The 57,671-nt window shown below is 46.2% G+C and carries 58 protein-coding genes (1 of these 58 running past the window's edge); 48 read left to right on the forward strand and 10 right to left on the reverse strand.

What is annotated here, in order from left to right; genetic code table 11:
• Positions 1-165 precede the first annotated feature (165 nt).
• The 5 genes from Q7P33_RS10765 to Q7P33_RS10785 all read right to left on the reverse strand — a co-directional run bounded on the left by Q7P33_RS10765 (position 166) and on the right by Q7P33_RS10785 (position 6,591).
• Positions 166-333, reverse strand: coding sequence for a Mut7-C RNAse domain-containing protein (locus Q7P33_RS10765; protein ID WP_303870243.1), 168 nt, complete (start codon positions 331-333; stop codon positions 166-168).
• Positions 333-2,273 carry an anaerobic carbon-monoxide dehydrogenase catalytic subunit gene (gene cooS, locus Q7P33_RS10770; RefSeq protein ID WP_303870244.1) on the reverse strand — a complete coding sequence of 647 codons (1,941 nt, stop codon included), beginning with the start codon at positions 2,271-2,273 and terminating at the stop codon, positions 333-335. The genes Q7P33_RS10765 and cooS overlap by 1 nt, the downstream gene beginning before the upstream one ends.
• A gap of 52 nt (positions 2,274-2,325) precedes the next feature.
• The gene (locus Q7P33_RS10775; RefSeq protein ID WP_303870245.1) at positions 2,326-2,793 is read right to left on the reverse strand and encodes a 4Fe-4S dicluster domain-containing protein; all 468 of its coding nucleotides are present in this window, start codon (positions 2,791-2,793) and stop codon (positions 2,326-2,328) included.
• A gap of 208 nt (positions 2,794-3,001) precedes the next feature.
• Positions 3,002-4,930, reverse strand: coding sequence for a sigma 54-interacting transcriptional regulator (locus Q7P33_RS10780; protein WP_303870246.1), 1,929 nt, complete (start codon positions 4,928-4,930; stop codon positions 3,002-3,004).
• Positions 4,931-5,244: 314 nt separating this feature from the next.
• Positions 5,245-6,591 carry a DUF2252 domain-containing protein gene (locus tag Q7P33_RS10785; RefSeq protein WP_303870248.1) on the reverse strand — a complete coding sequence of 449 codons (1,347 nt, stop codon included), beginning with the start codon at positions 6,589-6,591 and terminating at the stop codon, positions 5,245-5,247.
• Positions 6,592-6,815: 224 nt separating this feature from the next.
• On the opposite strand from Q7P33_RS10785, the gene Q7P33_RS10790 reads away from it, so the two are divergent.
• From Q7P33_RS10790 to Q7P33_RS10835, 10 genes are all read left to right on the forward strand, one after another.
• Positions 6,816-8,690 (forward strand): FAD-dependent oxidoreductase, encoded by a 1,875-nt coding sequence (locus Q7P33_RS10790; protein ID WP_303870250.1) that lies wholly within the window; start codon positions 6,816-6,818, stop codon positions 8,688-8,690.
• 15 nt (positions 8,691-8,705) lie between these two features.
• Entirely contained in the window at positions 8,706-10,415 is a 1,710-nt protein-coding gene (locus Q7P33_RS10795; protein ID WP_303870251.1) for an NAD(P)/FAD-dependent oxidoreductase, read from the forward strand.
• Positions 10,412-11,329 carry a glycosyltransferase gene (locus Q7P33_RS10800; RefSeq protein WP_303870253.1) on the forward strand — a complete coding sequence of 306 codons (918 nt, stop codon included), beginning with the start codon at positions 10,412-10,414 and terminating at the stop codon, positions 11,327-11,329. Before Q7P33_RS10795 ends, Q7P33_RS10800 begins: the two co-directional genes overlap by 4 nt.
• A 15-nt stretch (positions 11,330-11,344) precedes the next feature.
• On the forward strand, positions 11,345-11,542 hold the full coding sequence (locus Q7P33_RS10805) for a hypothetical protein (RefSeq protein WP_303870255.1): 198 nt from the start codon (positions 11,345-11,347) through the stop codon (positions 11,540-11,542).
• A gap of 13 nt (positions 11,543-11,555) precedes the next feature.
• The gene (locus Q7P33_RS10810; RefSeq protein WP_303870256.1) at positions 11,556-12,038 is read left to right on the forward strand and encodes a hypothetical protein; all 483 of its coding nucleotides are present in this window, start codon (positions 11,556-11,558) and stop codon (positions 12,036-12,038) included.
• A gap of 101 nt (positions 12,039-12,139) precedes the next feature.
• Positions 12,140-13,183 carry a GGDEF domain-containing protein gene (locus tag Q7P33_RS10815; RefSeq protein ID WP_303870257.1) on the forward strand — a complete coding sequence of 348 codons (1,044 nt, stop codon included), beginning with the start codon at positions 12,140-12,142 and terminating at the stop codon, positions 13,181-13,183.
• A gap of 16 nt (positions 13,184-13,199) precedes the next feature.
• A complete protein-coding gene (locus Q7P33_RS10820; protein ID WP_303870258.1) occupies positions 13,200-13,862 on the forward strand; it encodes a Crp/Fnr family transcriptional regulator in 663 nt (220 codons plus the stop codon).
• Between the two features lie 232 nt (positions 13,863-14,094).
• Positions 14,095-15,480: a hypothetical protein gene (locus Q7P33_RS10825; RefSeq protein WP_303870260.1), complete on the forward strand. Its 1,386-nt coding sequence runs from the start codon at positions 14,095-14,097 to the stop codon at positions 15,478-15,480.
• Positions 15,481-15,510: 30 nt separating this feature from the next.
• Positions 15,511-16,317 carry a methyltetrahydrofolate cobalamin methyltransferase gene (locus tag Q7P33_RS10830; RefSeq protein ID WP_250935420.1) on the forward strand — a complete coding sequence of 269 codons (807 nt, stop codon included), beginning with the start codon at positions 15,511-15,513 and terminating at the stop codon, positions 16,315-16,317.
• A 288-nt stretch (positions 16,318-16,605) separates the two neighbouring features.
• Positions 16,606-18,078: a S41 family peptidase gene (locus Q7P33_RS10835; RefSeq protein ID WP_303870263.1), complete on the forward strand. Its 1,473-nt coding sequence runs from the start codon at positions 16,606-16,608 to the stop codon at positions 18,076-18,078.
• Between the two features lie 46 nt (positions 18,079-18,124).
• Here the strand turns inward: Q7P33_RS10835 and Q7P33_RS10840 are convergent, their stop codons facing one another.
• Positions 18,125-19,219, reverse strand: coding sequence for a sensor domain-containing diguanylate cyclase (locus Q7P33_RS10840; RefSeq protein WP_303870265.1), 1,095 nt, complete (start codon positions 19,217-19,219; stop codon positions 18,125-18,127).
• 313 nt (positions 19,220-19,532) lie between these two features.
• Between Q7P33_RS10840 and Q7P33_RS10845 the strand changes: the two genes are divergently transcribed.
• Together Q7P33_RS10845 and Q7P33_RS10850 are read left to right on the forward strand one after the other, a co-directional pair.
• A complete protein-coding gene (locus Q7P33_RS10845) occupies positions 19,533-20,090 on the forward strand; it encodes a DJ-1 family glyoxalase III (protein ID WP_303870266.1) in 558 nt (185 codons plus the stop codon).
• Positions 20,091-20,241: 151 nt separating this feature from the next.
• Positions 20,242-20,691: an Hsp20/alpha crystallin family protein gene (locus Q7P33_RS10850; RefSeq protein ID WP_303870268.1), complete on the forward strand. Its 450-nt coding sequence runs from the start codon at positions 20,242-20,244 to the stop codon at positions 20,689-20,691.
• A gap of 85 nt (positions 20,692-20,776) precedes the next feature.
• On the opposite strand, the gene Q7P33_RS10855 is transcribed toward Q7P33_RS10850, so the two are convergent.
• Both Q7P33_RS10855 and Q7P33_RS10860 read right to left on the reverse strand, forming a co-directional pair.
• A complete protein-coding gene (locus tag Q7P33_RS10855; RefSeq protein ID WP_303870270.1) occupies positions 20,777-21,388 on the reverse strand; it encodes a 4Fe-4S binding protein in 612 nt (203 codons plus the stop codon).
• Complete coding sequence (locus tag Q7P33_RS10860; RefSeq protein WP_303870271.1) at positions 21,385-21,717, reverse strand: cupin domain-containing protein; 333 nt, start codon at positions 21,715-21,717, stop codon at positions 21,385-21,387. The genes Q7P33_RS10855 and Q7P33_RS10860 overlap by 4 nt, the downstream gene beginning before the upstream one ends.
• Before the next feature lie 137 nt (positions 21,718-21,854).
• Here Q7P33_RS10860 and Q7P33_RS10865 point away from each other — a divergent pair, with 137 nt between their 5' ends.
• The 3 genes from Q7P33_RS10865 (at position 21,855) to Q7P33_RS10875 (ending at position 24,933) form a co-directional block, all read left to right on the forward strand.
• Positions 21,855-22,511, forward strand: a complete 657-nt coding sequence (locus tag Q7P33_RS10865; protein ID WP_303870272.1) for a Crp/Fnr family transcriptional regulator — start codon at positions 21,855-21,857, stop codon at positions 22,509-22,511.
• A 197-nt stretch (positions 22,512-22,708) separates the two neighbouring features.
• Positions 22,709-23,695, forward strand: a complete 987-nt coding sequence (locus tag Q7P33_RS10870) for a hypothetical protein (protein WP_303870274.1) — start codon at positions 22,709-22,711, stop codon at positions 23,693-23,695.
• 269 nt (positions 23,696-23,964) lie between these two features.
• Positions 23,965-24,933 (forward strand): aromatic ring-hydroxylating dioxygenase subunit alpha, encoded by a 969-nt coding sequence (locus Q7P33_RS10875; RefSeq protein ID WP_303870277.1) that lies wholly within the window; start codon positions 23,965-23,967, stop codon positions 24,931-24,933.
• Positions 24,934-25,186: 253 nt separating this feature from the next.
• Here the strand turns inward: Q7P33_RS10875 and Q7P33_RS10880 are convergent, their stop codons facing one another.
• A complete protein-coding gene (locus Q7P33_RS10880) occupies positions 25,187-25,435 on the reverse strand; it encodes a hypothetical protein (RefSeq protein ID WP_303870279.1) in 249 nt (82 codons plus the stop codon).
• 190 nt (positions 25,436-25,625) lie between these two features.
• On the opposite strand from Q7P33_RS10880, the gene Q7P33_RS10885 reads away from it, so the two are divergent.
• From Q7P33_RS10885 to acsB, 3 genes are all read left to right on the forward strand, one after another.
• Positions 25,626-28,556 (forward strand): methyl-accepting chemotaxis protein, encoded by a 2,931-nt coding sequence (locus Q7P33_RS10885; RefSeq protein ID WP_303870280.1) that lies wholly within the window; start codon positions 25,626-25,628, stop codon positions 28,554-28,556.
• Between the two features lie 338 nt (positions 28,557-28,894).
• Positions 28,895-30,820 carry a sigma 54-interacting transcriptional regulator gene (locus tag Q7P33_RS10890; RefSeq protein ID WP_303870281.1) on the forward strand — a complete coding sequence of 642 codons (1,926 nt, stop codon included), beginning with the start codon at positions 28,895-28,897 and terminating at the stop codon, positions 30,818-30,820.
• A 215-nt stretch (positions 30,821-31,035) separates the two neighbouring features.
• Positions 31,036-33,171 carry an acetyl-CoA decarbonylase/synthase complex subunit alpha/beta gene (gene acsB / locus Q7P33_RS10895; RefSeq protein WP_303870282.1) on the forward strand — a complete coding sequence of 712 codons (2,136 nt, stop codon included), beginning with the start codon at positions 31,036-31,038 and terminating at the stop codon, positions 33,169-33,171.
• Positions 33,172-33,381: 210 nt separating this feature from the next.
• Here acsB and Q7P33_RS10900 read toward each other — a convergent pair whose 3' ends face one another.
• A complete protein-coding gene (locus Q7P33_RS10900) occupies positions 33,382-34,179 on the reverse strand; it encodes an EFR1 family ferrodoxin (protein WP_303870283.1) in 798 nt (265 codons plus the stop codon).
• Positions 34,180-34,286: 107 nt separating this feature from the next.
• On the opposite strand from Q7P33_RS10900, the gene Q7P33_RS10905 reads away from it, so the two are divergent.
• The 30 genes from Q7P33_RS10905 to Q7P33_RS11045 form a co-directional block, all read left to right on the forward strand.
• A complete protein-coding gene (locus tag Q7P33_RS10905) occupies positions 34,287-34,619 on the forward strand; it encodes a helix-turn-helix domain-containing protein (RefSeq protein ID WP_303870285.1) in 333 nt (110 codons plus the stop codon).
• 519 nt (positions 34,620-35,138) lie between these two features.
• Complete coding sequence (locus Q7P33_RS10910) at positions 35,139-36,566, forward strand: HAMP domain-containing sensor histidine kinase (RefSeq protein WP_303870286.1); 1,428 nt, start codon at positions 35,139-35,141, stop codon at positions 36,564-36,566.
• Between the two features lie 28 nt (positions 36,567-36,594).
• Positions 36,595-37,296, forward strand: coding sequence for a response regulator transcription factor (locus Q7P33_RS10915; RefSeq protein WP_303870287.1), 702 nt, complete (start codon positions 36,595-36,597; stop codon positions 37,294-37,296).
• A 201-nt stretch (positions 37,297-37,497) separates the two neighbouring features.
• Positions 37,498-37,872: a hypothetical protein gene (locus tag Q7P33_RS10920; RefSeq protein WP_303870289.1), complete on the forward strand. Its 375-nt coding sequence runs from the start codon at positions 37,498-37,500 to the stop codon at positions 37,870-37,872.
• 416 nt (positions 37,873-38,288) lie between these two features.
• Positions 38,289-38,885 carry a GTP-binding protein gene (locus Q7P33_RS10925; RefSeq protein ID WP_303870291.1) on the forward strand — a complete coding sequence of 199 codons (597 nt, stop codon included), beginning with the start codon at positions 38,289-38,291 and terminating at the stop codon, positions 38,883-38,885.
• 15 nt (positions 38,886-38,900) lie between these two features.
• Complete coding sequence (locus Q7P33_RS10930; protein ID WP_303870293.1) at positions 38,901-39,383, forward strand: hypothetical protein; 483 nt, start codon at positions 38,901-38,903, stop codon at positions 39,381-39,383.
• Positions 39,384-39,642: 259 nt separating this feature from the next.
• Complete coding sequence (locus tag Q7P33_RS10935; protein ID WP_303870294.1) at positions 39,643-40,260, forward strand: B12-binding domain-containing protein; 618 nt, start codon at positions 39,643-39,645, stop codon at positions 40,258-40,260.
• Positions 40,257-41,381 (forward strand): uroporphyrinogen decarboxylase family protein, encoded by a 1,125-nt coding sequence (locus Q7P33_RS10940; protein WP_303870296.1) that lies wholly within the window; start codon positions 40,257-40,259, stop codon positions 41,379-41,381. Before Q7P33_RS10935 ends, Q7P33_RS10940 begins: the two co-directional genes overlap by 4 nt.
• 16 nt (positions 41,382-41,397) lie before the next feature.
• On the forward strand, positions 41,398-42,201 hold the full coding sequence (locus Q7P33_RS10945) for a dihydropteroate synthase (RefSeq protein ID WP_303870298.1): 804 nt from the start codon (positions 41,398-41,400) through the stop codon (positions 42,199-42,201).
• Between the two features lie 137 nt (positions 42,202-42,338).
• On the forward strand, positions 42,339-42,992 hold the full coding sequence (locus tag Q7P33_RS10950; RefSeq protein ID WP_303870300.1) for a B12-binding domain-containing protein: 654 nt from the start codon (positions 42,339-42,341) through the stop codon (positions 42,990-42,992).
• Entirely contained in the window at positions 42,985-43,710 is a 726-nt protein-coding gene (locus Q7P33_RS10955) for a GntR family transcriptional regulator (RefSeq protein WP_303870302.1), read from the forward strand. Before Q7P33_RS10950 ends, Q7P33_RS10955 begins: the two co-directional genes overlap by 8 nt.
• A gap of 100 nt (positions 43,711-43,810) precedes the next feature.
• Positions 43,811-44,344 carry a DUF2284 domain-containing protein gene (locus Q7P33_RS10960; protein ID WP_303870305.1) on the forward strand — a complete coding sequence of 178 codons (534 nt, stop codon included), beginning with the start codon at positions 43,811-43,813 and terminating at the stop codon, positions 44,342-44,344.
• Positions 44,345-44,637: 293 nt separating this feature from the next.
• Positions 44,638-45,237, forward strand: coding sequence for a GTP-binding protein (locus tag Q7P33_RS10965; protein WP_303870307.1), 600 nt, complete (start codon positions 44,638-44,640; stop codon positions 45,235-45,237).
• Positions 45,230-45,940, forward strand: coding sequence for a hypothetical protein (locus tag Q7P33_RS10970; protein ID WP_303870309.1), 711 nt, complete (start codon positions 45,230-45,232; stop codon positions 45,938-45,940). The genes Q7P33_RS10965 and Q7P33_RS10970 overlap by 8 nt, the downstream gene beginning before the upstream one ends.
• Positions 45,941-45,964: 24 nt before the next feature.
• Positions 45,965-46,771 (forward strand): methyltetrahydrofolate cobalamin methyltransferase, encoded by an 807-nt coding sequence (locus Q7P33_RS10975; protein ID WP_303870311.1) that lies wholly within the window; start codon positions 45,965-45,967, stop codon positions 46,769-46,771.
• Positions 46,772-46,826: 55 nt separating this feature from the next.
• Complete coding sequence (locus Q7P33_RS10980; RefSeq protein WP_303870313.1) at positions 46,827-47,456, forward strand: corrinoid protein; 630 nt, start codon at positions 46,827-46,829, stop codon at positions 47,454-47,456.
• 40 nt (positions 47,457-47,496) lie between these two features.
• Entirely contained in the window at positions 47,497-48,471 is a 975-nt protein-coding gene (locus tag Q7P33_RS10985) for a uroporphyrinogen decarboxylase family protein (protein ID WP_303870314.1), read from the forward strand.
• 15 nt (positions 48,472-48,486) lie between these two features.
• Positions 48,487-48,693, forward strand: coding sequence for a hypothetical protein (locus Q7P33_RS10990; protein ID WP_303870315.1), 207 nt, complete (start codon positions 48,487-48,489; stop codon positions 48,691-48,693).
• Between the two features lie 212 nt (positions 48,694-48,905).
• Positions 48,906-49,685 carry a ZIP family metal transporter gene (locus Q7P33_RS10995; RefSeq protein WP_303870316.1) on the forward strand — a complete coding sequence of 260 codons (780 nt, stop codon included), beginning with the start codon at positions 48,906-48,908 and terminating at the stop codon, positions 49,683-49,685.
• 136 nt (positions 49,686-49,821) lie between these two features.
• Positions 49,822-51,129, forward strand: coding sequence for a PocR ligand-binding domain-containing protein (locus Q7P33_RS11000; RefSeq protein ID WP_303870318.1), 1,308 nt, complete (start codon positions 49,822-49,824; stop codon positions 51,127-51,129).
• 9 nt (positions 51,130-51,138) lie between these two features.
• The gene (locus tag Q7P33_RS11005; protein WP_303870320.1) at positions 51,139-51,798 is read left to right on the forward strand and encodes a B12-binding domain-containing protein; all 660 of its coding nucleotides are present in this window, start codon (positions 51,139-51,141) and stop codon (positions 51,796-51,798) included.
• Positions 51,799-52,139: 341 nt separating this feature from the next.
• Positions 52,140-52,544 (forward strand): DUF3795 domain-containing protein, encoded by a 405-nt coding sequence (locus tag Q7P33_RS11010; RefSeq protein ID WP_303870322.1) that lies wholly within the window; start codon positions 52,140-52,142, stop codon positions 52,542-52,544.
• Positions 52,545-52,680: 136 nt separating this feature from the next.
• A complete protein-coding gene (locus tag Q7P33_RS18040; RefSeq protein ID WP_369693297.1) occupies positions 52,681-52,920 on the forward strand; it encodes a ketopantoate reductase family protein in 240 nt (79 codons plus the stop codon).
• Between the two features lie 114 nt (positions 52,921-53,034).
• Positions 53,035-53,415: a ketopantoate reductase family protein gene (locus tag Q7P33_RS18045; RefSeq protein ID WP_369693295.1), complete on the forward strand. Its 381-nt coding sequence runs from the start codon at positions 53,035-53,037 to the stop codon at positions 53,413-53,415.
• Between the two features lie 138 nt (positions 53,416-53,553).
• Positions 53,554-54,708, forward strand: a complete 1,155-nt coding sequence (locus Q7P33_RS11020) for a DUF924 family protein (RefSeq protein ID WP_303870324.1) — start codon at positions 53,554-53,556, stop codon at positions 54,706-54,708.
• A gap of 126 nt (positions 54,709-54,834) precedes the next feature.
• Positions 54,835-55,059, forward strand: coding sequence for a hypothetical protein (locus Q7P33_RS11025; protein WP_303870325.1), 225 nt, complete (start codon positions 54,835-54,837; stop codon positions 55,057-55,059).
• Positions 55,031-55,759 (forward strand): serine hydrolase domain-containing protein, encoded by a 729-nt coding sequence (locus Q7P33_RS11030; protein WP_303870326.1) that lies wholly within the window; start codon positions 55,031-55,033, stop codon positions 55,757-55,759. The genes Q7P33_RS11025 and Q7P33_RS11030 overlap by 29 nt, the downstream gene beginning before the upstream one ends.
• A 97-nt stretch (positions 55,760-55,856) precedes the next feature.
• A complete protein-coding gene (locus tag Q7P33_RS11035) occupies positions 55,857-56,645 on the forward strand; it encodes an IclR family transcriptional regulator (protein WP_303870328.1) in 789 nt (262 codons plus the stop codon).
• 113 nt (positions 56,646-56,758) lie between these two features.
• A complete protein-coding gene (locus tag Q7P33_RS11040) occupies positions 56,759-57,196 on the forward strand; it encodes a DUF2798 domain-containing protein (RefSeq protein ID WP_303870330.1) in 438 nt (145 codons plus the stop codon).
• 24 nt (positions 57,197-57,220) lie between these two features.
• On the forward strand, positions 57,221-57,671 hold the 5' end (the start) of the coding sequence (locus tag Q7P33_RS11045) for a methyl-accepting chemotaxis protein (RefSeq protein ID WP_303870331.1). It continues 2,591 nt past the right edge of the window; only the first 451 of its 3,042 coding nucleotides appear in the window; it begins with the start codon at positions 57,221-57,223; its stop codon lies off the right edge, out of view.

The following is a 57,671-nucleotide window of genomic DNA, read 5'->3' on the forward strand; positions in this document are numbered from 1 at the left end:
AAAAGTCTTTTGTATCAACGTTTTAAAGTGTTTTTAATGTGCGAAGTTTGAGTAATTAACGGTAAAACCGAATAGGATTGAGAAATACCGTAGCCTGATCATAAACTGACAGGCCACGGCATTTTTTACTTTATTATGATTTGTATGGCAGTTTTTTTATTGGTATTATTGCTGTTTTCTTTTACAGCTGCTGCAGATTTTAAGAGACTGTAATTCTTCTTCAGAAATTTCCGGAATTCTTTTCTTGATATAGTCCAGTTTTAGTGGCTTGATTTTACGTCCGCATTTGAGACATTTATTAATTTTATCGTATTCATCAATAGAAATATTCATTATAAAACCTCGGCTTTGCTCAAGGAATCCAAACTGGAGCACAGATTCAGAGCCAGTCTTTTTTCTTCAATGATGTTAATGATTTTGTCAGCGGCTTCCAGGGGATTTTCTTCAACCATGAAGTAACCGTCAACAATATTTTTTAATTCCGAGGTTAACACATTGGTTACCAGACTGCTTCCAGTAACAGGGGGCGTCAGACCAACGTGAAGAGGAATACCCAGGGTGACCACCCAGGAGCCGATAGCTATTGCTTTCTCACTCATGAGCTCCGGAGCTGAGGCAACCAACGGCAATTGATTTAAGTCGACGCCTAAACGGTTGGCAATAGCCACGGCCAGATCAATGCTTCTGACATTATCAACGCAGGATCCCATATGTAAAACTGGCGGTAATGGGGCATTTAAACCTGCTTCAAAACCCAGAAATGTCAGAACTTCTTTTAAGGTGTTGCCGGCATAATTTTCAGTTGCTTCGGAATTCATCAGTGAGTTTTTTGCAAAAGCCCCAGCACCGCAACCGGTCGCCAATATTAAGATATTTTGCGCCATCAGTTTTTTGGCTATGGCAACGAAATTGTGATCCTGTTTGACTTTAACATTGTTGCATCCGGCAAAAAGGACAATGCCTCTGATCTTGCCATTGACAATATTTTCGATCAGCGGGCTTAGCGGATCTTCACTGTTGATTGAACCCAGCAGATCAATAATGGCTTCGGCACTGAAACCGGCGATGACCTTATTTTTTTCCGCCGGGATGGAAAGCCGATCATCATCTCTGTTCTTATAGGCATCGATTGCTTTTCGGATAATCAATTCAGCCTTTTTCAAACTGTCGCCACTGCCCAATTCAATATGGGTTACACCGGCAATTTTAGCATCGGGCATGGTTGTAATGAGCTCGGTATGATAGCAAGCAGATACCTTGGCGAGTGATGGCATTATACATTGGACATCAACAATCATGGCATCTAAAGCACCGGTTATTATTGCCAGTTCCTGGGACAGATAATTTGTGGCAAGGGGGATTCCGTGTCTGAGCAGAACTTCATTGCCGGTACAGCAAACGCCGACAATATTGATGCCATAGGTGGCGCCGGCTGCGACAGCTTCCGCCTGCATTTTATAGGCAACGTCGACGATGATTTCACTCAACAGGGGATTGTGACCATGGATGGCGATATTGACAGCATCTTTTCGGAGGACCCCCAGACTGGCCTGGCTAACCACCGGTTGCGGGGTTCCGAACAGAACGTCAGAAAGATTGGTCGCAACCTGCATCCCCGAATAATCGGCCAATGCACAGCGGAGACCGGCAAGCAAGATATTTACCGCATCAGCATCGGTTCCCACATGAGTTCGGGCCATGATATCACTGATGGAGCCATCAATATTACTGGTGGTGATGCCAAGTTTTTTTAATTTTTCCAGTCTGGCATCGGGAATCGTGTATTTAAGCCAGTTACAGATTTCTTCATCATCCATGCGACTGTAATCCATCAGGCTGTTGGCCGCCACAACGCCAGCCAGGGGGATCAAATCATTGCCATCGGTTTCGATGTTTAACTTATGAGCAATATTGCGCAGCTTGATCGCATCTTTGACCGAATAGATAGCGGTCTCGCCCCTGGCGACATGCATCAGGGTTTTGGCCACTTCTTTGCCATGAAGCGAGTGGGCTGATGTACCGGAAGCAATCATTCTGACCAGGTTTCTGGCAACGATAGTATCCGCTGAGGCGCCGCAGATACCGACACTGCGTTTTCTACCAAAGGGGTTGATCCGGCAGGGACCTTTCATGCAAATCCGGCAGCAGATGCCTTGTTCACCAAAGCCACACAGGGGTTTCATCTTTTCGTATCGTTGCCATACTAAATCTATTTCTTCGCTTTCAGCTTTTTCAATCAGACTCTGGTCGGAACAGTTATAACAATCATTCATAATTTTTCTCCTTCATTTCAATCTTCAACACAATCTTGGTAGAAACAACTCTTTAAACAAGCGCTAAAGCTTTGGTTGGACAAGCCGCATAACAGGCCGGTTCTTTGCCAACTGACTGCTGATCGAAGCATAGATCGCATTTGTGGGCAATTGTTTTTGTTTTATCACCGATTTTAAAACTACCCAGGGTGATTACACCATAAGGGCAGACCTGTTCGCAGATCCCACATCCCAGGCACTTATCCTTGTCCAGGATGATGACACCGTTTTCTTGGGAAATGGCATGAGCAGGACAAAGATCTTTGCAAAATGCCGCACTGCAATGTCGGCAGTATGCGGGTGTTTTGGTAAGGCCATTCTGGCCGACGAAAATGTTGGGAACAATCCTGATATTTCCCAGAATTCCTTCAGCTTGATACTGTGCAGCTTTTCTGGAAGAACAAGCTAATTCACAGTTTCGACACCCCATACATTGGGATGCATCCACCGCCAGGAATTTCAATTCTTTTGGTATGCACATATTTTCACCGCCTTTCAAATTTCAATTAAAAAATGTGGTCATTCCATAGTCAACGCAAATATCGTGCCAAAAAAACACACCAACCCACCTATGGTTAAACTAGGTGGGTTAATGTGTTTTTTTAATAAATTATTAGGTTTGAAAAGTGTCAAATATACAAAGGTGTCAAGTAAAGGTTTACACTTTTGACACTGCCAATTGCTGTTGATTATAGCAGCTGATATTTTTTAATCTTATTATAGAGGGTCTGCCGGGTAAAACCCAGTCTGAGGGCGGCATCGGATTTATTGTTATTGCAGTCTTTGATCACCTTGAGGATCAGGTCTTTTTCATTGACATTGGTTTTCCTTGTCAGTGGGGCTCGTTCATAGTGATTGAGATTATCGGCAGCAGTGAGTTCTTTTAAAATAATATCCTCACCGATGACATTCTCATCGGCCAGGAAGAAAAGTCGCCTGATCAGGTTTTCCAGCTCGCGGATATTGCCAGGCCAATCATATTGGATTAAGTGTTTTATCCCGGCAGAATCAATGGTTTTTGGTTCCGATCCGGTTTCGGCACTGATTTCAAGGAGCACTTTACGGATGTGGCCAGGTATTTCGGAACGTCTTTCTTTTAGCGATGGCATCAGCACATTAATAACATTTAACCGGTAGTACAGATCTTTTCTGAATAAGCCTTCCCGGATCATCGCTTCAAGCGGCTGATTGGTTGCAGCAATTATTCGGACATCGACACTTTTGGTAACCACCGAACCCATTTTTTCAAATTGTTTTTCCTGGAGGAAGCGCAGCAATTTTGATTGGATCTCGATGGGGATTTCCCCAATTTCATCCAGGAAAATGGTGCCACCCTGGGCCATTTCCAGTTTGCCGATTTTTCCACTCTTATTCGCACCAGTAAAGCATCCTGGTTCATATCCAAACAGCTCGGTTTCAAAAAAATTCTTGGGAATGGTGGTACAGTCAATATAAACAAAGGGGTGTTGACTGCGGCGACTTTCCTGGTGAATCTGTTTGGCAAAGAGGGTCTTTCCGGTGCCACTTTCACCGCGGATTAAGATGGAAGCATCTGTTCTAGATATCTTTTTGATATAATGGACGAGCTCTTTCATCTCAGGACTGTCAATAATTATTTTTTTATCACATTGACTTTCCTGTTTAATGGTTCGCTTTTTACGGGGTATCACTTCAGATTCCGCGTCAGTTATCTTATCCAGCAGCTGTTTAACGAAGTCAGATTCTAACGGGATAACCTGTCTTAAAACAGTGTTCGATTCGATAATCGGGCTTTCAAAGATAACGTGTTCAGCACCGAAAATCAGTTGCTGCCAGATAGCCGGTTTCCCGGTTTCCAGAACTTCGGTATATTTTGATTCCCAGTTTAAATCAGTGATGCTGGACTCACCGATAAATGCAGAAGCGAGGGTTTGGCGATACTTTTCATTAATTCGGATCACTGAACCTTTACTGTCAATCACGGCAACATAATTAGGAATACTATCGAGAATATGTTGATTGAAATTGTTCAATTCCAGAGCAGTCTTCAGGGCTTCGTTCAGTTTATGGTTTGTTTCTTCCGAGCGCTGACTTTGGGATTGAATCAGATTGTTGCTTTTAGCTAAAGTTAAGGAGTTAATGGTTAAAAAAAGCAGATTTATATTATCATGATCATCGTTTTTTTCAGCGGTGTCATCGATTTTGTCAGGAATTCCTCTCGTAACTTCGAATTCGCAAAAATCATCACCCAGGGCATTGCATTTAACTTCGTTGGCATCCATGTTCTGTTTGCGAATATTCGAGACCGCACCCGCCAAGATACCCGCTTCAAAAAAGCAGATCGGTTTGCCAAGATGTTTCATATTAGAGCAGGTAAAGCAGTCAAATAACCGTAAGATAATCTTTTCGTCCGTCATATCGGTGATGACGATTTCGCCGATCCCCAATTCCATTATTTTTGCCGACAAACTGTTATAATCTGTAACATTGAGTCGGCTGCCAATGTTTTTGGCGGTATGATAATAGATATCTTCCTCAACGGATTTTGAATTATCGTCGCTGGCTAAATTCAATACATTTTTCAGGTTCTTTTCGACTTGGTTATACCGTTCATAGTCTACAATACCATAATTATACATAGCAATTTCTCCTTGCTTCATCTTTTCCTGATATCGTCAAGACAGAGGATATCTTAAATTTTAAAAATACAGGCGGGCGGGGTGGGTGAAACTTCAAGTTGAACCAGCTATACTAATTTATGTCTGTAGTTTATCTTATTTCCGCAAGGGTGTCCAATCATATTAGCTTAACTTGAATGCATTAAAGAAAAAATCAGAACAGCTAAAGTGAAAAGACCGTTCATAAGGTCGTTTCCTGATTTGTTTAACGGTAAGCTAGATACTCAGATCAATCCACAAGATACGGGTTTTTAATAAGTGCTAGGATTCTGGGGCTACCGGATAAAATTTTCGTAATCCTGGTAAACCTGACGGGAATAGTCGTAGCACCACTTGACGATGGCTTTTTCGAAGGCCTCGGACTTGCCCATGTAGCCGGCGACGTAGTTGGCGTTGGGGCTTTGAGCGTGGGCCCGAGCCAGCAGCAGACCGCAGCCTTCGACGTAATCCAGGAAACCCTGACTGGTCAGTTCATTCATTTCAAAGGAGCCCTTCATATCCCGGAATTGACGGACGTAGAAATCCCGACCGTTGGCCTGAAAGTGCCCCAGAAAAGGATCCGAGTAGGCCTGCAGAATCTGCTGACAGGTGGTCACCCGCAGGCCGTTGTTCTGTTCCGGGTTTAGTTTTCCCAGCGGTGAGCCGACAATGGGATTATAGCGGGACACCACCGATGGGGAAGCTTCTTTGATCTGGAGCACCAGGTGGCTGGCGTTTTCACAGGTTAATACCAGTAAATAACAGCGGGTGCCGACACTGCCGACGCCGACAACCCGTCGGGCCACGTCAGTTAAGAGATGCTGCGACAGCAGCAGGGCGATATCCGGGCGGACGGTTTGTTTATAGGCTACAAAGGCAGCCTCGACATCGCCAGCCAGGGTGGCATCGAGATGGGTGAGGACTGGGGGATTTTCGATGAAAACGCGGCGGCCATAGGCGTCGTTTTGGGTCATTTTTGAAATAACCTGTTGCGAGTTACGGTTTTTGGCTTTTTTGATGACCTTCTTGTAAATCTCTTTATTTTTTTTGGACGCCGAATCGAGAATGTCATCTTCACCGATGCTGCTGTAAAAGCGTTCTAGCGAGCTGCTTTCCATTAGTTTGCGGAGCTCATAGCGGTAGTGCAGGGCGGCTTTGATGGCGGCTTCCTTGACTTGATTATCACTCAGTCCCAGGTCTTCGCCACAGAGGATAATGCTGGTGATGAGCCGTTTCAGATCCCATTCCCAGGGGCCGGGGGCGGCTTCGTCAAAATCGTTGAGGTCAAAAACCAGCCGCCGTTCGGGGGAGGCGTACAGTCCGAAGTTGTTGATATGGGCATCGCCGCAGATAATCAGCGGCGCCCCGGTGATCGCCTGCTGAGCCAGGTCATGGGCCATGATCAGCGCGGTACCACGGTAAAAGGTGAACGGGGACGCCGCCATCCGTTCCCGCCGCAGCGCGATGAGTTCGGGCAGGCGGGTGCGGTTCTGCTCGTCGATCATCGCATTGACATCCCGGTTAACCGAAACAAAGGTACTCTGGTTAACAAAACTGACAACGGTCCGGGCGGCTTTTCCTTTTTGCCGCAGGGCCTGAGCCGTGGGGATCATTTGATGGGGATTGAGTCCATATAAAATCATTTCTACCTCCGGTGATAAATTGGGGATCGGGTGATTATTAAACGGCTAAACAAAAGATAGGCTGCTTGCGTTCTGGTGGTTTTATTATACCTGTTGACAGCCAAAATAAACAAGGGCCGATCAAAATCTCTAAAAAATTGCGCGCTGCACCGGGCGTAATTGTAATGATTCGGGGTATGAATAGATAACAATAACAAAAAAATGAGCGCAAAGAGGGAAGAGTTATGGAATATGATGCGATTATTATTGGCGGCGGCTTATCCGGTCTGACGGCCGGGAGTTTGCTTTCGAAAAGTGGATTAAAGGTGGCGGTAGTTGAAAAAAGCTATAATCCCGGCGGTTCCTGCGGGGTGTTTAAACGCAATGGGGTGACCTTTGATATTGGCGCGGCGATGCTGTTTGGTTTTGGCGACAAGGGCTTTAACGCCCATCGCTTTGTTTTTGATTGTCTCGAGGAACCGATTGAGGTGGTCAAACACGAGCTGCTTTACTGCATGCATTTTAAGGGTCATGTGATTCGCTTTGGGGCTGATATCGATGATTTTGCCGCGCAGCTGGGCACGGTGTTCCCCACGGAACAGGCCAATATCCGGCGTTTTTACCGGGATCTGGAGAAGATGTATGGCGATGTGATGGTAGCCAATCCCAATTATACGACCCCGGATGAAACCGAAGCTCGGGGCGCCCTCAAGAGTCTGATCAAACACCCACTGTCCTATGCCCGGTTTCTGGGCTATCTGAATAAAAGCGCCCGCAGTCTGCTGGCCGCTTATTTTAGTGATCCGGAGATTTTTAAGTTTTTTGATAAGATTACCTCCACCTATTGTTATGCCACTCTGGAAGAAGCCCCGGCGGTGCTGGCGGCGGTGATGTTTGTCGACAACCATGTGGGCGGCAGCTATTATCCCGCCGGTTCGACCATTTTTTTGCCGGGTAAGCTGGAGAAAGTCATCGAAGAAAATGGCGGTACGATGGTGCTGGAACAAACAGTCACGGGGATTGTTTTTGAGCATAACCGGCCGGTGGGAGTGGAGCTGAGCAGTGGTGACAAATTATTTGGCCGGGATCTGATCTATTCGGGGACGGTCTGGAATTTATACGGTAAGCTCATCGATCGGCAATACCTGAGCCTGGAACGGGCCCGCTGGGCGGCCCGACAGGTGCCCACCTATCCCAGTGTGGTGCTTTATGCCCAAGTCAATAAAGCGGTGATCCCGCCGGACACCGAGCCGGTGGAAATGCTGGTGGGCAACCCGGATCGGCTTGATGAAAGTGAGGTTACAGTCTATATTTCCAGTCTTGATGATCATACTCTTTGTGATGCCAGTAGCCATGTGGTGCTGGCTATCGGCCCCAGCTTTGAAAACTGGCAAGCGGGTGAGGAAGCGGATTATCTGACCAGAAAAGAGCAGGAACAAGCGCGGCTGATCGCAGTGCTGGAAAACCGCTTTCCCGGCTTTGGCGAAGCGATCCGTTACGTCGAACTGGCCACGCCGCGGACGATTGAGTATTATACCAATAAAAATGGTGGCGCCGTGGCGGGCCCCAAACAGATGCTGGGGCAGCACATGTTTAAGCGGCTTCATACCCGGACCGAATGGGGCAATCTGTTCTGTTGCGGCGAATCGACGGTGATGGGTACCGGTACCCCAACCGTAACCACATCGGGGATTGCGGCGGCCAATGCTGTGCTTAAAAAACGGGGCCTGCAGCCCTATGTCTATCAGCCAGAGCGAAAGAAGATGGTACGGATCCTTGACAAACCAGTGACCGCCGAAAAACTCTATGCCGATGTGCCGCCCGCAATCCGGACTCTGATGCAGAAGGCCTCCCGCTGTGAATATTGTGAGCATCCTTATTGTTCCATCGGGATGCAAGCTCAAGGGACCAATCTGGATATTCGCGGCATCATGCGTCGGGTTGCAGTGGGGAATCTGGTCGGCGCCAGGAAACGGCTGGAAGCCTATTGCGATGAACACCAGATCAGGTTCGAAACAGAACCGTTGGATCTGGCCCTCTGTCAAAGCCGCTGCATTCAGAACAGCAGAAATGGTAAGCCGGTGGCGATCCAGGCAGTGATCGATGGGTTGTTGGGGTAGATGGAGGTGGTTGCGATGAAAAATTTAAAAAAAGACGATGAAAACGGAACAGTGGCTGCCGGAAATGATTATGATGTGATTGTCGTCGGTGCCGGGATTGCCGGTTTGACCAGTGCTGCCTATACCGCCAAAGCCGGTTTTACGACCCTGCTCTGTGAAAAAAGCGAAAAGGCCGGAGGCCTGGTGGGGAGCTTCAGCCGCCAGGGCTTTACCTTTGATGCCGGGATCCGGGCCTTTGAAAACTCCGGCATTGTTTTTCCGATGCTAGCGCAGCTGGGAATTGATCTGGAGTTTGTTAATAATCCGGTGGTGATCGGCATTGAAGATGTCCAGATGACCTTAACCGGGGTGGATAGTCTGGCTGCTTATGCTGCCATGCTGAGTGTGAAATTTCCCGACAATCAAGCCGAAATTGCTGCCATTATCAGCGAAATCCGTAAAGTAACCGGTTATATGGAGGTCCTTTACGGCATTGAAAACCCACTGTTTATGGATCTGACCAGGGACAAGGACTATCTGTTTAAAACGCTGCTGCCGTGGTTGCTTAAATACCAGGTGAATATCCGCAAAGCCCAGAAACTCAGTGAACCGATTGAGAATTATTTGCGGCGCTTTACCAAAAACCAGGCGCTGATCGATGTCATTATCCAGCATTTTTTTGAAAAGATGCCGACTTTTTTTGCCCTCAGTTATTTTGGTTTATACAGCGATTACAGCTACCCCATCGGTGGCACCGGGCGGCTGGTCACCGCGCTGAGTGACTTTATTGCCGCCCATCAGGGCGAGCTGGCTTTGAGCACTGAGATCAGCCAGATCGATCTCCACGCCCGACAGGTGACCACCCGGGATGGCCGCCGCTTCGGTTATCGGGAACTGATCTGGTGCGGCGATATGAAGGCTCTTTATAACGCCGTTGATTTAGGGAAATCGGGGGAACTCAGTCAGCAGGTCCGGGAACAGCAACAAAAGATCAATGAAAACCGCGGCGGCGATTCGATTTTGACCCTCTACCTGGGGGTTGATCTGGCGCCATCTTATTTTGCCCAGCGTTGCGGGCCCCATTGCTTTTATACCCCCAGTAAAGCCGGGCTTTCGGCGATCCAGTCAGAACCCTGGCAGGCTCTGCTGGCGGATCCGGGGCTGACGGCGACGAAAAAACAGACCGGCTTGGAAGACTGGATCCGGGAATATCTGGCCCTGACTACCTACGAGATTTCCTGCCCGGTGCTCCGGGATCCAGCCCTGGCCCCGGCCGGGAAAACCGGGGTGATTGTCAGCACCCTAATGGATTACCGGTTGGTTAAAGCTATTGCTGAGGCGGGCTGGTATCCGGCCTTTAAAGCCCGATGCGAAGAGCAGATCCTGACAGTGCTGGAAAACAGCGTTTTTCCCGGCGTGACCGGACAGGTTGAACTGCGCTTCAGTTCGACCCCCTTGACGATTGAGCGGCTCACCGGGAATCTGGGCGGAGCCATTACCGGTTGGGCCTTTCGCGATGAGGCGAGTGCCGGAAAATTGCCGGCGGTCAACCAGTTTCGCAAAATTGCCAAAACCATTGCGACCCCGCTACCCCATATTTATCAGGCCGGCCAATGGACCTTCAGTCCCTCAGGCCTGCCGGTCTCGATCCTGACCGGCAAGCTGGCGGCGGATGGGGTGATCAAGCGGCTCGAAAAACAGGGTCGAGCGGGACTGACCGGTGACGATTCGGGAGTCCGACGATGATTGTGGTCGGAGTCATGATTTGGCTGGGACTGGCGGCCAGTTGGCTGCTTTTTTATCGTTTCCCCGGACTGGAGCGAGGTGATCCCCAAGACCGGGGCAACCAAATACCCCGGCTGTCGATTATCATCCCAGCCCGGAACGAAGAACAGAACCTGGCCTTATTGTTGGGCGATTTAAGAAATCAAACACTCGAGATTCACGAAATTATCTGTATCGATGACGGTTCTACCGATCAAACCGCCCGCATCGCCACCGCTGCTGGGGCCCGGCTGATTACCTCAGCTCCGCGACCAGCCGGCTGGCTGGGCAAGTCCTGGGCCTGCCAGCAGGGCGGGGAAGCGGCCACCGGGACGCTGCTGTTATTTCTGGACGCCGATGTACGGCTGAGTCCGACCGGAATTGACAAATTGTTAAAGGCTCATCAAAAAACCGGTCGGGTGATCTCAGTGATGCCCTATCATCAGATTGAGAACAGAACCGAGGCCTTGTCGCTATTCTTTAATTGCATCCAGATGGGGGCCAATGGTCTGGGCTTGCCAGCGAGGCGTGGTAAAAACAAGTCAGCCAATCCTTATCAGATTGGCCTCTATGGTCCGGTGATCTTGATCAGTCAGGCTGATTACCAGGCGGTCGGCGGTCATGCCGCGATTAGAGACAGCATCGTCGATGATATGGCCCTGGGTCAAAAACTCCGCGAAAAAGACATTCCCTTTGCATTGTTTATGGGGGATCACGACGTTTCCTATCGGATGTACCGCGGCGGGTTGCGGCAGCTGGTTCAGGGCTGGACCAAAAATCAGGCCGCCGGGGTGGCGAAAACACCGCTGCTGATTCTAGTACTGGTCTTTTTCTGGATCACCGCGGTGGCCTCGGCGCCGCTTTATCTGGTTCTTAATCTGGTTGGGCAGCAGTAGCTCGGGGCCGGGATAATGGCCGCGTGCTATGGCATCTGGGTGCTGGAGCTGATCCGCATCGCCCGGCATATCGGCAGTTTTTCAGTGATGGACATCGTCTGTTATCCACTGTTACTGCTGTTTTATCTGGCGATCTTTTTACGGTCGCTGGTTAAAAGAGTCTTGGGTCGCCCGGTGATCTGGAAAGACCGGGAAATTCGTTTGGATAAATAGAGAGGAGCAGCGCATGCAAATTATATTTCTGCCCCATGGACTGACCATTATGCTGTGTTTTATCGTCTGGCCGATCCTTCAGGTAAGCGCGGCCCTGCTCTGCACCCGCCTGCCGGATCGTTTTTTTGACTACGCCGCCTGGTTCTACCGGGCCCATCGCTGGGAAAACGACGGCGAGCTCTATGAAAAGTGGTTGCGGGTGCGGCGCTGGAAAAAATACCTGCCGGATGGCGGCTCGCTGGTGAAAGGCGGCTTTGAAAAGAAAAAGCTGGTCAGTTTTTCAAAAGATAATCTCGACAAATACCTGCTGGAATCCTGCCGGGCCGAAATGATCCACTGGCTGGCGATTCTGCCCTTCTGGGTGTTCGGCTTTTTTACGCCACCGATCGTGATTCTTTATATGCTGATCTATGCCCTGGCCATCAACATGCCCTGTATCATTGCCCAACGCTATAACCGGCCGCGGATTGTCCGGATTGTGACGCGGCGGGGGTGAGTAGCCGTTTATCTTCAAGGTTGTGATGAACTGAGATTAAAGTTGACAGATAAACCAGAAACAGATACGATAAAAGTCTGAAGAATGAGGATGGTAAGCAGATGAATACGAATCGAAAATTGCTATATAAAATTGTACAATTAGTTAGTGTTGTCATATTGGGGATTGTGCTGTTTAATATTTTCCAGCTGGTGGACATTATCCAGGGAACCGGACGGGTGATCAACTATACCGGGATTATCCGTGGCGGCACCCAGCGACTGGTTAAGCTGGAAACCAACGGCATCCCCAAGGATGATCTGATGCTATATCTGGACGGAATTCTCAATGAGCTCCAGACCGGGCAAGGACAGTACGATCTGGATAAACTGGACGACATTCCCTATCTTGAAAAGCTCTCGGAGCTGAATGATTATTGGGATGAGTTGCAGACAGAAATTATGATCTATCGGAGCGATCCGGGCAACAAGGAGAAAGTCGTTCAGATGAGTGAAACCTATTTTAATATGGCCAACGACGTGGTCGGAACGGCAGAATTTTATCTGGAACAAAAAACAAAAGTTCTCACCAGCCTGGAATTGGTGATGGTTATGCTATTGGGGCTGTTAGTTGTGATTGCGCTGCAGCAGACGATAACAGAAATCCAGCTGCTCAGAAAAAATAAAGAGCTGGCGACCGCGGCTTATTATGATAAACCAACCGGATTGCCCGGGCGACGGAGCTGTGAAGAGCAAATCTGGATCCCCATGGATCGAAAAGAAGGCCCTTATTGTATGGTGATGTTTGACCTTAATAACCTGAAGTGTATCAATGACAGTTACGGTCATAGTGCCGGAGATGTTCTGATCAAGGATTTTGCGGATATCTTAAATCATTTGACCAATGAAAACGTGTTTGTTGGCCGTTATGGTGGGGATGAATTTATTATGATTGTCAAAAAGCATACTGAGGAACAAATCGAGCAGCTGTTAAAGGAGATCGAGCTGGCGACGATCCGGTATAATCATAAGTCAGACCAACTGAAAATCCAATACGCCGTTGGTTATGAATATGGCGGTGACTCACTCCCACAGATGCTGGAAAAAGCCGATGAAAAAATGTATTTAAATAAAACTGCAGCTAAAGCTGACACCAATGATTTGTAGATGAAAGGCAGGCACAATGGAGCTGCAATATTATTTTGCCGATGATTTTTCGGCGTTTGAAGATTATTTCGCCGGGATTAAAAAAACGGTTCGACGCTACCTTAAAAACGAGCCGGTTAACGGCTTTGGCGAGCCCCTCGATGAGATGTACTACATTACCTCCGGAACCATGTCGGGCTCCTTTATTCATGAATCCGGGAACGTCAAGACGTCATCGTTTTATGGTAAGGGTTATCTGGCGCCGCTGTATTTTCCGGGCGAGATTGAGATGATGCGGTCTTTTGCCTTTACGGCAGTCACCGATCTGGAAGTGTTTGTCTTTAATCGGATCGGCTTTGAGCGGTATGTTAATTCCAATCCGGATCTGAATATGGCGATGTATCGGGCTTATATCAAACTGGTCTCGCTCAATGGTCAGGAACTGGCCAACCAGTTATTTTCCACCGGCATGGAGAAGATCTGCAATTTTTTTTATATCTATTTAAAAAACACCAATGATCATGATCAGCGAATTCCCTTTTCCCAGCAGGCGATTGCCGAATTCGTGGGACTGAATCGGGCCAATGTGGCCAAGTATTTAAAGATTCTCCGGGAGGAGCAGATCATTGATACCCGGCGAAACCAGATTTTTATTATAAACATGGAAAAATTGCGACAATTTTGCTCACAAACCATTTAGATAATCTTAAAAATATAAAAGTTTACAAAAAAACCGCCCTTATGTCTTTTGCGAGACAGAAGGGCTGTTTAGATTTTGCTATGATGTCGCTAGAGCTGTAAACCTTTAACGGTCAATCAGGCAAAATTACTTTTGCTTAAAAATAAAAGAAAGTGATTCGTTAACTGCATCCGATGTGGCCGTTTGATGATGCGTCTGGTCATTTTAAAATAAATTTACATGGAGGAACAAAATGAGTGATGTTTTAGCCTTGCAACAAAAACGCAGTCAACTGTACCGTGATTTCTATGCCAATACCATTCCCGAGCGGATGCCGATTGGGATCACCCTGCCCCAGCATCTGGTGGCCGAATATGGGGGTCAGAATCTGTTTGATTTTCAGTTTAACTATGCGCTTTTGGCCGATCCGGCCCGCGACCTGTGCAAAAAAATCTATTCGGATTCCTGTCCGGTGGCTCCGGCTAATTTTTTGCTGTCCCGGACGCCGTCGATGTATCAGCTCTATGGTTCCCAGTCCTTTGTGATGGGTAATGGCGGTTTTGTCCAACATCCGGAGGTGGTCGGGATGCTGGCTGATGAATACCCCCAGTTGATTGACAACCCCTTTGATTTTCTGGTTGAGACGGTGATTCCCCGACAGCATAAAAACCTCGATCCCAAGAATCCCCTGATCATGGCAACTGCCATTCAGATGGGCAAGCAGGCGCTTACAAATGACGAAATGGCCTTTCTGCCGACATTTTTTGAACTGATCCAGACTCATGGCTATTATCCCGGCAGTCCGCTTGGCTCCTTTAATTTTACCGAAGCCCCACTGGATTTTATTGCTGATCAGCTGCGCAGTTTTTCCGGCATCAGCATGGATGTCCGCCGACATAAAAGCCAGCTTCAGGAAGCGGCTGACGCCGTGATGCCATTGCTCTTTCATTGGGGATTGCCGGGGAATATTAATCCCCAGGGCTCGGTCTTTATACCGCTGCATATGCCGACCTTTATGCGGGAAAAGGATTTTGTGGAAATCTACCTGCCGTCCTATCAAACGATGCTTAAGCAGTTTGCGGCGGTGGGGGCCCGTCCCAATATGTTCTGCGAACACGACTGGAGCCGTTATCTGGATATTCTAGAGTCAGAAATTCCGGCGGGTTGCCAGCTGGCTTTTGAATATGGAGACCCCCAGACCATTAAAGATAAGCTGGGTAAAAAATTCCTGCTGACTGGCTTATTCCCCAGCGCCGCATTAAAGACCGATACCCCGGCCCAGATTGTTGACCGGGCCAAGGCGTTTCTGGATATCATGCTGCCTGGCGGCGGTTATATTTTTGGTTTTGATAAAAACCCACTGACCTTAAAGGAAGTAAACCTCGACACCCTGGCGGCGCTGACCGAATTTATCCGGGATTACGCAACCTATAAAAACCCCGGGGATACTTTTGGTACACCGCTTAACAGTGAAGGTTTTGTTTTTGATGAAAACCAGGTACCAAAGCCGCAGTCACGATACCTGTTTGATTGGGACAGCTTTAAACAAAAATATCCGCTGACCCCGGATTTTGCCCGGGCCAATTTTGAACGGTTCAGCAAGGAAACCTTTGATTTTTACATGAATCTGCTGATATAATGGAGAAAACAGACAAAAAGGAGAAATGCAGTGATTATTATCGGAGAAAAAATTAACGGGAGCATTCCGGTGGTGAAGGCAGCCATCGAAAAACGGGATGCCGCTTTTATCGCTGACCGGGCCATCAAGCAGGCCGAAGCGGGAGCGGATTTTATTGATATATGTGCCAGCACTGCGCCGGAAGAGGAGATCAAAACGCTACAGTGGCTGATAGCGGTGGTGCAGGATGCGGTGGACACGCCGCTGTGTATTGACAGCCCCAATCCCCGGGCCATTGAAGCCGTATTTAAAGATGCCAACAAACCGGGGATGATCAATTCGATTTCCGAAGAAGGAGACAAGTGCGAGATCCTGTTGCCTTTGCTGGCCGGAAATAGTTGGGAAGTGGTTGGCTTAACCTGTGACAACAAGGGAATTCCCTGTGATCTGGAAACCAAGCTGGCAATCACCGGCCGGATGGTGGAAAAGGCTGATAAACTGGGGATCACCCCGGATCGGATTCATATTGATCCCTGCGTGATGGCCCTGTCCACCGATAACAATGCCCTGGTCAACCTGGGCAACGAAATCAGAGCCATCAAGGCACTCTATCCGACCATCCACGTTACCGGGGCGATCAGTAATATTTCCTTTGGTTTACCGGTACGACCGCTACTGAATAAAACGGCCATGGCCTTTGCCATGGAAGCGGGGATGGATTCGGCGGTGCTGGATCCGACAAACCGGGAAATGATGGGCACCATCTTCGCCACCTATGCCCTGATGGGACAGGATAAGCACTGTCGCAAATACAGCAAAGCCTATCGGGCCGGGATCATCGGGCCGGTGGGGCAGTAGCACTAACCGATAAAAAAATACCGGATCGTGGCTAAACGCCGCAATCCGGTATTTTTTTAACCCGACGATCAGCAAGCGGATTAAATTTATTGGATAAATGACTTAAAGTGTTATATAATAACCTTAATTTAAACTCGGCGGAAAACCTGTAATCGCAAAATGAGTGAGCTTTATTATCGTAACAGGGCTCGTGGCTCGTCGGTTAAAAAAAGAAACCGTCAAGCGCTGAAATTTTGCTGTTGAAGGCTGCAGTCTCGGGGATTTCCGCAAGCTTTGAAAGGAGTTCTTATGCAAACCAGGGAAATAAAAAAACTACTTGCGATTCTTTGTATCGTCATCGTCGTTGCCGGGATTCTTGCCTATTTTGACCGGCCACCGACCCAATCGGAGGCAACCAACGATTTTAGTGATCTCAGCTGGACAGCAGCCTTTGAAGCGCTACACGAAACCCTCGCGCAGGAATATGCCTTCACAGAATGGAAGGGAATTGATTGGGATTCCCTTCATGCCACCTATGCACCCCAGATTGCCGCCGCCCAAAGCAGTCAGGATTTTAAAGGCTACTATTTGACGCTGCGGGCTTATCTCAATGAAATACCCGATGGCCATGTCCGGGTCAACAATCTTAAAGAAATTGATGATTTATTTATTGGTGGCGGCTATGGGCTGGCACTTGCAAACAGCAGTGATCAAAACATCGTCATCAGTTGGGTTGATCCCGCATCGGAGGCCTTTGCAGCTGGCCTGCGGCCGGGGATTGAGGTGGTTTCCTGGAATGGTCAACCGATCCGGACGGCGCTGGATCAAACCGAAACGTCGCTTTCCGGAACATCGGCCACCACCGAATATCTGAATCTGAAAAAGCTGGCCTATCTGGTTCGGGCCCCGATTGGCCAGCCGGTTGAGATTGGCTATCTGGGCGCTGATGGGGCAACCCCGGGAACGGCAACGCTGGTTGCTTTTGATGATGGTGGCCAGTCGCTTCGCAAAAATTATCCGGATGCCGTGGTCTCCAATAAACTTAGGGATATGTTTGTCGGGGTGGATAATCCGGATCCGGTGCCAAAGGCGATGGTGGAAAGCCAAACGGTAGCCGATACGATCACTTATGTAAAAATTCAGGGAGAACTCGATGCGGATCTTCAGGAAGCCGGAAAAGTGCAGTCAACCCTGGATCTGCTTCGTGATGCCATTACTGCTGCCGAACAAAATGGTAGCCAGGGGCTGATTATCGATCTTAGGAATAACATTGGTGGACTTGATCAGATGGCAGTGGATATGCTGGGATTTTTTTACGATCAGCCAGCCTTTTATGAATACCAGAATCTTTATAATCCGGCAACAGGGGCATTTGATATTCAGAAAAATGAAGATGGCAGTGTCGGCTTGACCATTGAGCCGACACAACCGCATTATGAGGGAACCGTGATTGTCTTGATTAATCCCAAGTGCGTTAGCTCCGGAGAAGGGTTGGCGATGGGGCTTCAGAAACTGCCCAATGTCAGAACGCTGGGTTTTTATGGCACCAATGGATCATTTGGCCTGGCTGGCGCTGAAGCCTTGATGCCCGGTTCACTGACCGTCCACTGGCCGTCGGGTCAGTCACTGGACGAACAGAAAAACATCCAGCTGGACAGTCGTAATGGCAGTGGCGGGGTTCGGCCGGATCTGGTCATCCCGATGACGTCGGAAAATGCCATCCGGATTGCCAATGGGGAAGATGTCGAGTTGGCCGAGGCCATCCGGGTACTGCAAAACTAAGAAGACTACTTTTGTTCTCAGCGGGTGGTTGTTTGAGAGTCTAGGTCTAGCCCAACTGCACCTGGTTGCGACCGGCCTTCTTGGCGGCGTACATGGCGTCATCGGCCCGGGCAAGCAGCTCAATTAGTGTGCCCCGGCCCTGATAAACCGCCACCCCCAGACTGGCAGTGATGTGGGTCGGATTGGTAAACGGGTGTCTGGCAATCTTTAACCGGATTTTTTCGCCAAAAAGCAGGGCTCCGGTGGCATCGGTATCGGGCAGAATAAAAACGAATTCTTCGCCGCCCCAGCGCCCGACCCGATCCGTCTGGCGGATGTTGTCAAGCAGTACCGTCGACAACTCATTGAGGATCAGATCCCCGGCCTGATGGCCAAAACGATCATTGACCCACTTGAAATGATCGACATCCAGAAAGATGACAGCAAAGGGCGAATCCGTGCGGTTGGCCCGTTTATACTCATCCTCCAGCAGATCCTCGATCCGGGAACGATTGTAAAGCTGGGTCAGTTTGTCGGTTTGCGAAAGCCGGATGATTTCCTCCCGCAGTCGCACCTGCTCGGTGATATCCCGGGATACGCCCAGCAACTCTTTGAGCTGATTATGATCATCATAAACCCCGGTTAGAACCGTATCGGTCCAGAGTGCCTGACCATTTTTGGTATATTGCATCTGTTCAAAACGAACCGAGTCAAAGCGTTCACCCCGGGCAATTGTCCGCTTGACCAGAGCCATGGTGCGTTCCATGACCTTTAAGGTTTCCGGCAGAAAATAGTTGATTTCACGAAAATGATGGGTGACCTCATCCACCGTGTAGCCGGTCATCCGCTCCACCGAGGGGCTGATATAGGTAAATTCACCATCGAGGTTGACGGTGCTGATAATGTCGCTGGCGTTTTCAATCAGTAGCCGATGATGTTCTTCACGTTCCTTTAGTTGTTTCTTCAAAGCGATCAGCTCATCCAGGTCACAGAGGTTCTCGCTTTTTGATTTTTGGGCTTCACTAACAAATGCCTGGATGCGATTAAGCTTACTGATCAGCAAAAGAAAATCGGGGTCGTCGGCGTAACCGGCTGGTAGCGGAGTTTTTTTTTCATCCAGAAAGGCATTGAGATAAGCAATCAGGGCGTGGGTATCATCCATAACAGTCTCCTTCGTCGTCGGGGGAATTGCTAAAATCGCAGTGTCTGGCGTTGGTGTCAGTAGCTTTATACCCAATCGCCAGGCGATCATGCAAGGTTTTTACTTAAATTAGGGATTTGATTAAGACAAAATGTCACACCCTGACAGAAAAGAAGCATTCAATAAAAAGTTGTTGGGCGTCTAAATAGACGTTGTTATTTTGTGCGCTTGGGACTAGAATAAGATAAACACATAGGCAATTGTGAAATTAAAAAAAGAACAAAGCCCACGGCAGTTTTGCAAATAACAAATTAAAGCATAAAGGAGGAAAAAGATGAAGGTAATTGTTTTTTTAGCACCGGGATTTGAAGAAGTGGAGGCGTTAACGGTAGTCGATTATTTGCGCCGGATCAGCACGCTAAACGTTGAGATGATCAGCATAGCAGAGGGGCTGATGGTGGCGGGAAGTCATCAAATCGAAGTCAAGGCCGACCGCCATATTGACGAGCTTGACAGCTTTGATGGATATGAGGCCGTCGTGATTCCCGGCGGAATGCCCGGGGCAGCCAACTTAAGAGATGACCCGCGGGTGATTAGCGTGGTCAGAGCGATGCATGAGGCTGGGAAACTCGTCGCTGCCATCTGTGCCGGGCCGATTGTGCTGGCCCAGGCGGGGATTATCACTGGCAAAAAAGTGACCTCCTATCCCGGCTTTGAAGACGCGTTTCCGGATTCTAGCTACCAACAGGCGGCGGTGGTGCGGGATGGCCGTATCATTACGTCCCGGGGGCCAGGAAAAGCAGTGGACTTTGCCCTGGAGCTGGTAACTGTTTTGGCTGGGGCGGAAGCGGCCGAAACCCTGCGCAAAAATATTCTCTACGACCGGAAGTAAAACCCTAGCGTTGGATTAACTGACCGCCTTAAAAATAACTTAAAAGGTTTTGCAGAAGTATTGACAGATAAAAAAAAAGATGGTATAAAATAACCATAATTAGCACTCGATGAATGAGAGTGCTAACAAAATACAATGTAAAGGAGTAGTTATGATGACCGCACTGATTCCGTTTAACAGAAAAAGAAATGATTTGATGAATACCGGTTTTAATGATTTCCAGAATATGCTTGACGACTTTTTTGCAGATGGTTGGTCAATGCGACGAAGTTTGGCAGGAGACACCTTTAAAATTGACCTCCAGGACAATGAAAAAGAGTATATTGTTGAGGCCGAGCTCCCCGGCTTCCAGAAAAATGAAATCAGTCTATCCCTGGAAGAGGGACGACTTCAGATAGCCGTCAAGAAGGAAGAAACAAAAGAAGAGACCGATAAAAACTATGTTCATCGGGAACGAAAATTCACAGCTATGACCCGCAACGTCTTTCTGGCTGATGCGGCCTCGGACGACATCAAAGCCAAGCTAACGGATGGGGTTTTGACCATTACGGTGCCAAAACAGGTTAAGCCGGAGTTGACCAAACAAATTGAAATTGAATAAAGCAACCCAATAAACGCCCTATTTGCGGCAGACGGCCGCAAATAGGGCGTTTATATTTTTGCATCGGGTGGTTTTGCTAAAGCAGCTAGTGATAGCGGACGGCGTTCTGGTGGCAGCTTTGCTGACACTTCAGGCAAACCAGGCAGTGGTGCTTGACAATCTGATGTTTAGATTGCTTTTTTATCGCTCCTGCGGGACAGGCTTTTTGACAGGCTCCACAGTTGTTGCATTGTTCAGGGTCGATGGCCATGGCATAACGCGCCTTCATTCCACTGAGACTTAAGATCGTCCCATAGGGACATAAAAAACGATGCCACAGCTCCGCCGGAAAGAAAAAAGTGAGGATCACGCCGCCAGCAAAGAGAAGCGGCAAAATCGGCAGTTTTTGACCGGTCACCAGCACAAAGATAAAGACCAGCAAAAACAGCAACAGGATCACTAGAGGTAGCCAAGGTTTTGACAGCCAGCGGGGAATTTTAAAGCTTTTTATATGGCTTTTCTGTTTCACTAAGGTGATCCCATCCATCACCGTATTGATCGGACAGATCCAGCCACAGTAAAGCCGGCTCCAGAACAGAGAAGTCAGCACCCCCAGCACAAAGACGCCGATCCACAGCTGAATCTTACCGGTCACCAGCAGGGCCACGAACAGGCTCAGAAAAGCCATCTGGATAACCCGACGCCAGGCGGTTGTCATTGGTTATCCGGCTGATAAAAGGCCGGGCCGGGGGCTTTGATCACAAAAATTTCCAGAATTTCGGGATCACGGTTATTGACATTCATTTTGACGTGGTAGGGAATCGCGATGATCGCTCCGGCTTGATAGCGATGTGCTTCCTGGTCACCAAGCTGTAGGGTAAGCGCCCCCTTAATGACGATCATATAGACGTTGGAATTGGAAAAATGCTCCTTCAAACCGTCACCTTCGGGGAAAATCATGTGGTTTATCATCACCGGCTGGTCATCGATAATTTTTTCGATCAGTTTCTCGTTTCCATTGGTAAATGCATAAATTTTTTCTAACATTGTAATCTCCTCGGATAATAAATTTAAATAAAAAGTGTTTCGTTACTTTTCAAAATCACTTTTTGTTCAAGATATAATCGAGTATAATTGATAAATGAAAGAAAAACTGTTACCATGGTAACACAAGGGGATAAAAAATGAAAAATAATGATCTGTTTTGCTTATTGAACAGCGCTCATTTTTTTGACGGCTTTTGTGAAGCGGAGCTTCTAGAAATAATCCGCTCGCCCGAAACGACGGTCAAGCACTGCCACAAGGATCAGGTCATTCATTTGAAAAATGAACCCTGTTATCAAATGGATGTGATTCTGTCGGGCCAGGTGGCAGTTTTGAATCTCGATGAAAATGGGAACATGCTGATTGTCAACGTCTTTGAAGCCGGGGATAGTATCGGCGAAAATCTGCTCTTTGCCATCAGCAATGGCTATCCGATGACGGTGGTGGCGGCCACGGCGGTAACGCTGCTGCAGCTGGAGCGGGAGCAGGTGGTGTCGCTCTGCCAGAAAAATGCTGATTTTCTTAAAAACCTGCTGCAGTCGATTTCGGAAAAGACGATGATTCTGACCGACAAGTTGACGGTGATTTCGCTAAAAACCGTTCGCCAGCGGATTAACGACTATCTCAGTCATCAATACCAGCTCCAGCAAAGCCCGGTGATAACCCTGGGCTGTTCTAAAAAAGAATTGGCAGAGCGGCTGGGCGTTCAGCGGACTTCCCTGAGCCGGGAACTGGCCAAAATGAAAAAAGCAGGATTGCTGGATTATGACGCCAAAACGATTACGATTAAAGCTTAGGCCTGTCTGTCACCTGACCGATATGGTAGGTTTGGATGAATAAATTAAAGCAAAAACGAAAATATGAAAGAGAAAAGTCGGAATATTGATATTCTTACTCATATTTAAGCTATTGTGAAGAAATTGAAAAGATGGTGTGTCAGGCACCCAACATATAAAAAGACTCTGTGTAGTAAGCAACAATCACAAGGAGGAATATGATGGAGAGTATCGAATGGCTATTATCAGCAGAACCTTATGTCGCTTATGCCACCCGTAAAAATCTTTTGCATCAACCGGATCAGGACTTAACAGATTTAAAAAAAAAGGTTTTAAATGATGACCGGATAAAAGCACAATTACGCATTGTGGCCAATTTCTCCGATACCATGGTGAGTAATCACAAAAACCCGGATCTGCCCATCCACATCCTGATGTTTTTGCTGGACATTGGCTTAAATCGGGAGGTGCCGGAAATTGATCAGGCGATCCGGCAAATTCTAAAGACCGTTGATGAAAATGGTATTTATCGTAGCGTCATCAAGGTGCCCAAAAGCTACGGCGGTACTGGTGAAGAAACCTTGGGCTGGTTGCTCTGTGATGCACCGTTGATGCACCTGGCGTTACTGCGGGCTGGGGTTTCCTATCAGGAACAGCTTAAACCGGGGGTCGATTTTCTGGTTGGACGCCAGCGGGAGAACGGCTTCCCCTGTGCGGTTTCTAAAGAATTGGGACAATGGCGGGGACCGGGCAAGAAAGCCGATCTGTGTCCCTATGCCAATCTGGCGATGTTGAGACTTTTGGCTAGGATTCCCGAATACGCCCGCTTCAGCGTTGCCGGGATTGCCATTGAAGCCATCCTTTCGCAATGGGAAAAAAGTCGGGAATCCCATCCCTATCTGTTTTATATGGGTACGGATTTCCGGAAACTGAAAGCGCCGGTGATCTGGTTTGATCTGGTTGCCGTATGCGACTGTCTGAGCCAATACCCCCAGGCCCGCTGTGACCAGCGCTTTATGCAAATGCTGACGCTGCTGGAAACAAAGGCCGATGAGCAAAACCGGTTTACGCCTGAATCGATCTACCTTAAAAGTAAGCGCTGGGATTTCGGCCAGAAAAAACAGCCCTCGCCTTGGCTAACCTATCTGTGCCTGCAGATTCTGAAACGTTGTGATCGATTTGCTGAACAGACAGTCGAAGGATGATACAGTTAAAATAAAGCGTGTCAGGTACTTAACAGACAAGCAGTCAATTCTAGCGGAGAATTCAGGGATCTGCCAGTTTGACAGCTTGATTACATCAATAAAGGGAAAATTTATGCAAATGGTGATGATTTTTGGCGATTCTCTCTACCTGAGCTTGGATTTCTGCTAGAATAGAGGTCGAATGCAGCGTAATAAGCAGTGCCGTTCTGCGGCTATAAAACTCGGATCATAACAAAACTGCAAGTTATCAAAATGGAAAGGAAGAAGCGATGATCAGTAATCAATGGTATGCCATTTTGCCATCAAAGGCAGTGAAAAAAGAAGCGATTGTCAGCGTTAAACGGCTGAATCAGGAACTCGTATTGTTCCGTAACCGGGTCGGAGAACTTGGCTGTGTGGTTGATCAGTGTACCCACCGCGGAGCAGCGTTGAGTCGCGGGAAGCTGCAAGGGGAATGTCTTCAGTGTCCGTTTCATGGTCTGGAGTTTAACCCCCAGGGCCACTGTACTTTTGTCCCGGCCAACGGGAGGGCATCCACCGCAGATTTAAGTCGGTTTAACGTCAAGGCTTATGGGGTGCGGGAAAGCCATGGCATCATTTATCTGTGGTATGGGGAACCGGAAAAACAGACTGAGGAATTGCCGTTTTTTGATGGGGATATCGATGATTCGTTTGTTTATAGCGAAATTGAAGATCATTGGCCGACCCACTATTCCCGCTGTATTGAAAACCAGCTGGATGTGATTCACCTGCCATTTGTCCATCACAACACCATCGGACGGGGCAACAAGACATTGGTTAATGGACCCAAAATTGAGTTTGTCCCCGGGGGCCTGATAACCAGTGCCAATAATGAAACAGATGTCGGACAAACTCCCAAAGCGGCGGATGATTGCATCATTAAACCCACCTATTTGAAATTCTTGTTTCCAAACATCTGGATGAACCATATCAGTGAAGCCACCAAGGTTATTATTTGTTTTGCACCGGTGGATGATGAAAACACGATCCTGTACCTCCGCTTCTACTGCCGCTCAACCAGACTCAGGCCAGTTAATACTCTGATCGCCTGGTTCGGAAAATTCGGTAACCGGTTGATCGAGCGCCAGGACCGGCGGGTGGTAATCACCCAACGCCCCAAAGCTTCGGCATTTATCTCCAAGGAAAACCTGCTCTCCGGGGACGGACCAGTGATCCAGTATCGGCGCATCCGGGACGAGTTGAAGAACCGGAAATAACGGGAGTACCGCCATTCTTTAAAAATGTTCGCAACAAAATAAAAGTAATGCATTTACCAAGCGGTCTTGGCATTTTGGCAATTCGGTCGGTGCTGGGTAGACGATCGCTTGTGACCGTAACAGGCCCGGTGCAGCTGGGCCTGTTTGTTTTTTTGTGATGCTTTATCCAATTGAGTGCAGTGTTTTTTTGATAACCGTTTTATCGTATCAATCGGATTTTCTTTACTGCGCTTAATATGGGCCAAAAGGTTGTTTAGCGAAGCTGTTGAGCATCGATGACCACATAGCTGCCATCGGCCCACTGATCCAGGGCGATCTGGATCACCGGCGCACCATCGGTATCGATAAAAGCCTGGACAATTTCGTCATCCATCTGAGATTCGATGGCGACCTCAGTCACTCCATTAACGGAAAAGCCCTCGAAGGCTTTGATGATATCCCGCCAGATATCCCGGGAACCATCGATTTTCTTAAGATTATTGATAACCTCTTCAATATGCATGTTCGTTACCTCCCTAATACGATCTTTGTTCGTTTCATACCCATTCGTTACAGATTTAAAAAAATTTTTAAACCGGAGCAATCGATAAACAGCGGTGTCAATTTCCCTAATCGCAGGAAAACACACGCGTTGGCACGAAAATTGCTTGATTTAACACGTAAACAAAAACTTGAAAAAGGGGAAAGTAACGATGGAAGAGACAAAACGAAAACGTAAAACGATTAAGCGCAAACTGCTGGTTGTGCCCTTATGTTCGGTATTGGTGGGGGTGTTTGTCATTGGTGCCATCTCGGCTTATCTGACCCGCGAAAGCCTGCTGGCCGAAATGAGAGCCAACGGCTTTGCCACCTCCCAGCAGTTTGTTAAGCGGCTGGAAGACAACAGTGAAGCCCTCGCCGCCATGAACCTCATGATCGAGGAACAGATCCGCAGTATTGGCAATATTGTCATTGCCAACCGGGGGGCCATCAGTGATCCCTATCTGACGGCGCTGGCCCAGCAATCGGGGATCAATCAGATTTACTGGTTTAATGCCGCCGGTGAAATAGTTAGTGCGGTCAACGGCGAGTACGTTGGCTGGAAAGCAGAAGCCGGAGATCCCATCCATAATTTTATGGATAGCGGCAAAACCGAATTCATGGAAGCGATCCGCAAAAGCACCGAAACCGATGAGACCTTTAAATTTGGTTATATGAAAACCAGCACCGACGAATTTGTTCAGGCCGGAGTTACTGCCGATCGGATTACTGATCTAACCGAACGCTTTGGGTATCAGGCCCTGATTGACGAATTGTCAGCCAATGACCAGATTGTCTACGCCGGATTTATCGACCAGGATTTGACGCTGGTGGCCGATACCCATTCGGAGGATATCGGCAGCAGTTATACCGATAATGAAGCGGTGAAGGCGGCAGCCATTGATGGTCAGTCCTCAGCATCCGAATATTATTACGAGGCCGGTCAAGCCCGGGTCTATGATGTGCTGTATCCGGTAGTCATCAATGGCGAACTGAAGGGGGCCCTCAACATCGGCTATTCCATGGACGCCATTGAAGCCGCGATCTTTAAAAATATTCTGATGGTGGCGGTGGTCGGGCTGTTGGTTTTTCTGGTACTGGCCCTGATTCTCTACCGGGTGTCCACATCGATCACCACGCCGATTGCCCGCATCAGCGAGATGATCAAGGAAATGAGCCGGGGGCATTTGGGTCTGCGGCTGGGGTTTGACAGCGACGATGAAATTGGCGAAATGGCGACCGCCATGGACTGCTTTGCTGAAGACCTGCAGAAAGTGGTGATCGGCACGATGATCCAGATTTCGGATGGCGACGTTTCGGCAACGATCGAAGAAAAGGATGACGCCGATGAAATTTCCCCAGCGCTCAAGCGCACCATTGCCTCGATCCGCGGTTTGATTGACGAGGTGACCCGGCTGTCTCAGGCCGGTGTGGCTGGACAGCTTCAGGTTCGCGGTAACAGTGACCGGTTTAAAGGCGGCTTTCGGGATATCGTTAATGGGGTTAATGACACCCTGGATGCGGTGGTGGGTCCCATCAATATGGCGGCGGATTATGTTAAGCGGATCGGTGCCGGCGACATTCCGGCTAAAATTACCGCTGCCTATCAGGGTGACTTTGATACCCTGAAAAACAGTATCAATGCCTGTATCGATGGCCTGGGAGCGCTGGAAGAAGGCAACCGGATATTGGGGCAGATGAGTCATCACGATTTTGGGGAAAGCATGGATGGTCAGTATCGGGGCATTTATGCCGAATTGGCCCAGTCCATCAATAGCCTTAATCAACGGCTTAACGCGGTGATTGCGGTGGTTAATCATATTGCCGTCGGGAACCTTAAGGATCTTGATATGCTTCGTCAACTGGGGCAACAAAGCACCAATGATCACTTGGTACCAAGTCTGATTGGGATGATTGAAACCATTGAGTTATTAATTACCGAAGCCAATGGAATGGCCCGGATTGCCGTAGCGGGAAACACCGGTAATCGTGGCGATATTAGCCGCTTTCCCGGAGAATATGCCATGGTTATTGCTGGCTTTAATAAAACCCTGGATGCTCTGGTGGGTCCGATGATGGAGGCATCGGATGCGCTGGAAGAACTGGCCCGGGGCAATCTCAACGCGGCCATGTCCGGTGATTATCAGGGTGATTATGCGCTGATTCGGGATAATATGAATCAGACCATTGCCTTTTTAAAACACTATGTTGATGAAATTACCGCTGTTTTGGAAGCAGTGGGTAAGGGCAATCTCGATCAGGAAATAACAGCTGAATATTGGGGTGATTTTCTGGCGATTAAAGAAGCTCTCAACCAGATTACCGGCAATCTCAGCCAGACCCTTACTGAGATTAATGTGGCAGCCACTCAGGTGGAAACGGGAGCCCGACAGATTGCTGATGGTGGCCAAGCCCTATCCGAGGGTACCATGGAACAGGCCAGTTCAATTCAGCAGCTGACTGCCTCCATCGAAGCAGTGACGACAGAGACCAAACGCAATGCCAGCAATGCCAAGCAAGCCAATGTTCGGGCACTGGAGGTGCGCAACAATGCCGAAATTGGCAACCAACAAATGGGAAAAATGGTTACGGCAATGGTGGAGATTAATGAATCGTCCAACAATATTTCAAAAATTATTAAGGTCATTGATGACATCGCTTTCCAAACCAATATTCTGGCCCTTAATGCAGCGGTGGAAGCCGCCCGGGCCGGAAGCCATGGTAAGGGTTTTGCCGTTGTTGCCGAAGAAGTCCGTACGCTGGCCGCCCGGAGCGCCGAGGCTGCCAAAGAAACTACCAGTCTGATAGAAGGGTCCATTGATAAGGTCGAAGTGGGATCAAAACTGGCCGATGAAACGGCTGCCAGCCTCAAAGAAATTTTGACTGAAATTAAAAAGGTTTCTGATCTGGTCGCCAATATTGACCAGGCTTCCGGCGATCAGGCGGTGGAAATTGCCCAGATTAATAAAGGTATTGAACAGGTCTCTCAAGTTGTTCAGACGAACTCGGCCACCGCCGAGGAAAGTGCGGCGGCCAGCGAGGAACTGACCGGTCAGGCCGAACTGCTGAAAAAAATGGTCGGGGAATTTGTTCTAAAAGGTTGAAACCCGGATTCTAACAGCACTTTTGGCATTCTCCGGTCGTTATGTGGCAAAAGTCAGAGTGCCAACGTTTAGGTGCAAAAAATAGCGATGTGCAAAATATGATGACACGTGTGAAAAAAGCAACCGTATTGCTTAAAAATCGCAAGAAAAACGATAAACTGGAAGGTTAGCCGTAGTATTTTTTTGCACCTTGGATGAAGCTTGGATCGGTCACTGTAGGACGAAAAAGGTAGTTTAAAAATCAGAAATAAATAAAAACAATCAAGCGATAAGATGGCTATTTTGTCGCTTTTCTATTATAATAGAACTATTATCGATAATCACAAAGGAGCTGTGCGATGTTTAATAACGGCATTGTGAACCATGAAAATTATAATCACGTTGAGAAAAATTTAAAAAATGTGCTGAATCTCGCCAATACTAGTGGCAATTCCAAGGCAGTTGAGGAAGAAATTTATTATAATACGGCAAAAAATGTTGGCCGCAGTCTGAATGTTACTGATTATAACAGCCTGGCGGAAAAGATTATGGCCCTGGGGATTGGTCAGATTGTGATGACCAACATGTCCGATAACAAAATTGTCTTTCGACTGTATGACTGTTTTACTTGTAGTGAGATGGAAAATATCGGCAAACCGGTTTGTTATTTTGAAGCCGGGATTTTGGCCGGTGCTGTCAGTACCATCAGCAATCAGGATATGGATGCCATCGAAGTACGCTGTAACGCCCTTGGTGATGACTATTGTGAATTTGAAATCACTCCGGCTAAGGGCAATAAAAAGAGATTTCAGCCCGTCCGTGACGATGAAAAACCGGATATCAACATGCTTTATCTGACCATCAATTCACTGAAGCTGGCCAAAAGTAAAAATCAGATCCAATCCCAAAGCCAGCGTTCCAGCCGGGCCAATAAACAACTCAATGTTGCCCTGGAAAATGCCCTTGAAGCCGATAATTTCAATCAGAATATTATTGACAGCATTCCCAATTATCTGGCGGTGATTGACAACTCCGGTATGGTTGTGCGGATCAACAAAAAGTACCAGGAATTTCTGTCGTTGGCTTTTGAAAAAGACACCAGTATTATTTCACTGGCCTGGGAATCAAAATATACTGAGGTACTATCGACCGGAAAACCGGCCATCTGGCGGCAGATCATTTCCGGCAAGGAACATATCATTTTTGAGAGCCCGATTTTAGAATCCCAGGCGGTGTTGCGCCAGGTGATTCCGGTGGAATCGGATTTTATAAAACTGCTGCTGGATAAAATTTCTGACCTTGAAGAACGGATTGACAACAGTAATTTGGCCAGCCAACAGCTTAAACTCAAAGATGATCGTATTGTTGTTTTCAGCGAGGCAATGATCGGCCAGGTAAACTATATCAGGAAGGTTGCCAGAACCGATGCCTCGATCTTAATCCGAGGCGAAAGTGGCACTGGCAAAACGATGTTTGCCGAGGTAGTGCATCAGGAAAGCCCCCGCAGTCATAAGCCCTTTATCTACATTGACTGCACCACCATTCCCAAGAATTTTTTTGAAACCGAACTGTTTGGCTACACACCGGGAGCCTTTACCGGAGCCAGTAAAAACGGTAAAGCCGGCAAACTGGAAATGGCCCAGGGCGGCACGGTTTTCCTTGACGAAATCGCCGAGATTCCGATTGAAATTCAGTCAAAGTTATTGCGTTTTCTGCAGGAAAAGAAATTTGAAAAAATGGGTGATGTCAAGACCCAGCAGGTTGATACCCGGGTGATTGCTGCCACCAGTCAAAACCTCGAAGCGATGATTCGGGATGGTTTATTCCGTAAGGACCTTTACTACCGCCTCAATGTGATCAATATTGTCCTGCCGCCACTGCGTGAAAGGCGTGACGAAATCCCGGCGTTGGCTGCAAAGATTCTTAGTCAGATCAGTGAAGAAACCAAAACTGGGCTCAAGCGGATTGATGAGTCCGGCATTCAGGCGCTGATGCGCTATGATTGGCCCGGCAATATCCGGGAGTTGGAGAATCTGTTGAAACGGCTGAGCTTTCTGGTGGACGATGAGGTGATTAAAAGCCAGGCGATTATAACCGAGCTACATGCGGCGGTGACCTTAAACAATGGGGTCGGGGGCGCCGCCAGTGAAATCCGGGAAAATGAACGCGAGCTGATCATCCGAGTGCTGGAGAACTGTCAGCATAACAAGTCGGCAGCAGCCGAAAAACTCGGCATCACCCGCCAGACGCTTTATAATAAAATCAAAAAATATCAGATTAGTTAGCGAGCCAGTTGCCGAAACACGTGTCAAGTGGTGTCAAAAAGTGTCAAGTGTTCATTGACAGTGTCAAAAATATAGACACAAAAAATAGACGCCTTTGGACAAAAATCGCCATTAATTGGGGATTTACAGGTAGATTTTGGTTTGGCACAAAACTTGCATTATTCAGATATGTACAACAAATAAAATATTTCTTTGAAAAGGAAGAGTGAAAAACGATGAGTTTGACAGATTTAATTTACGCTGGTTCCAATGCGGTTGCCGGATTAACTGAAGGTGCGGTCAATGACGCCATTGAAAAATTTGGTGCAGATCATGCTGTGGGCTACCCCGATACCGCTTACTGTTTACCGATTATTTATGCAGCAACTGGGGTTAAAATCAAGACCCTGGGCGATTTGCCTGCAGCTGTGGGGATTCTTAAAAGCCTGATCACCAATAAAGAAGATCTGGGCGAAGCCTTAAACGCCGGTCTGGCCACAGCCGTTGGCGCGGAAATTATTGAAGCCATCCGCTATCTAGAAGGCGACCCTTACGCCAATGATTCTGGCATCGGTTTTGTCCCTGATCCAATTATCCGGTCATTGGGTGTGCCACTGGTAACTGGTGATATTCCCGGAATTGCCGTACTGCTGGGCGAAGCTGCTGACCCCGCTGCTCTGGCTGCGATTGTCAAAGACTATCAGGAAAAAGGCTTGCTGACCTTTATGGTTGGTAACATTATTGAGCAGGCCCTGGAAGGCGGTGTCAAGATGGGGCTGGATTATCGGGTGATCCCGTTGGGTCATGAAGTGACCTCCGTTATCCACGTGGTCTCCGTGGCGATTCGGGCGGCCCTGATTTTTGGTGGCATCGAACCGGGCAAACTGCCAGAGTTCTTAACCTACACCAAAGAACGGGTTCCGGCTTTTGTCAATACCTTTGGTGAACTCAACGAAGTGATTGTTTCCGTAGGTGCGGGTGCCATTGCGCTTGGTTTCCCAGTCATTGCCGATGTACCGGTACCTGAAGTTCCTGGAGCCCTGATGACTCAGGCCGACCACGCCAAAACCGTCGAATTTTCTCTGGAAGCCCGGGAAATTAAAATTAAAGTCACCAAAATCGATGTGCCGGTTTCTGTGGCCTCGGCTTTTGAAGGGGAACGTGTTCGGAAAGACACCATGTTTGCTGAATTTGGCGGCAACAAAACCGAGTGTTGGGAACTGGTCACTACCGGTGATCCGGCAACCATGGAAGATCACAAAATCACTGTTATCGGACCGGATATCGATGATCCGAGCTTTGCCGACGCCGATGTCGTGCGTCTGCCACTGGGGATTGTTGTTACGGTTGGCGGTAAAGCAATGCAAAAAGATTTCGAAACCGTTCTGGAACGTCGTATCCACTATTTCACTAACTACATCGATGGAGCCATGCATGTGGGCCAACGTAACATCGCCTGGATTCGTCTGACCAAAGAAGCCTTTGCAAAAGGATTCCGCTTAAAACATATCGGTGAAGTGCTGTATGCCAAAATGCGTTCTGATTTTGAAAAGGTGGTTGATAAATGTGAAATCACCATCTACACCAACGCTGACGACGTTAAACGTCTGGGCGAAGAAATGGTTAAACCGATTTACGCTGAGCGAGATGCCCGAATGAATGCCCTGACCGATGAGAGTGTTGATGAATTCTACACCTGTTTATTGTGTCAGTCTTTTGCGCCCAGCCATGTTTGCATCGTTACCCCGGAACGTCTGGGTCTGTGTGGTGCGGTTTCCTGGCTCGATGCCAAGGCGACCAAAGAACTTGATCCCGAAGGACCCAATCAGCCAGTTGTTAAAGGCACCGCCAGTGATGAACGAGTTGGCCGTTGGGATTCGGTTAACAAGGCTGTTGCCAGCGCTTCACAAGGTGCAGTAGAAAGCGTCACTCTGTATTCAATCCTTGAAGATCCAATGACTTCCTGTGGTTGCTTTGAATGTATCTGTGGAATCATGCCTGAAGCCAATGGCGTGATCATTGTCAACCGTGAATTCAGTCAGACCTCACCGGTTGGGATGACCTTCGGCGAGCTGGCCTCCATGACCGGTGGTGGTGTGCAGACCCCCGGCTTTATGGGTCACGGTCGGTTCCTGATTGGTTCTAAAAAGTTTATGTCGGCTGAAGGCGGACTACAACGCATTGTCTGGATGCCGAAAGAATTAAAAGACGATGTGGCTGACCGCTTGAACAAAGCCGTTGTAGCCATGGGTGGACCGGAAAACTTTGCCGACATGGTCTGTGACGAAACCATTGCCACTGATTCCGAAGCGGTTCTGGAATTCCTTGAAACCAAGAATCATCCCGCTTTGGCGATGGATCCGATTATGTAGGCATTTCGCCAACACGTATACTAAAAAAAGACAAGTAAAAACGCATCTCAATTTGAACCGACCTCCAATCGTTAGAGTTTTAGTCTAACTTTTGGGGGTCGGTTCAGTTAGGTAATTCGTTACGGATGATGTAGTTCAATTGTATAATGTTTGACCTGGGATTAATCGCCTGGTTTGCGTTATGTATCGATGAAAAGAACATCAAACTCACTAACTAAATGAAGAGTCTAGGCGATTTTTAAATTGAATTAAATCATTTATACTAACACTTGGGCTGAGATATCTTTGACGATTTTTAGTTCGATTTTTATAGTCAATTGCTTTTGACGGACAATTTTGAATACATGCCATACATTGTTGGCAGGTATGATTATATTTGGGTTTTTTATTATAAATCATAATATTATTTACTGGACATAATTTTTCACAAAGTCCACAGGAGGTACAAAGATCCGACACTTCAAAATTGAAATCACTCGTCGGAACTTTCTTCAATTGATATTTATTATAAAAAGCTAAGAGCTTAGAACTCTTATTAGCTATCAGGGTCTTTCTATTTCGAATTTCTAAAACAAATTGTGAAATCCAGATATTGTATTGAGCCTCGATTTGTTCAGTTGTACCTTTTGCGTTGTATAAAGCGATTGCATTATCCCCCATTACTCCATGATTTACGTAATTTAATATGATATTGTTTTTTGCTAGAATCTCATATATTTCGCTTAACGCATTCCCTTTTAATCTGCCGCATGTTGCAATTGCAAATAGATATGTATTTATAGACTTTTTCAATGAAATATTTTCTACAAACAGCTTAACTTGTATTGGCAATCCTTGATAGTACACAGGAAAAATAAATCCGATTCTTTCATAATTATCCTTAAGCAATTCTATGTTTTTTATGTTCATGGGATATACTTCACAATCAATTAGTCCTACTGAAATATCGCGTGCAACACGGTAACTATTTCCAGTTCCAGTAAAACAAAAAATGATGTTCTTTTTCATATGATCCTCCAATAAAATAAATTTTACTTTTATTCAATTATAATTATAATATAGTAATAAGTATAGAACGCACATATTTTATAGGTACTATCAAAAAGGAGAGTAATATGTTAGAAAACACTTCAAAGCTTAGAACAATCGATTATGCTCTTTATGAACAAGTAGTTAATATGATTGGTGGAAAGTGGAAAATGCGAATATTTTACGTTCTTGCTATGAATCACGTTCTGCGTTATGGTGAAATAAAAAAATTGCTAATTCCAATTACCCACAAGATGTTAAGTACGCAACTCAAAGAAATGGAAAAAGATGGATTGATCCTTCGAAAAGAATATCCTCAAATACCACCAAAGGTTGAATACTCTTTGTCTCAAAAAGCAATTGATTTGCGGCCAATGTTTGAGTCAATGTGTGATTGGATTCATAAATATTTGAAATAATTATTTAAAAGACAAACTCGCGTACAAACTGTAAAAATTGCTGTGCAACCCTCAAAACAGTAATCAGGGCATTTATTCAGTTTCAGGGAGGAAAACATTAATCAATTTCAGCTGAGAGAACAATCAAATTGAAGTGAACCCGAAGAGGAAGGAAAGTAAAAACCATGAGTTTTAGCCATCTCATATTAAAAAAGCTTGATTTCAATTCGCGACTCTTTGGGTTATGTGGCGACCCTGCAAATTGGCCGACATGCCGCCTTGTTGTTTGATACCATGGCTGGCGTTGGTGATTTGTTCGGTCATCAATGATGCCGAAAAGAAAAACTATAGTGCTTATTTAGAATTTGTTTAGCTTTTGTTACCTGGCAGTTTAGCGGGCAGTGTTATAATTTGTAATAATCAAAGTATTAATATGACAAGAATTGAGTGAACCATTCCGTTTTAAGGTAAAATGGCAATGATATGATTACGAGTGCGAGCGGTTCACTGTCATTCTGATGAGATGAAAAAGAGGGATAAATGAAGATTCAGAAGCGAATGTTGTTGTCGAATGCATGGATACTGACACTGGCACTGCTGGTATTACTGGGGATCAGCAGTATTTTGTTTAATATATTGCGGACGGAAGGGGATGTTGAAGGTCGTATTTATGGCGATCAGGAGATTTTTGAAGCAGCTCAACAGCTGGTCGGATTCAACGGGAATGATCTGGCCGAACTTGACAGAATTCTCAAGGAAGAAAACTACCAGTTTTTGATTTATCAGAACGGTGAAGCGGTTGCTATCAATATCGATTCAGACAACAGTTTGAAAAAACAAATTACTAAAATGAATCTGTCAACCCAACCAGGTCTTTGGTATCTGGAGCCAAACATTGTGGTTGGCGCAAAAATATCAATTGCGGGGAAAGGCTATGACGCATATATTGTCTTACCGATCGATGAGGAAGAGACGATTGTTGAAGGACATCGGATCAAATTGTCGTTATTTTTGGTGGTTGGATTGCTGGCCGTTGTTCTGATCCTGATATTTAGTCTGCTGTTCACCAAAAGGATGACAAAACGAATCATCACACCGGTTAATAAACTGCTCAATAGCGCCAACCGGATTGAGCAGGGGGATTTGTCGACGCCCATCGAATATCGGGGGGAAGAAGAATTTGAAACGTTATGTGACGCTTTTAACCACATGCAAGAGCACTTAAAACGGGAACAGGAAAAAAATGCCGCTTTTGAGTGTGCCAGAACCGATATGGTGGCAGGGATATCCCATGATCTGAGGACGCCGCTCACCTCAATTAAAGGATATGTCAAGGGAATCCTCGATGGGGTGGCAGCTACCCCGGAAAAACAGCAGGCATATTTAAAGATTGTCTATGAAAAAGCCATAAGCATGGAAAAGCTGCTTCAAAAGCTGTTTCTTTACTCAAAATTAGAAACCGGAAATTTGCCGTTTAACTTTATCGAAACAGATATGAATGAATTTCTTGGTAAATATATCCAGCAGGAAATACCTGAATTAGAGCACCGTGGTGTTATCCTGAACTATACAGTTGCTAGCGATAACGAGTATCCGGTCACGATTGATACCGAACAGCTGACCCGAGTAATGGGTAATCTTCTTGAGAATGCCGTTAAGTATTCCCAAAGTCCTGCCCTTGAGATTGCGATTGGACTGAAACGAAACGATGACTTTGCGACCATCACAATTAAGGATAATGGTGTAGGGGTCAGTAAGGATAAAATTGGGCATATCTTTGAGCAGTTTTATTGTGCCGATGAGGCTCGGGGAACAAGTGGAAAAGAAGGCAATGGTCTAGGTCTTTATATTGTAAAACATATTGTGACAGTCCATCAGGGAACAATCACAGCTGAAAACGACAAGGGTCTAAAAATTACAATCAGGATACCATTAACCAGTCAAAAGAAATGGCAATCAGGAATTTAATGGTCATATGCAGGAAGGAGGTCTTGGAGTGGCAAAAATATTAATCGCAGAAGATGATTCTGAAATTGCGATGCTGGAGCGGGATTATCTTGAAATGAACGGATATGAAGTCGTCATGATTGAAAAAGGGGATTTTGTTGTGGCAGAATTGGAGAAGCAAGCGTACAGTCTGGTTATTCTGGATTTGATGCTGCCTGGCAGGAGTGGTTATGAGATCTGTCGTGAAATCAGGGATAAAATTGATATTCCAATTCTGATGGTAACAGCTCGACAGGAATCGGTGGATAAAATCAGAGGACTAGGACTGGGAGCAGACGATTATATCACCAAACCGTTTGATCCGGCCGAGCTTGTGGCGCGGGTAAAATCTCATTTAAACAGGTATGAGCGGTTGACTGGTGGGGCAGCAGGCATTGAAAAAACGGATAATAACTGTGTGCAAATCGGCACGATAAAAATTTTGCTGAAAAGCTGGAAAGTTTACAAAGGTGAAGCAGAAATCAAATTTCCAAACCGGGAGTTTGAGTTGATGAAATTTCTGGCGATGAATCCCAATATCGTATTTTCAAAGGAACAATTGTTTGAAAAAATATGGGGCTATGATTATCTCGGCGATAGCGCAACGGTCACCGTCCATATTAACCGGATCCGAGAAAAGATCGAAGACGATCCGTCAAAGCCAGCCATCATTGAAACGGTTTGGGGGGCCGGATACCGATTAAATTTATAAATGAAAATCGTTTAATCTAAATTTATTAAGCGAACAAGAAGCAGATCGTATCGATGATAGGGTCTGCTTTTTATGAGTAATTGAAAGCGCTGAAGGAATAGAAGTGTTTAGATTTTCTTTAGATTTTGTTTAGATTTTTTCATCTGTCAGTTTATTGGTTTTAAGTATAATTGACCCATAAAATAAACAGAGGAGATTTAAATGATTGAGTTAATTATGGGGATTGATGCACTTTGCGCAAAATTGGCAATGCTGGCTTTGTTGATTGTATCAGCCAAATTTGTGAGCAAAAGAATCAAAATAAAAGCGTTAGACCGGTTTTTGATGAAGGTTCATCGTCCGGCTGGCTATGTTCTGGTTGGAACCGGCGTTATTCATATGGTTTTATCCTTCAGTCAGGTCAGCACAACGGCAGTGCTGGCTTATGTTGTCGGTTTTATCAGTCTGGTTGCCATTATCGCAGCAATTCTGGCTTTTTACAAAAAGAATAAAGTCGGCGGCCGCTGGATAGTCTGGCATCGCATCTTTACAGCTGTTGCAATGATCACGGTTGTTCTGCATCCGATGTTAAGATAGTAGAAGTAAAGTGGGGCTGGGATAAAGTGTTGAAAGGTCTGCGATTTTGGAATAATGCTCCGGCTATCATGTTTGATGAAAATAATATTGACAACTACTAAAACTATTTTTACTAAAAAGTACATTTATTTTAAGATTCGGTTAAATCGAATCTTTTTTTGTTTATGAGTTGGATTATACCATTTCAAAGAAGACGCAGGTCTGATATAACCATATTCTTTGTTATATCTAAAGCATCAACAGCACTGTTCTAATGGTGGTATGACGTTGAGACAATCTTCTTAAGTCTTGCCAAGACGACAGAGACATATCGTAAATAAATAAAAAATTGCGAAAGCATCTTGACAAAACGTTTACAGTAATATATATTAAATCCATACATACTTGTACGTATAAGTTAAGAATGGAGAATGATCATGAATGGATCAAAAATAGTTTTATTTACCGGGTTTCTTGGTTCCGGCAAAACATCACTATTGCTACGCTGTGCAAGAAATCTTGCAGAAATAAAAAAAAGTAGTGCCATCATTGTTAATGAGGTGGGCGAGATTGGCATTGACAATCTGCAAATGAAAAAAATGGGGTATACGGTCTGGGAAATATTCGGCGGCTGTATCTGCTGTACCCTTTCTGTCAGTTTGGAAGATACCCTCACTCAGTTAATGACGAATTATGAACTCGACTATATTTTAGTCGAACCTTCGGGAGCGGCTGATCCTTCAGCAATCTATCCGGCTCTTTCGCATAGTGGTTTTTCAAAAGAGAATATCAGAAATGTGATGATTCTTGATCCGACGCGAATTGAGATGTTTGAAGCGGTATTGGAACCGTATTTAGCGGCGTCGGTGCCACTGGCTGATTTTGCCGTTATCAACAAAATTGATGTCGCAACGGCAGTTGAAATCAAAAAAACTGAACGGGTGATTAAACAGTATCACCAGGATTTACCGACGGTGCAAATTGATGTGAAGCAATTGCTTAATGAACAGATCCAAAAAATCATTGGTGGTTAAATAAGGAGAACGACAATGTATCAGAATATTTTTGAAACACTGGCCATTGAGACAACACTGACGTTACGTCAGGCAGGGTCGAGCAAAAAATGGCAGGAAATCGGCTGCTTTTTTATCCAAAATTATCTTGAGCAGTTAAGCAAGACCGAGAATTTCATGATTGGACATATCAAAGCGATTATTGAATTGGGTGAAGACCGTTTTATTCGTCTTAGTAGTGTCGATTTGAATAAACCGGTAAATTGTGAACTCAATGGGGCTGACAGAGAAAGTTGCAAAGGTCACCTGACCTTTAATGCCATTGTATCTGGGATTGATAAAAAAAAGAATCTGCGAAATTTTCATCTGGCCCTGGCACGAACCTGTAGTGTGTATGAAATGCTGACTGACTATCGGGAAAGCAATCAACCTGAAGAAGCAACGCATCATACCTGTGGAGAAGATGTCTGTCAGGTTTGTCATGGCAATCATGAACATGATGGCACCTGTGAGCATTAGCATAATAATCGATTAACATCGTTATTATAAATTAATACAGGAGGTAGATGTGATGTCAAAAAAACAAAAGACTCCTTAATTCCAGGGATACAGGGATTGCGGCCCTTAATTAGTAGTCACGGAAAAAAGGAGATCTCATCAGAATTTTACCATAAATCTGAGTAAATGATAATATATTTTTTACTCGTTTAAAACTATTGTATTTTGATGGGCATTCTCCAAAGGTTGTTGATTCAAGAATAATTGGAGGAATGTAGAAATGGCAAAAATATGTGAATTACTGGCAAATCTGGAAATGGATGAGCTGATGGAAACCGTACAGCTTGATTTGGACAATGGTCGTGATCCGGTGGAGATTCTAAAGGAGTGCGAAGCCGGAATGGTTAAAGTTGGGGAGTTGTTTAGTGCCGGTGATTATTTTGTTTCTGATCTGATGATGTCAGGCGAAATGTTTAAAGAAGTTGGCGAAATGCTGGAACCACATCTGTCCGGCAAAACCGGTGACGTTTTGGGAAAGGTGGTGCTTGGCACGGTTGAAGGCGATATTCACGATATCGGCAAAGATCTGGTTTATGTGATGCTTAAATCTGGTGGGTTTGATGTCATTGATGTGGGGGTGGACGCCAAACCGGAAGTTTTTGTGGACGCTTTAAAAGAATCCGGCGCACCGATTCTGGCATTATCCTGTTTATTAACAACCGCTTATGATTCCATTTTAAACACTGTCAAAGCCGTTGAAGAAGTTGGGTTGCGCGACAGGGTTAAGATTATCATCGGTGGCGGACCCACCGACGAATCAGTTGTGCGATACACCGGCGCTGATGCTGTTGGCGACGATGCCCAGTCTGCAGTCAGATTATGTAAGGAGATGTTATGATGAAAACAAACCCAATTTTTGACGAACGATTAAAAAAAGTTCAAGCGGTGATCAATCATGAAAATGAACATGTTCTTGCCTGTTTTATGGGGCAAGCGGTACCGCCAACCTATTCTGATATTACATTGGCTAAATATATGTCAGATACAGAAGTTGGTTTAAAATATTATATCGATTTTGTAAATCGTATAAATGATATTGCACCAGTAGATTGTATTAATTTTGCTTATCCAGGTGCGCATCAAGCGGCTTTAAGCCTAATATGGTGGTCTAAAGTTAAAATGCCAGGAGAGGAATTAGGTGAAAATGATATCTGGCAGGTTGATGAGAAAAAATTAATACAAGATGGCGATTACGAACTCATCATTAAAGAAGGATCAGCAGCGGTAATGAATCGCATTTTACCTCAAATCATTGATATGAAAAAGATTGAACAATTCTTTGAATATCATGCAAAAGATGAAATGATAGCGCAACAATATACCGATGCCGGCTATCCGGTTTTAAATAGTGGATTAATCTGTCCTCCGTTTGAAACTTTATGTGGGGGACGTTCGATGACAGCATTTTTTATGGATTGCTATAAAAAACCGGACTTAATCAAAGAAGCGCAAGATGTCATGCTGGAAGAACAGTTGAAAATGATCGCTTCACGACCTGATCGGGATTATGTCATCGGTGAATGGATTGGCGGATGGCGGGGTGCTTCAGGACTCGTTAGTCCCAAAATTTGGGATAATTTAGTATGGCCTTACATGTATAAACTTGCGTTAGCATTAATTGAACGTGGAATTACACCGATTTTACATTTAGACCAGAATTGGGATCGCGATTTAGAACGATTCTTAGAATTACCGGCAAACAAATGTATCATCAATACAGATGGTATGACTGACTTAAGAAAAGCTCGAAAAGTTTTAGATAATCATGTTGCATTTATGGGAGATGTTCCGTCTCAAATGTTAACCGTATCCACTCCTGATGAAGTTAAGGATTATATTCGTCGATTACTCGATGACATTGGTGCGAAAGGGGTGATTTTAGCAGCAGGTTGTGATGCTCCGACTGGTTCAAAGTTTGACAATCTTGTGGCAATACACGAGGTTGCGCAAGAGTATTAAAAATTAAGGAGACACCATGATTTTTATCGGAGAAAAAATAAACGGCACCCGTAAAGCGATCCAGGAAGCCATTTTAAATCGGGATGCCGACTTCATCAAAAAAACGGCTCTGGATCAGGCCAACGCCGGAGCCGATTATCTGGACGTCAACGCTGGTACCGATCCTTCCCGGGAGCTTGCCGATATGCTTTGGTTGATTGAAGTGATCCAGTCGGCTACCGACACCCCGATCTGCATTGATAGTTCAACCTCGGAAGTAATTAAAGAAGCCATTCATGTCGTTAGCAAAACGCCGATGATTAATTCCATCAACGGTGATCCGGCTCGGTTGGAGAGTTTTATTCCGTTTATCAAAGAACGGGACTGTACGGTCATTGCCTTGGCTCTAGATGAATCCCAGTCGGGCATGCCTAAATCCGTGGCAGAACGGATGGCGGTTCTAGAGCGAATCTTTGTGGCGACGCGTGCGGCTGGCATTGCTGACAACAAGGTTTATGTGGATCCGCTGATTATGGCAGTAGCCACTGATCAACAGGCTGGACTGATTGCGTTTGAGTCAATCCAGACCATCCGGGAGACTTATCCTGAAGCCCATATTACAGGGGGGCTTAGTAATATTTCTTTTGGAATGCCTAACCGGGCTCTGGTCAATCGAACCTTTTTAACCCTGGCAGTGGCCGCCGGGATGGATTCAGCGGTAGTCAACCCGGAGAATATTGCCTTAATCGAATCACTCAAAGCCACAGAGCTGCTTTTGGGAAAGGATCGATTCTGCCGCAAATATACCACCGCCGCTAAAATAAACTTTATCAAAAAATAGTTTTAAAGCTACTGAACAGCCCTTTCGTTACATTTTTAGCGAAAGGGTTCAACTGCGTTCTTTACCAAAACAACAAGACGGTATAAAATAAAGATGCAGATTAGTTGGATAGAGTGGAATAGGAGTAAGGGAAAACGATGAAAGAACAACTGATTGAATTAATTGCTGATTTAAAACTGGATGAAGCAGAGGTGTTGGCAGAGGACCTCATAAAAAGTGGGATCGAGGCGCAAGTGCTCTACGATCTTGTGATGGAGGGTCTTGCCAAAATTGGCAAGAAATATGAAAACGGTGAATGTTACATAGCTGATCTGATTGTATCAGGAATGATTGCCAAAAGCATTTTTGCTCACGCTAATTTCGATCAGGACGAAAATACCGGTAAAAATCCGATCGGGACAGTATTGTTTGGTACTATTTATGATGATATACACGATATCGGAAAAGATTTGATGGTGGATGCGCTTCGAAATAAAGGAATCCATGTAATTGATCTGGGTGTTGACGTAAAGGTAGATAAATTTGTTGAAGCAGTTAAGGTTCACCAGCCGGATATTATCGCAGTCAGCTGCGTTATGACCAATTCAATCCCTTACTTACAGGATTTGGGAATTGCTTTGGAAACAGAAGGACTGCTTAAAAACCGGCGCCTGCTCTTAGGCGGTGCAGTTGTCAATCAGGATTATATCAAAATACCCCAAATCGATTTTATGACCAACAATTTTTATGAAGGCATTCAATACTGTGAAATCTATCTAAAGGGAAAAAGGGAGTGTAGCTCGGATGAGTGATGTTTTATATTTAGCTATTGTAGCGAGTTTGAAAGATAAAATCTTAAAAAGTCAGCTCAAGCCCGGAGATATGCTGAATTCTGAGACAGCACTGATGCAGGAATACTCCGCCAGCCGGATGACGATCCGAAAAAGTTTATCGCTGCTGTCAAATGAGGGCTATATTTATTCAGTGCCGGGGAAAGGGAATTTTGTCTGCAAACCGGAAGTGGATATTTTTCAGTTTAAATTTAATAAATATGATGGTCTTACTGTTACCATTGATCAGGTTAAATTACTCTCGGTCAAGGTTTTGCAGCCGACAAAAAAAATTGACCACATGCTTGATCTGGAAGAGAATCAGAAGGCGGTGGAAGTTAAGCGGATTCTTTATGCGGATGAGCTAGAAATTGCCATGGAAATTATCTATCTGCCTTACGTTCATCATCAGCCGGTGATTGAAGATATGCTGAAGTTTGCTAATTACTTGAAGACAATTGAAGAAAAACTGGCCTTTGTCCTGGAGAAATCACTGGAAATCACGGTTGCAATGCCCACGGAAGAAATCACCGAAAAGCTTTTATTAGAGGATAACGAGCCGGTTTTTGAAATCACTGAACTGATTAGAAATGAAGCGACTCAAAAAATTCTGCAGTACTCCTGGTTTTACGTCAGTCCACGGTACCTTAGCATTAAAGCATCTACTCCAAAAGACAGCGATGATAAACGGATCTTCTAATCCAGAAGACAGCTTTGCGGAGCGCACCTTTTGTTAGGATGGTTGGATAATTATTTAAAAATCATAGGTTCTTACAATGAGATTAGAAGGAGAAAAACAGATGAAAGAATATTTAAATCAGGGTGACTTTACCGAGATTGCTGCACTTAGGGACATCAGCGACATTCACATCACCGCCGAGGTACGGGATCGCTGCGCTGATAATTATTGCGGATTTTATGGCAGAAATCACATGTGTCCACCTGCAGTGGGAGACCTTGCGCATTACCGCCAGCTAATTGGCCAGTATGATAAGGGCCTGGTCTTTTCGAAAGCTTATTCGATCAAATCCCGCAGTGATTTTGCCGGTATGGTGGCCGCAGGCATTGCATTTCGGGAAATTGTTCAACAAATCGATCAGCAGGCTAAAACCAATCATCAGGATTGTGTGTTTTTTACCGCCGGAACCTGCGGTATCTGTGAAAAATGTGCCATTCTTGACGAAGAGCCCTGCCGTTTCCCGGATCAGGCCATCCCCTCACTGGAGGCCGCGGGCATTGACGTGGTGCGGCTGAGCCGGGATCTGGAAATGAAGTATAATAATGGCGCCGATAAGGTGACGTATTTTGGTTTGGTGGTGTATCGGGACGCGTAGGTGGCCAAGGTACATACCGCGGCGATAAAAAAACATGTACACTGAAAAAGATCTGGTAATCCGGATCTTTTTTGCATTTATGGTCTTAATATTCCTATTTTGCGACATGTGAAGTTTGGATAGTACAATTCGGTAGTCAAGACAGGCAGTTGTTTTTATAAAAAGCTGTGATTGTCGTAAAAAGATGTGGTTTTCTCCATCCAAAAAACGATTTCATTTGGTTATAATGCAGATACTACAAAACGGAGGTGGGTGTATCCAAAATAATTATAAATAAACAGGAGGAAAAAGCCTTGAAAATATTAATACTGGGTGGCTTTCTGGGGTCTGGTAAAACCTCAGTGCTACTGCAGCTGGCCCGCTATCTGGTGGAGCAATCGACTGGGGACAGTCCGACTAGAGTGGCCATCATTGAAAATGAAATCGGACAGATTGGCATTGATGACAAGCTACTTAGGAGCTGCGGCTATACGGTAACCGATATTTTTTCCGGGTGTGTCTGCTGCAGTCTAAACAGTGATCTGATTTCAGGCATACAAGAAATCAGAAAAGAAACCGATCCCCAATGGCTGGTTATTGAAGCGACGGGAGTGGCTTTCCCGGACAAAATTGCCGAGACGCTTTTTAAGAATCTCGGTCTGGAGTCCCGGATTATCACCCTGGTGGATGCCAAACGCTGGCAGCGTATCCGGATTCCCCTTGAAAATCTGATCATTGGACAATTAAACGATGCTCACCTGATTCTGCTCAATAAAACCGATCTGGTGGAAGAGGCAGAGCTGCTGGCCATTGAATCCGAATTGCAGGAGCTTAATGACGCCGCCCGAAAATTTCGCATCAGCGGGATTCGCCCCATTGAAGCAGCGATTCTTCAGGTGATGGCTCATGGTTAAAATTATCAGCAGCCGGAAGCTCACCAAACGCCGACAATATCAGCTGCAGACGACGGTTCATGAAGGGGCGCTGGCAGTTTCGGGAGGCCTTCATTTGTCTGAGCAGTCTTTGAGCAGTATGACTGAAACGTTGGAGAACGCGCTCCATAATCTGAATAACTGGGTTTTGGTAAACCGTGGATTGGTCGGTCATATTAAAGGATTTGTCCAATTGTCAGGGAAAGCGCTGATGGTTTCAACCACTGGCAATGAGGTCAATTATCAGATCATTGAAAACGGCGAGACAGACGTTAAGGAAAATACCCTCAGCCTGACAGCCATCGTTTTTGGAGTGGATCAACTGGCTTTGGAAGAACAGTTAATAATGATCCTGGAAAGTTTGGAAAAAGAGGAGAAAATGATGTTGAAAAATGAAGCGGTTATGATTGATTATATCGATGATGAAGGTGTGGTCTACGCCATGTCGATTATTAAGTACGTTGATTTTGGCGGTAAACGATTTGTGTTGGCAACTGAGCGGACAAATCATCATACACATCATCATCACGATGAGGGCGTCTGCAATTGCCATGAGCACCATGAATCCCTTCAGGATCAACACCTTTACGTCTTTGAATGGTTAAGTGAAGTACCGGGGGGGAAGCTTATTCCGGTCAACGATGAGACCCTTGAAGCCCTTCGGTCCATTTTAGACGCAAGATAGAAAAGAAAAAGACAGGAGAAAAATATGATTATTATCGGAGAGAAAATTAACGGCGCGATTCCGTCAACGGCCAAGGCCATAGCCGCAAAGGATGCCGAGTATATTAAACATTTAGCCCGCATTCAGGCCGCCGCCGGAGTTGATTATATCGATGTCTGTGCCTCGGTGGAAAATGATGTGGAGCTTCAGACCATGAAATGGCTGATCGATATTGTCCAGAGTGAAACTAACATTCCTATTGCCGTGGACAGCCCCAATGAACAGACCTGTGTGGCGGCTATGAATTTTTGTAATAAACCTGGATTATTTAATTCCGTTTCCATGGAAGGAAACAAGGTGGATGTGGGCTTTGCTGCCATCGCCGATACCGACTGGGATTGCGTGGCACTGCTAAACAGCGACAAGGGCATTCCCAAAACCGCCAAAGACCGGCTGGCTGTTTTTGCCGACATTATGGCTAAAGCCAAAGAATATAACATTGCCCCATCGCGGCTGCATATCGACCCGCTGGTGGAAATGCTCTGCACCTCCGAAGAGGGCATCGCGGTGGTTACCGAGGTGATTCGGGAAATAAAAGCACAGTATCCGTCGATTCATGTCACCGGAGCCATTAGCAATATTTCCTTTAACCTGCCAGCCCGCAAGACCGTCAACATGGGCTTTACGGTCATGGCGATGATGGCGGGACTTGACAGCGGGATCCTGGATCCGACGGATCGGGATCTGATGGGGATTATTTATGCCACCGAAGCATTAATGGGTGAAGACGAATTCTGCGTCGAGTATATCCGGGCATATCGCCAGGGGATTCACGGACCGGTTAAAAAATAATCGTTGATTTAAGGGTTAAAACACACATTTATATAATAATTAGGAGGAAGCAAACATGTCAAAAATTTTAGAAGTAAAAGAACTGGTGGAAGCAGGAAAGTCAAAGAAGGTAGGTGCTGCGGTGCAGGAAGCCCTGGATGCCGGCAGTCAACCGGCTGAAATTCTGGCGGCAATGGTGGATTCCATGAGCGTGGTCGGGGATAAGTTCTCAGCCGGTGAAATTTTCGTACCGGAAATGCTGATTGCCGCCAAGGCGATGTCAAAAGGGGTGGATGTGTTACGACCGTTGATGGCAGGCGACAACTCAGCTTCACTGGGAACCTGTATTATCGGCACCGTCGCCGGAGATCTTCACGATATCGGCAAAAACCTGGTCACAATGATGATTGAAAGCGCCGGTTTTACAATGGTGGATCTGGGTGTGGATGTTGCTGATGAAAAATTCGTAGAAGCCATTAAAGAAAACGAAAACGTGACGCTGGTGGCATTATCCGGACTGCTGACTACCACCATGCCGTCTTTAAAAAGTGCCGTTGAGACGATTAAATCCTGTGGCTTAAGCGGATTCAAAGTGATGGTTGGCGGAGCACCCGTTACCCCGGAATTTGCGGCTGAAATTGGGGCCGATGGCTATGCCGCTGATGCTGGCAGTGCCGCAGTCAAAGCCAAAGAACTGGTTAAATAAAGCAGATTATGATAAAAAATATCGATAAGGGAGAAAAAAGATGAATCAGAGAGAGAATTTTTTTGCGATGATCGAGGGGAAAAAGCCCGAATTTATTCCGAATTCAATGGAAGTGTACAAGTCCTGTATATTAGGAACCAGTATCACCGATTCGCCTTTAATGGGTGGCGTCGACTCGTTCGGAGTTAATTGGGTTGCTACGAAAGAAGGTGCAATGCCAGAGCCAAATAAGTTTATGTTTGAAGACATTGCTGACTGGAAGGCACATGTTCATTTTGCCGATCTTGACAGCCTTGGCATTGAGGCGGCAGCGGCGAAAGAGCTTGAAGACTTTACTCAGGATAATCGTAACGAACAGGTCGTGAATGTCTTCAGTGGTTGCGGACTCTTTGAACGAATGGCGGCTTTTATGGGCTTTGAAAATGCCCTCTGCTCACTGGTGGAAGATCCCGACGCCTGCCGGGAATTTTTTGAAGCATTAGCAGATTTTAGAATTGCCTGTCACAACCGCTTTATTGATGCCTATCAGCCAGATGTACTGACCTACTTTGACGATTTGGCTACCGCTAATGGGTTATTCATGTCACCTAAGGTTTATCGTGAGGTGATTAAGCCATCACATAAACGAATTGTTGATGCCATCACATCCAGAGGCGTGATCTTCTCCCAGCACACGTGTGGAAAATGTGAAGAAATTGTCGGTGATTATGTGGAAATGGGAGCAAAAATATGGCACTCAGCCCAGTCAATGAACGACCTTGAGGGAATTCTGGAAAAATATCAGGGACAGCTGATTGTCGAAGGGGGATGGGATTCATCGGGTGCAGCCAGTTATATTGGTGCCACAGTTGAGGAATTAATTGAAGAAGCGAAACGATGTGCCAAAGTTTATGGTCAAAAAGGGAACTTTATTCTGATGCCAACTCTGTTAAATGAAAATGGCAATTCACTGATTGTAGGTGATCCCCGACTTGAACCGATGTTAAAAGCCTTTAACGAAATAAACCACATTTAATAAAAGTAAGATATAATGAAACAAGCAGTAATTGCCGGTTTAATCGGCGGAATCATGGGTTTGTTGATCAGTTTTCTGCTCAACTATTTCCTGCTCCCAATGCCAACAACCGTTTTTGCCAATGCCCTGGGCAATGGCATCAGTGGCCTGATGAGTGGGTTCATGGGTGGTTTGATGGGGCTTCTGATATATCTTAAAAAATCAGCAACGATGGATAAATAAAAAGTAAAATGAAAACAACACAGCGACTATTGGCGTTGTGTTGTTTTCGGCATTCAGAGAAAACAGATCAAATGTTTACGAAGAAAGTAAAAATTATGCATTTTTTACCATATCTTAATGCTTAAATTTTGGATATAATATTGGATATAATAAAGATAAGATAAAAAAACACACGATTATCGCAAAGCGATAGAAAGGTCTTGCTCGATTCGATGGATGTTCTACTTAATCTGCACTTATACTTTGGCATTTTTATCGCCAGCTTGATGACCCTTTTGGGGGTTTGGCTCTATGAATTTCTCAATCATCGCTTTCCCAAATGGATTGATCTGCTACAGGGCTTATCAGCCGGAATGCTGTTGGCGGTGATCTTTTTTGGGATCATCCCGGAAGCGACAGAGATGCTCGATAACGGCTTCGCCCAAGGTCAGATTTTAATCGCAACTGTTTCAATGGCGGTCGGAGCGCTATTGCTGCCTGCTTTTGAAAAGATGCTGCCGGTAAAACATCATCATGATTTTGAGGATAGTCATCACCACAAACCCCAAGGAGTGGCTTATATTGTTTTGGGTGCTTTTGGCATTCACAGTTTGTTTGAACTGTTGGCGATCCTTGTGGCCGGGAGCAGTAACCCCATTTTAGGATGGACACTTGTACTGATTATTGCGATTCACAATATCCCGATCGGATTTATCATTAATACCCAGCTTAAAGCATTTGGTTTGCTGATAAAACGGGTCAGCCTGATGGTGTTTGGCCTGATTATGGCACAATGTCTGATGGCAGTAATTATTTATGCGATGATGCTGCCGTTTGTGACGCCGGGCCTGACCGGAATCCTGCTCGGAATGACCGCCGGGATGATGCTCTATCTGACCTTTGATGAGCTGCTGCCGCAAATCTATCGCGATGAGAATCAGCATACGGTGAATGCCTGTATCATTGCCGGGTTATTGGGAATGTATTTTATTCTGGCAGTCAGCGGGCATTAAATCGTCCACGGCAGACTGCGTCGGGTAGTTTGAAGGGGATGATCGGCCCCATAAATTTTAAGTAATTTTTTGAAGTCATGCTATGAAGTCATGATATACTGATAAAAATTGCAAAAAAAACTTTACAGGTGAGATAATGAACAATCAGCCCGAAAATATGGAGAAAAAGCATAAACGACTCAATGAGCTGGTCGACATCAAAACCCTTCAGGAAATTCTTGACGCGTTTACCACTACCACCGGCCTGATGGCCAACATTGTTGATGTGGAAGGGGTGTCTATTTTTCCCCGCAAAGGGATCAAAAAATGCAGCCAGTTCTGCCGCATCATCTACGGTCTGGAAGGTGGCAAAACCCGCTGTCAGGGAGCCTACAAGCGGGCGGGAAAACAGGCGGCGCTTTTTGGTGAGCCTTATATTTTTAGGTGCCCCTCGGGCCTGATTGAATGGGCTGCGCCGATTGTTTTAGATGGCGAGCATGTGGGGACGATCATCTGTGGGCAGGTTCTGATGTGGGAGCCGGAAGAATTTTTCTGGATTGAACTGCGCAAAATGAACCAGACGATCACCGATGATTTTGAAGAACTTTTCCAAGCCGTGGGGGAACTGCCCATTGTCACCGGTAATCAGGTGCAGGCAGCCGCCTATCTGCTTTATGTGGTGGCCAATTACATCATGAAAGCCGGTTGGGAAAATTATGAACAGTCGCAGGAATTTGCCAGACAGCGGACGCTTTTTCATGCCGAAATTGAAAACCGCAAAAGTCTGCAAAATGATCAGGCGCTGGAGGGCCCGGGTTTTCTCATTGATGAAAATGAAATTCTGCTGCAGCTGGAAAAGAACCGCAGCAAAGCTAAAGCCTATCTGGAAGGGTTAATCACCAGTCTGCGCTACGAAGCCCATCAACGGGTGCCTTTATTGCAGGGGAAAATTACTGAATTGATGGTGATGCTGTTGCGTTGCATCCGTCGGATGGGCCTTGAGCTGGAGCCGTATCTTGCCATCAACCATGAAACCATCAGCCAGATTTATACGTCCAACTCCCTTGAAAGCATCAGCGTCATTGCTTCCCGAGGAGTGGATGCCTATCTTGAGCGACTTGAGGCAGTATCTCAAAAACCCGAAAACCCCAATGTGACGATGATGCTCGTGTACATCGAAAACCAGTATCCGCACAATCTGACGGTGGAAGAAATTGCCGGTTCAGCCTGTCTCAGTCCCGGTTATGCTGGTCGGATTTTTAAAGACCAGACCGGGCTGTCAATGATGGATTACGTCCTGAAGGTGCGAATTGAGAAGTCGAAGAAGCTGCTGCTAAACCCCCATTATCAGATTCAGGCCATTGCTGAAACAGTGGGCTATGAGGATGCCGGGTATTTTACCAAGGTTTTTAAAAAACTTGAAGGCATTACCCCAACCCAGTTCCGAAAGATTCATAAACGATAAGGATAGAAAATGGAAAAAGTTTTGGAAGCACTGCAACAGGCCATCGAAAACGGAGAAACCCAGACGGCCATGAATAAAACCAAAGAAGCCCTGAACCAGGGCCTGCGCACCGACAAGATCATTCAAACGGCCATCAATCCGGCCTTTAAAGATCTCGGGCAGAAAATGTTTGACGGCGAAATCTATGTTACCGATGTGCTGATGGCTTCCCGGGCTGCCCATGCGGCTTTGTATGTGATGGAGCCGATTATTTCCCGCTCTACCGGAACTTCAAAGGGGCTGGTCGCCATTGGAACTGTCGCTGGAGATCTTCATGATATCGGCAAAAACCTGGTTATCATGATGCTCCAGGGGAGTGGCTACACGGTTATTGATCTGGGGATTGATGTGCCGGTGGAAACCTTTATTGAAGCGGTCAGAACCCACAAACCCGATGTGCTGGCGCTGTCGTCTTTGTTAACCACCACCCTGCCGGAGCTCGATGCCACCGTGGCGGCCCTTACCGAAACTGGTTTGCGCCCGCAGGTCAAGGTGATTGTCGGCGGCGCTCCGGTCACCTCTGAATATGCCGGTCGGATCAAAGCCGATGCCTACGCCAATGATCTTTTTGAAGCCACCGAAGCGGTGGCCGATCTGATGCATAATCGGATCGGGAAGTATGCGGTGTGAACATAGGATGGGATTTTTACACGAACCAAGAATCTAAAAACCTTTAAAAAGCCACTTGCCAACAGACTGTTATCTGTCGGCAAGTGGCTTTTAATCAGAACGCGCCACGAAATTCTGCCAGTTCATTTCATCCAAGGAGTAAAGCAATTATGACCAACAGCTTTGAGGCCAGTTGTGGTTAGCCTGTTAGTTTGATAAAAAATAACAATCAAAATAAATCTGGAGGAAAAATTGATTTTTTATGATATGATAAAAAATAGTCAGAAATATACTTACACTGAGTGATCGATTGTTGTCGTGAAAAACAGCAATCTGTTTCGAGGAGAAAGGGAAAGATAAACATGCAAGATCGAATTACCTTATGCGGCGATAATTGTACCTATTGTCCCCGCTTTAATGCCCATACACAAGAAGAACTCAAGCAGGTGGCCGAACTATGGTATCATCTGGGCTGGCGAGATCGGGTTGTTTCGCCGGACGAAATAAAATGCCCGGGCTGCAATCCCAATAAACAATGCCCCTATGGTCTGATTGATTGTACCTGGGAACACGAGGTTAGACACTGCAACCAATGCGTGGAATATCCCTGTCAGAAGATTGAACGGATGCTTAGAAAATCCCGGGAATTTAAAACCATGTGTCAGGAAATCTGCAGTGATCAGGAATATGCGGTGCTTAAAAAAGCATTCTTCGAAAAGCACATCAATTTAGGTAAAAAGGACATCGATTCGGGTTCCGGCAAATAAATAATGTAAAAAGAGAGGACCTTATGGAAATAAAAAAAGTCGCCATCATCGGTTTAGGTGCACTGGGCATTCTTTTCGGCAACCAGATTGTAAAAAGGATCGGGGATGATCTGACTGTCATCGCCGATGCCCGCGGATTGATCGCTATCGGAGTAACGGGGTCTTCTGCAATGGTGAAACCTGCCACTTTAACTATAAAACCCCAGAACAGGCCGAAGTCGTCGATCTGGTCATTTTTGCGGTTAAAATAAACGATTTAAGTGATGCCATTGCGGCCGTTAAGCCATGTGTCGTACCGAATACCCTTATGCTGTCGCTGCTAAACGGGATTACCAGTGAAACTATTATTGCAAAATCGTTGGAGAAGCGCACCTAATCTGGGCCTGTGCCCAGGGGATGGATACCCAAAAAGTAGGCAATGCCCTGAGCTATATCAATGCCGGAATCATCTGTTTTGGCAATTGCGCCGATGATTTTCTTTCTAAAAAAAGTGCAGCAGATTAGACGCATTTTTGATCGGGTTGGCATTGCCTACCTAATATATAACTGGATGGACCGCAAAATCTGGGCCAAGTTCATGCTTAACGTCGGGGTCAATCAGGTGGTATCAGTCTGCGGCGAAAACTTTGGTAGCGTCAAGAAAACCGGTATGGCCCGGGACTTGATGATTGCTGCGATGGCTGAGGTCATTCCGGTGGCCCGGCAGGAAGGGGTGGATCTGAACGAGGCGGACATCATCTACTGGCTGGGAGTGGTGGATTCCCTGAGTGATGCTGGCAAACCGTCGATGCGACAGTATATCGAAGCCTGTCGCCCCAGCGAAGTGGCGCTTTTTTCGGGAACGGTGGTGGCGCTGGGGCAAAAGCAATAGATCAAAACTCCGGTCAATACCATGCTCTATGAAAAAATCATGGCGATTGAAAAAGGTTATGGAATTAGGTAACCTTGTCCCGGCCAACGGCAAAGCCGATACCCATAATACGTGTTTGAGAAGCGATTGGAGAATAATATGTATAAAATTAGTGAATTAACAGTAGCAGAATATCTGAAAAAAATGTCAGTCTGTAATTTCCCAGGACCGGCGGCTGGCAGTGCAGCGGCAACTGCCGCCGCCATGGCTGCCGCCCTACTGGAAATGTCCTGCGACGGTAGTCTCAGAAAAAGTGGTGATAACCCATTGCTGGCAACGTCCATTGCAATCGGGGCCAACCTTCGCCAGGCCTGTCTGGCACTGGCTGATGAAGATATGATGGCTTATGGGTTGGTGATTGCTGCAGCCAAAAATAAAACCAACGACCGGGAAGCTTACGAAAGTGCAATGAAAGGGGCCACCGAACCCTTCATGCAAATCCTCAGGCATTGTCACAGTCTGCTTGCACAAATTAAAAAAGTAATAAACGGCAGCTTTTCAAGAGTACAGGGGGATCTAGTTGGTGGCGCCTACCTGGCTGAGGCGGCAGCGGCAGCCTCGAAGTCAGGGATTGATGTCAATCTGATGCTGATTGGTGACAAAGACTATCAAAACCGCTATCAGACCGAGGCGACAGCACTCTATCAGGTCTGTGTCAGTTTCAAAGCTGAAATTCTGGCCCAGGTTTTTGCCGCACCCCTGCCGAGTCTTCATCCCGATGCCAAAGTGGTGCTTGATTTCTGGTTTGATCCTCAAAACCAGCCTTATTGGTTTTTAAAAAACGACACCTTTGATTTAGCGATTCGAATAAATTTTTATAATCACTGGGTGGCGGGCTGCAATGGCCTTTTATCAGACTGGCGGGGCACCCTTGATGGACGGCTGGCGGAAATAATTCTATTGGATCAGTTTTCCAGAAATCTAAACCGAGACAACGACAAGGCGTTTGCCCAGGATGGCATTGCGCTGACGCTGGCCCAGGAAGCTATTCACCATCCTGATTTTAAGCAACTGGCTCAAGAGCAACAACGGTTTGTTCTGATGCCCTTTATGCATTCGGAGTCAGCTGGCATTCATCAGACGGCCCTGACGCTTTTTGAAGCCCTGGGCGAGCCGGAAACCTTGGCATACGAAATCAGGCACAAACAGATCATCGACCGGTTTGGCCGATTCCCGCATCGCAATAGAATGCTGAAGCGGGAATCCACCCCGGCAGAAATCGAATTTTTAAAACAACCCGGTAGCAGTTTTTAGTTAAATTTGGAAAGGGTATGTTTATAAGGTCAAAATAAAAGTCACGCCCGTTTGACTTTTACAGTAGGTTAAGATGATGAAAAAAGCTTGGCTGTTGTTGTCCTCAGTTTATTGCTGGTGCTTGTTATGCTTTTAGGATGTGTTAGTCATTTAGCGCAGAACCAGACCTATGAAAAAACCATTGCTACCGCCTGGACTGAAATCAGGAAAGAAATCAGCGGTCGGGGGGCTGCCAGTGCGACCATTGCGATTATGGAAAATGACAGCTCTTGTTCCTTTCAGGACGGCAATGAAAATGTCACTTTAAAGTATAATAACGACGATGGCACTGCCCTGCCGCGAAATTATTAATCTGCTGGGAACCGGGGGGATTTCCTCCACTGCCGTCGATTTGTGCCGTTTTGGCAATGGCCTGCTTAGTGGCAAACTGCTCAGCGCGGCGTCCTTTAAGGAGTACACCAGTCCCCAGTATGGACCCGAAACGATGCCATCGGGAATGCCCATTGATAACTACGGTCTGGGTTGGGATATGGTGGCGGTGCCGACCTTTGCCGAACAGGGGGTCACGGTGGTTGGTAAAAACGGGGCAACCTTACAGTATGCGTCCCAGCTTTATCTGATCCCCGAGGCCGATCTTTCGATCGCTCTGATTTTTGCCGGTACCGCTAATGTCGCCGGGATTGCCGATAAGATTACCCAGGCGCTGCTGGAAGAAAAAGGGATCATTCCGGCGGCTGAGGCCACTGCCAAAACCATCACCCCGACGGCCATTCCCAATGACATACTCGGTTTTGCCGGCTACTATGGGGCAAGTGGCAGTATTATCAAAAGTGACTTTGATCAACAGACAAACGCCCTGGTTTATCAGCAATTTGATGGTCAGTCCTTTGTGACTGCGGCAACCTATCCCTATCTGGGAGATGGTTATTTTGATGCAGTTGTCTATGATACGCTCTATGGTGAGATTAAAGATGTTCCGGTAACGGCCGGTTCCTATGTGATGTTTATCGGCGCGGTAGGTGCAAGCTTCCCCTATGACTACCTCGTTTAAAGAGCAGTGGGGATAAAATTGCGGATCACCAGGGAATATCATAGAAATAGCACCGGCTCAGGGGGAAACCGCAAAAAAGCAACAGGAGAATCTGCAGATGGAAGAAAATAAAAAAAAATCAAATTTGTCATCAGTGGCCAATGCCTTAAACATTTTAAACTGCTTTTCGGTGACACAACCGGAAAAGCGGGTCACCGATATCGCCCTTGAACTGGGTTTGGGAAAAAGCACGGTGAGTCGGCTGCTAGCGACCCTGGCCAGTGAAGGCTATGTTAAAAAAGATCCGGATACCAAAAAATATAGCTTGGGACTGCGGATTCTCTCGCTGGCCAGCACCCTGACAGCCAATTTAGAAATTGTCCGGGAGGCCCGCCCGGTTTTGCAGCAGCTGGTTTCGGAAACCTCAGAATCGGCGCAAATTGCCGAACTCGAAGGCAATCGGATGATCTACGTGGATCAGGTGAAGTGTCCGCAGCCGACCCGGATTCTGGCTCACATTGGTCGAATTAATCCCATTTATTGTACCAGTTCTGGCCGGTTGCTGTTGGCCTATCAGAGTGAGAAACGTCAGCAGGAAGTGCTGAGTGGAGAATTGATCAAGTATACGCCTGAGACCGAGACCGATCCGATTAAAATTCAGGCCGATCTGGAAATCATCAGACAGCAGGGCTATTGTATCTTGACCAATGAGCTGGTTGAAGGGATTGTTTCCATTTCGGCACCGCTTTGGGATTACCGTGAAAGGGTGATTTCAGCGATTTCGGTGGTTGGCCCGATCAGTCGGATCAACCCGGAAAAACTGATTTTTTGCAGAAACCGGGTTTTGCATGCCAGTCGTGAAATTTCAAGAAAAATGGGATATAGCAGTAAAAATATTAATGAATAAACGGTGCTTGTTGCACATAGCGGAATTGCCATCTTGAATAAAGAACTGATAAACGATATTATACGGGGATCATAGCGATGAAATTTATTTAGGGATGGTTTTGAGGTAATTCTATGAACAGCAAACAGCACTATTTTTTCACGGTCACGTATTCAATTTTCGTCAGTCTTGTACTGACCTTTTTTATGACTGCAGTTTTTGTCGGATTCAACGAGGCTTTTTCAAAAGCCTATAAATCGGGGGTGGTCATTTCGATTGTGGTTGCGACTACCCTTTCGTTTATAATTTCGCCCTTTCTGGAAGAAAATATCCTCAAAGATCAAGCGGTTACAAAATGTCGGGTGATGGTTTTCAATCTGCTATTGGCCATTGCCCTCACCGCCGGGGTGACATTTTCGATTCTGTTGCTATCAAATGGGCTGTTTCCAGGGTTTTTGGTTCATTGGCTGAAGATGTGGCTGGTGGCGGCAGTGATGTGTTTTGTCATTATTGAGTTGACAGCAGAAGGGTTTCGGCAGTTGACATTTAGTGTGATCAAATCGTCAAACTGAAAATTACATGCGTCGGAGGACAAAATGAATAGTCAAACTACAGAAGTAAAGGGTGGAAAAAAAGTTTCGCTGCTATTTAAACTGGTGTCGCTACTGGGGGCAATCCTGATTAGCGGGTGTCTGATTCTCGGTGGTGTTGCCCTGATGTTTTCAACCCGGGCATTGACTGAAAATACCGAGTCGCATCTGGAGGAAACGGCGGTGGCCAGTTCAAAATATGTGGGGGCTACGATGGCCAAGCAATTGGGCGAATTGACTCAGGTCGCCGAAACGGATACGATGTCATCAATGAACTGGGAGGCTCAGAAAACCTATCTTGCCGGGAAGGTTGACGGCTTGGGCTATCTGGATATGGCGGTGATTACCCCGGATCTGCTGGCCCATTACGTGGTTAGTGGCGAAACCACCCAGCTATCGGAGCGGGCGGTTTACACTGAGGCCCTGAATGGTACTGTGGGGATTTCCGATGTAGCCA

This window comes from Acetobacterium wieringae, from assembly GCF_026646375.1.
In the GTDB taxonomy this organism is placed as follows: Bacteria; Bacillota; Clostridia; order Eubacteriales; family Eubacteriaceae; genus Acetobacterium; species Acetobacterium wieringae_A.

Coding starts and splice junctions, on each gene's coding strand:
- Q7P33_RS10765 (WP_303870243.1), bottom strand. CDS start 333: ATGAATATTTCTATTGATGAATACGATAAAATTAATAAATGTCTCAAA.
- cooS (WP_303870244.1), bottom strand. CDS start 2,273: ATGAATGATTGTTATAACTGTTCCGACCAGAGTCTGATTGAAAAAGCT.
- Q7P33_RS10775 (WP_303870245.1), bottom strand. CDS start 2,793: ATGTGCATACCAAAAGAATTGAAATTCCTGGCGGTGGATGCATCCCAA.
- Q7P33_RS10780 (WP_303870246.1), bottom strand. CDS start 4,930: ATGTATAATTATGGTATTGTAGACTATGAACGGTATAACCAAGTCGAA.
- Q7P33_RS10785 (WP_303870248.1), bottom strand. CDS start 6,591: ATGATTTTATATGGACTCAATCCCCATCAAATGATCCCCACGGCTCAG.
- Q7P33_RS10790 (WP_303870250.1), top strand. CDS start 6,816: ATGGAATATGATGCGATTATTATTGGCGGCGGCTTATCCGGTCTGACG.
- Q7P33_RS10795 (WP_303870251.1), top strand. CDS start 8,706: ATGAAAAATTTAAAAAAAGACGATGAAAACGGAACAGTGGCTGCCGGA.
- Q7P33_RS10800 (WP_303870253.1), top strand. CDS start 10,412: ATGATTGTGGTCGGAGTCATGATTTGGCTGGGACTGGCGGCCAGTTGG.
- Q7P33_RS10805 (WP_303870255.1), top strand. CDS start 11,345: ATGGCCGCGTGCTATGGCATCTGGGTGCTGGAGCTGATCCGCATCGCC.
- Q7P33_RS10810 (WP_303870256.1), top strand. CDS start 11,556: ATGCAAATTATATTTCTGCCCCATGGACTGACCATTATGCTGTGTTTT.
- Q7P33_RS10815 (WP_303870257.1), top strand. CDS start 12,140: ATGAATACGAATCGAAAATTGCTATATAAAATTGTACAATTAGTTAGT.
- Q7P33_RS10820 (WP_303870258.1), top strand. CDS start 13,200: ATGGAGCTGCAATATTATTTTGCCGATGATTTTTCGGCGTTTGAAGAT.
- Q7P33_RS10825 (WP_303870260.1), top strand. CDS start 14,095: ATGAGTGATGTTTTAGCCTTGCAACAAAAACGCAGTCAACTGTACCGT.
- Q7P33_RS10835 (WP_303870263.1), top strand. CDS start 16,606: ATGCAAACCAGGGAAATAAAAAAACTACTTGCGATTCTTTGTATCGTC.
- Q7P33_RS10840 (WP_303870265.1), bottom strand. CDS start 19,219: ATGGATGATACCCACGCCCTGATTGCTTATCTCAATGCCTTTCTGGAT.
- Q7P33_RS10845 (WP_303870266.1), top strand. CDS start 19,533: ATGAAGGTAATTGTTTTTTTAGCACCGGGATTTGAAGAAGTGGAGGCG.
- Q7P33_RS10850 (WP_303870268.1), top strand. CDS start 20,242: ATGATGACCGCACTGATTCCGTTTAACAGAAAAAGAAATGATTTGATG.
- Q7P33_RS10855 (WP_303870270.1), bottom strand. CDS start 21,388: ATGACAACCGCCTGGCGTCGGGTTATCCAGATGGCTTTTCTGAGCCTG.
- Q7P33_RS10860 (WP_303870271.1), bottom strand. CDS start 21,717: ATGTTAGAAAAAATTTATGCATTTACCAATGGAAACGAGAAACTGATC.
- Q7P33_RS10865 (WP_303870272.1), top strand. CDS start 21,855: ATGAAAAATAATGATCTGTTTTGCTTATTGAACAGCGCTCATTTTTTT.
- Q7P33_RS10870 (WP_303870274.1), top strand. CDS start 22,709: ATGATGGAGAGTATCGAATGGCTATTATCAGCAGAACCTTATGTCGCT.
- Q7P33_RS10875 (WP_303870277.1), top strand. CDS start 23,965: ATGATCAGTAATCAATGGTATGCCATTTTGCCATCAAAGGCAGTGAAA.
- Q7P33_RS10880 (WP_303870279.1), bottom strand. CDS start 25,435: ATGCATATTGAAGAGGTTATCAATAATCTTAAGAAAATCGATGGTTCC.
- Q7P33_RS10885 (WP_303870280.1), top strand. CDS start 25,626: ATGGAAGAGACAAAACGAAAACGTAAAACGATTAAGCGCAAACTGCTG.
- Q7P33_RS10890 (WP_303870281.1), top strand. CDS start 28,895: ATGTTTAATAACGGCATTGTGAACCATGAAAATTATAATCACGTTGAG.
- acsB (WP_303870282.1), top strand. CDS start 31,036: ATGAGTTTGACAGATTTAATTTACGCTGGTTCCAATGCGGTTGCCGGA.
- Q7P33_RS10900 (WP_303870283.1), bottom strand. CDS start 34,179: ATGAAAAAGAACATCATTTTTTGTTTTACTGGAACTGGAAATAGTTAC.
- Q7P33_RS10905 (WP_303870285.1), top strand. CDS start 34,287: ATGTTAGAAAACACTTCAAAGCTTAGAACAATCGATTATGCTCTTTAT.
- Q7P33_RS10910 (WP_303870286.1), top strand. CDS start 35,139: ATGAAGATTCAGAAGCGAATGTTGTTGTCGAATGCATGGATACTGACA.
- Q7P33_RS10920 (WP_303870289.1), top strand. CDS start 37,498: ATGATTGAGTTAATTATGGGGATTGATGCACTTTGCGCAAAATTGGCA.
- Q7P33_RS10925 (WP_303870291.1), top strand. CDS start 38,289: ATGAATGGATCAAAAATAGTTTTATTTACCGGGTTTCTTGGTTCCGGC.
- Q7P33_RS10930 (WP_303870293.1), top strand. CDS start 38,901: ATGTATCAGAATATTTTTGAAACACTGGCCATTGAGACAACACTGACG.
- Q7P33_RS10935 (WP_303870294.1), top strand. CDS start 39,643: ATGGCAAAAATATGTGAATTACTGGCAAATCTGGAAATGGATGAGCTG.
- Q7P33_RS10940 (WP_303870296.1), top strand. CDS start 40,257: ATGATGAAAACAAACCCAATTTTTGACGAACGATTAAAAAAAGTTCAA.
- Q7P33_RS10945 (WP_303870298.1), top strand. CDS start 41,398: ATGATTTTTATCGGAGAAAAAATAAACGGCACCCGTAAAGCGATCCAG.
- Q7P33_RS10950 (WP_303870300.1), top strand. CDS start 42,339: ATGAAAGAACAACTGATTGAATTAATTGCTGATTTAAAACTGGATGAA.
- Q7P33_RS10955 (WP_303870302.1), top strand. CDS start 42,985: ATGAGTGATGTTTTATATTTAGCTATTGTAGCGAGTTTGAAAGATAAA.
- Q7P33_RS10960 (WP_303870305.1), top strand. CDS start 43,811: ATGAAAGAATATTTAAATCAGGGTGACTTTACCGAGATTGCTGCACTT.
- Q7P33_RS10970 (WP_303870309.1), top strand. CDS start 45,230: ATGGTTAAAATTATCAGCAGCCGGAAGCTCACCAAACGCCGACAATAT.
- Q7P33_RS10975 (WP_303870311.1), top strand. CDS start 45,965: ATGATTATTATCGGAGAGAAAATTAACGGCGCGATTCCGTCAACGGCC.
- Q7P33_RS10980 (WP_303870313.1), top strand. CDS start 46,827: ATGTCAAAAATTTTAGAAGTAAAAGAACTGGTGGAAGCAGGAAAGTCA.
- Q7P33_RS10985 (WP_303870314.1), top strand. CDS start 47,497: ATGAATCAGAGAGAGAATTTTTTTGCGATGATCGAGGGGAAAAAGCCC.
- Q7P33_RS10990 (WP_303870315.1), top strand. CDS start 48,487: ATGAAACAAGCAGTAATTGCCGGTTTAATCGGCGGAATCATGGGTTTG.
- Q7P33_RS10995 (WP_303870316.1), top strand. CDS start 48,906: ATGGATGTTCTACTTAATCTGCACTTATACTTTGGCATTTTTATCGCC.
- Q7P33_RS11000 (WP_303870318.1), top strand. CDS start 49,822: ATGAACAATCAGCCCGAAAATATGGAGAAAAAGCATAAACGACTCAAT.
- Q7P33_RS11005 (WP_303870320.1), top strand. CDS start 51,139: ATGGAAAAAGTTTTGGAAGCACTGCAACAGGCCATCGAAAACGGAGAA.
- Q7P33_RS11010 (WP_303870322.1), top strand. CDS start 52,140: ATGCAAGATCGAATTACCTTATGCGGCGATAATTGTACCTATTGTCCC.
- Q7P33_RS11020 (WP_303870324.1), top strand. CDS start 53,554: ATGTATAAAATTAGTGAATTAACAGTAGCAGAATATCTGAAAAAAATG.
- Q7P33_RS11025 (WP_303870325.1), top strand. CDS start 54,835: ATGCTTTTAGGATGTGTTAGTCATTTAGCGCAGAACCAGACCTATGAA.
- Q7P33_RS11030 (WP_303870326.1), top strand. CDS start 55,031: ATGGCACTGCCCTGCCGCGAAATTATTAATCTGCTGGGAACCGGGGGG.
- Q7P33_RS11035 (WP_303870328.1), top strand. CDS start 55,857: ATGGAAGAAAATAAAAAAAAATCAAATTTGTCATCAGTGGCCAATGCC.
- Q7P33_RS11040 (WP_303870330.1), top strand. CDS start 56,759: ATGAACAGCAAACAGCACTATTTTTTCACGGTCACGTATTCAATTTTC.